The sequence below is a fragment of the Celeribacter sp. HF31 genome (assembly GCF_011806455.1).
Taxonomy (GTDB): Bacteria; Pseudomonadota; Alphaproteobacteria; order Rhodobacterales; family Rhodobacteraceae; genus Celeribacter.
This window is the reverse complement of the sequence record NZ_JAATOT010000002.1, coordinates 112,066-168,026: the sequence shown is the minus strand read 5'-3', so window position 1 is coordinate 168,026 and position 55,961 is coordinate 112,066. Positions and strand designations below refer to the sequence as shown.

Below are 55,961 nucleotides of genomic sequence, written 5' to 3'. Positions count from 1 at the left end.
CTGACTTTCTTGACCGAAGAAAGGCCCAGAGTGGCGGCCATTTCTTCCAGATCTTCGGAAGTGGGTTTGAGCCGAAAGGGATGCGCATGGGCGTCGGAGAGATCACGCAAGCGCAATTCCACCCCCCAGCTGGTCAAACCGTCATGTCCCATAGTCGATGTCTCCTTGAACGTCGGGCACTGTTTCTATAAGCGGATAAGAGGCGCACGCGCACAAGGCAAGAGGGGGCACATGGCCGACCGCATTTTCCCGCAAAAACCCGCATCTTCCGGGCTTGGCATTCTGGTGAAGGCCCTGCTTGGGCTGGTGCTCGTGTTTTCATTGACGGCCTGTGTCGCGCAGTTCCGCAATCATGGCTACGTGCCGTCCGATGCCCAGTTGGCGCAGATCGACGTGGGTGTCGACACCAAGGAGACGCTTGCAGAAGAGATCGGCGCGCCGGGCACCGAGGGTATTCTCGATGGCGCTGCCTGGTATTATGTGCGCTCGCAATTCCGTCATCTGGGCGCGTTCGAGCCGAAAGAAGTGGACCGCCAGGTGGTGGCGATTTCTTTCGATGCGCGGGGCCGGGTGAGCAATATCGAGCGTTTCGGGCTGGAACAGGGCCGCGTTGTCGTGTTGTCGCGCCGAGTGACGGATGGCGGCGTGCAGGGCATCACCTTCCTGCAACAGCTCTTTGGCAACCTGGGCAATGTCTCCGCCGAGCAATTGTTGCAGTAAACCGATCTGTGATCGTCATGAGAAAAGCCGCCTCATGAGGCGGCTTTTTTGTGAGTATTTGAACCACGGAAAAGCGGGGCGTCAGGTCTCGACCGCACCGTCATCCGGTTGAAAACGGATCGAGACGCCGTTGATGCAATAGCGCATGCCGGTGGTCTCGCGCGGACCATCCGGGAAGACATGGCCCAGATGCGCGCCGCAATCGTCGCAATGCACCTCGGTGCGGACCATGCCATGCGTGGTGTCGCGGGTTTCGGCCACGGGCGCGCCCGCTTTTGTGGCGTCGAACGAGGGCCAGCCGCAATGCGATTCGAATTTATTGTCTTGCGCGAACAATTCGGCGCCGCAGCAGGCACAGGTGAAAACGCCGGGGGTTTTCGGGAAGCCCGGATGCGAAAATGGACGCTCGGTGCCCGCTTGGCGGGTGACGCGGAAGGTTTCCGGGTCCAGTTCTTCGCGCCATTCGGCGTCTGTTTTTTCGATTTTGGCCATGGCGAAAGTCCTTTTTGTGCTGTGTCAAACATAGGCGGCCTTTGGCGCAGGGCAAGATGTGGGGCAAGATGTTGGGCAAGACGTCAAAAAACCGACATATCTTGCGTCCATTCTTGCAGCCAAGAGGGGGCGACCCCATAGTCTGTTTAGGACAAGCGGAAGGATCCGGGCGATGTTCAAGCTTTTGAAGGGCCGTTACACGGTGCGTTTCGCGGACAGCCGTGCCGATATCGAAGCGGCGCAGCGGTTGCGCTATCTGGCTTTCGTGGCGGGCACCGGGGCGATGGCGCGCGAAGACGGGCTTGAGGCCGATGATTTCGATGCGCTTTGCCGTCATGTCTTGATCGAAGAGCGCAAGAGCGGGCGGCTTGTCTGCACCTATCGGTTTTTGGACCTCGAGGGCGGCGCGCAGATCGCGCAGAGCTATGCGGCGCAGTTTTACGGGTTGGACGGCTTGGCGGATTACGAAGGTCGTATGCTCGAAATGGGCCGGTTCTGCATCCATCCCGAGGCACGCGACCCGGACATCCTGCGCGTCGCCTGGGGGGCGATGACGCGTTATGTGGACGAGCAGGGGGTCGATCTGTTGTTCGGTTGCTCTTCGTTCCATGGCACGGAATGGAAAGAGCATGCGGACGCCTTGGCGATGCTCAAACACCGTCACCTCGGCCCGAAACGATTCCTGCCCAAGGTCAAAGCGCCGAATGTCTTTAAATATGCCGCGCGTTTGCGTCGCAAACCGGACGCACGTCGCGCGATGCTCAAAATGCCGCCTTTGCTCAAGACCTATCTGATGATGGGCGGTTGGGTGTCGGATCACGCGGTTGTGGACGCGGAACTGAACACGATGCATGTGTTTACCGGCGTGGAGATCAAATCGATCCCGCCCGCGCGCAAGAAACTGCTGCGGGCGGTTGCGGGGTAAGGCTCAGCGCTTATCCAGTGCCAATCGCAGCCCCAGCGCGATAAAGATTGCACCCACGGAGCGTTCCATCCACAGCGCCAGCCGTTTGCTGCGGCGCAGGGACTGACCGAGGCGATCCGCCATCAGGATGAGCGGCGGTTCGATGAAGGCGGCGATGCAGATGATCAGGATGCCATGTAGGAAAAGCTGCGCCGAGATCGGCCCTGCGCCCTCGACCACGAATTGCGGCAGGAAGGCGAGGAAAAACAGCGCGACTTTCGGGTTGAGGATGTTGGTCAACATGCCTTGGCGAAAGATTGTGGCGACCCGGAAACTCGGGCCTGTGAAACTCGGGCCTTTTTCGGTCTGATCTGGCAGGAAACTCGCGCTTTTCGCGCGCAGTGCGGAAATCCCGAGCCACAAAAGATACGCCGCGCCCACCCATTTGACGATGGCAAAGGCGGTGGCCGAGGTCATCAGAATGGCCGACAACCCGAGAGCGGCCATCAGCACATGCACCATGGCGCCGGTCCAGATGCCGAACATGGCGACAAAGCCCGCGCGGCGTCCGCCGCGAAAGGTCTGGCCTAAGATAAAGGCAAAATCCGGCCCCGGTGCGAGGTTCAACACGAGGGCTGCGGAGAAGAAGGTGGTCCAGTGGAGGAGGGTATAATCGAACATGCGGGAAGGTTAGACGCAGGGCTCAAAAAGCCCAAATCAGCTTTTGTGTCAGCCTGTGTCACAGCAGTTGATATTGACCTTTGCAGCACTTCACAGTAGCGCAGGCGGCATGGCACGCGCACCCGTTTTACAGCTCTCCGACATTTCCCTCACCTTTGGGGGCGATCCCGTATTCGATGATCTGAACCTTGTGGTCCAGGAGGGCGACCGCGTCGCTCTTGTGGGCCGCAATGGCTCCGGCAAATCCACGCTGATGAAGGTCATGGCTGGTCTCGTCGAGGCCGACAGGGGCGCCCGCGTGTTGGGGCCGGGGATCACGGTCGGCTATATGGAGCAGGACCCGGATTTGTCGGGGTACACCACTTTGGGCGAATTTGCCGCCTCCGAACTGGACCCAAGCGAGACCTATAAGGTCGATATGGTCGCCGAGGGCCTGAAATTTAACCCCGACACGCCGATTGAGACCGCCTCGGGCGGCGAGCGGCGCCGGGCGGCTTTGGCGAAACTTCTGGCCGAGGGGCCGGGGCTGATGTTGCTCGATGAGCCGACCAACCATTTGGACATCGAGGCCATCGCCTGGCTCGAAGAAGAGCTGCGCACGACGAAAACCGCCTATGTGCTGATCTCCCACGACCGGGCGTTTCTCAATCACCTTACCCGCGCGACGCTTTGGATCGACCGCGGCCAGGTGCGGCGTCAGGAGGAAGGATTCGAAGCTTTCGAAACCTGGCGTGACAAGGTTTGGGACGACGAGGACATGCAGCGCCACAAGTTGGATCGCAAGATCAAGGCCGAGGCGCGTTGGGCGGTCGAGGGCATCTCTGCCCGGCGCAAACGCAACCAAGGCCGGGTGCGTGCGCTTCAGGACCTGCGCGCCGAGCGTGCGGGCCAGATCAAACGGCAAGGCACGGCGGCGATGGAATTGGAAGTCGCCGAGAAATCCGGCAAGCGCGTGGTCGAGGCCGATCACATTTCCAAGAGGTTCGAGGACAAGATCATCGTCCGTGATCTCTCGATCAAAGTGGCGCGCGGCGACCGGATCGCTTTTGTCGGTCCGAACGGGGCAGGCAAGACGACGCTGTTGAAAATGCTCACCGGCGAGATGGAGCCCGACAGCGGCAGCGTCAAACTGGGCACGAAACTCGAAATGGCGGTCTTTGACCAGACGCGTTCGAATCTGCGCGATGATCTGACGCTTTGGGAGGCGATGACCTCCGACAAGGACATGCGTGTGTCGGGCAAGGCCGATCAGGTCATGGTGCGCGGCACGCCGAAACATGTGGTCGGCTATCTCAAGGAATTTCTCTTCACCGATGCCCAGGCCCGCGCGCCCGTGGCGTCGCTGTCGGGGGGCGAAAAGGCGCGGCTTTTGCTGGCCAAGATCATGGCGAAACCGTCGAACCTTTTGGTGCTCGACGAGCCGACCAACGATCTCGACATCGAAACTCTGGACCTGTTGCAAGAGCTGCTGACGGAGTTCGAGGGTACCGTGCTTTTGGTCTCGCACGACCGTGATTTCATCGACCGTGTGGCGACGCAAACGGTGGCGATGGAGGGCGATGGCGAGGCGCTCGTCTATGCGGGGGGCTGGACGGATTATAGGGCACAGCGCGGCGAGAAACCTGCCGTATCGGCTGTGAAAACCGCGCCGAAGCCGGTCGAGAAACCGGCGGCACCTGCCGCGCCTGAACCGAAGCCTGCGGCGAAATCCAAGCTGTCCTTCACCGAAAAGCACCGTCTCGAAGCCCTTCCTGCGGAGATCGAGCGGCTGGAGGCGGAGATCGCCAAATTGGGCGAGCTTTTGTCCGATCCGGAGCTGTTCACCCGCGAGCCTGTGAAGTTCCAAAAGGCCACGGATATGTTGACAGAACGTCAATCTGCCTTGGAGGCCGCCGAGGAAGAATGGCTTACGCTCGAAGAGAAAAATTCCGACGCGTGATCTGTTAACATTCTATGGAATAAGCTGCTTTTTGCCGGTTCGCCCCCGGCCATAAGCGGCATTTCTCCGATTTATGGTACTTCACGGTTCCCTCACGCGGGCGTGACCGCTGCCCCTCTGTTTTCTCGGAACAACTTCGCTATCTCTTCGGTTGAGATGTCGATCAAGACATCACCTCAAGAACGAGGCAGTAAAGGAGAATACAATGAAACGTATCGCAACCCCCGTATTGGTTCTGAGCGCCATGGCCCTGTCCGCACCGGCTTTCGCTGGCGGCTATTCCGAGCCGGTGATCGAGCAACCGACCATCGCGCCCGCACCCGTCGTGCCGGTGTCTGGCACCGATTGGACCGGTGGCTACGCCGGTGCGACGCTTGGCTATGGCTGGGGCAACGACGCGCTCGATGACGCGGACGATATGACCTACGGTCTCTTCGGCGGCTACAACTATGACTTCGGCGATTTCGTGCTCGGCGGCGAATTGGAATATCTCGGCTCTGAGATCGAAAACGACACCGCGAACCTCGATGACCTGACCCGTCTGAAACTGCGCGCCGGTTATGACGCCGGTCCGGCCCTGATCTACGGTGTGGTCGGTGCGGCATATGCCAATGCCGACATCGGTGGCGTGTCTTACGATGACACCGGCTACACCTATGGTATCGGTGTGGACTACGCCGTGACCGACAGCATCAACGTCGGTGCCGAGCTTTTGCAGAACGAATTCGACGAATTCGACAACAGCGGCACGGACCTTTCGGCCACCACCTTGGGCGCCCGTGTGTCGTTCAAATTCTAATCCGGCAAGTTCTAATCCGGAAAGTTCTGATCTGAGCAGATCATGACAGGCGGTTCGTTCCCCCCCACACACACGTGAACCGCCACGGCCCCTCGCAGATTTGCGGGGGGCTTTTTTGTGTTGAATTTCCGGGATGCGATTGCCAAGCCGGATACGATAGCTACACTGGCGCAGGATAGACAAAAGGGTGCGGTGATGGCGCTGGAAGACGCGAAAACTCAGATCGATCTGGCCTTTACCGGCACGGGGCGGGGGCTGGCCTTTGAGAACGCCTTTGGCGGTGCGCTCTCGGCCTTTCGTCGCCGCTATACCAAGGATCTCGCGGGCGTCGATCTGGCGATCACCGGCGTGCCTTTTGACCAGGCCGTGACCAACCGCCCCGGCACGCGCCTTGGCCCGCGCGCCATTCGCGAGGCCTCGGCTTTGCAGGCCTTTGATGCGCCTTATGGCTGGGGCTATTCGCCGTTTGATGAGTTCAATGTCGTGGATTACGGCGATCTGGCCTTTGACTACGCCATGGTCTCCGAATTTCCCGATCGTCTGACCGATCACATCCGCACGATTCTGGCCGCCGGTGCCGGAAGCCTCGTGATGGGCGGTGATCACTATATCAGCTATCCGATCCTGAAAGCACATGCCGAAAAATTTGGCCCCCTGAGCCTTATTCATTTCGACGCGCATTCCGACACGTGGCAAGACGACGATCTGACCCGGATCGACCACGGGACCATGTTTTACAAGGCTGTGAAAACCGGCCTTATCGATCCGAAAACCTCGGTTCAGATCGGCATTCGCACCGACAACCCAGACACGATGGGCGTCAATATCATCGACGCGCGCAGCGTGCATGAACGCGGCGCCGGATGGGTGGCCTCTGAGGTGAAAAAGATCGTCGGCGACCGCAACTGCTACCTGACCTTCGACATTGACTGTCTCGACCCGGCCTTCGCCCCCGGCACCGGCACGCCGGTCTGGGGGGGCTTGGCCTCATGGCAAGCTGCCGCGATCCTGCGCGATCTCGCGGGCGTCAACCTCACCGGCGGCGATGTCGTCGAGGTCTCTCCGCCCTATGACACCACCGGCGCCACAGCCATCGCAGGCGCGCATGTGCTGATGGAGATCATCAGCCTCTATGGATGGACACGCCGGAAGGACGCATGAAAATGGTATTCTGGGGCATCATCATCGCATTTGTCGCCTTGCAGGCGCTGATCCGTCTGGCGCCCACCGATCCTGCGCGCTGGCATGTCGACCCCTTCGCCGCCGCCGATCCCGCGCCCGGGGGCGTCAAACGTCTGTTGAGCGTGCCGATGGACCCCGAAGAGGCGCTCACCCGGCTGGCGGCCATTGCCGAGACCGAACCGCGCACGCGTCACATCGCCGGATCGGTCGAGGAGGGGCGTCTGACCTATCGCACCCGCACCGCATTTTGGGGATTCCCGGATTTCACCACCATCGCCGCGCGGCCGCATGAGAGCGGCGCCGAAGTGGTGATCCTCGCCCGCCTGCGCTTTGGTAAATCCGATATGGGCGTCAACGGGCGGCGCGCGGAGGCGTGGATCGAGGCCGCTGGGTTTTAGCGATGTCTCTTGACGCTGGCCCGGATCGCGGGCAACAGATCACGCCATGATACCAGAAGATCGCCTATACCAAATCCTTCAGCGTTTTGAATTCCTTGAGGCCTCGATGTCGCAAGGCACCGGGGACATCGTGGCCCTTGGCCGCGAATATGCCGAGTTGCGCCCCGTGGTGGATCAAATCCGGGGCTACCAGAGCCTGCGTTCCCAGATCGCCGAGGCCGAGGAGATGCTCGCGGACCCGGAGATGAAGGCACTGGCCGAAGAGGAACTGCCTGGTCTCAAAGCTGCGCTGCCGGAGGCCGAGGAGGCGCTTCAAATCGCGCTTTTGCCGAAGGATGCCGCCGACACCGGCTCCGCCATCATCGAAATTCGCCCCGGCACGGGCGGCGATGAGGCGGGGTTGTTCGCCGGAGATCTTTTGCGGATGTATCAGCGCTATAGCGAGGCCAAGGGCTGGCAATTCGAGATCATCGAACTGTCCGAGGGCGAGTTGGGCGGCGTCAAAGAGGTTGTCGCCAATATCAAGGGCGAGGGCGTCTTTGCCCGGATGAAATTCGAGAGCGGCGTACATCGGGTGCAACGTGTGCCGGAGACCGAAAGCGGCGGGCGCATTCACACCTCTGCGGCCACCGTCGCCGTGCTGCCTGAGGCGCAGGACGTGGACATTGAGATCAACGCCAATGACATCCGCATCGACACCATGCGCAGCTCCGGCGCGGGCGGCCAGCACGTCAACACCACGGATTCGGCGGTGCGGATCACCCATATCCCGACGGGAATCGTTGTGACCTCGTCGGAGAAATCCCAGCACCGCAACCGCGAGATCGCGATGAATGTGCTCAAAGCCCGGCTTTATGATGCAGAACGGCAAAAACTGCATGACGCGCGCTCTGCCGATCGCAAATCTCAGGTCGGCTCGGGCGATCGGTCCGAGCGCATCCGCACCTATAATTTCCCGCAAGGGCGCATGACGGATCACCGCATCAACCTGACGCTCTACAAGCTCGATCAGGTGATGCAGGGTGACCTCGATGAGGTGATTGACGCGCTGATTTCGGATCATCAATCCGCGCTTTTGGCGGAGATGGAAGGGTGAGTGCGCAGGGGAGTGTTCAGGCGTCTTTGATCGCCGGCACCAAACGCCTCACAGAGGCCGGGGTTGACGGCGCGCCGCGGGACGCGCGGCTGTTGATGGCGCATGTCTTGGGGCTGGAGCCGGGGCGGCTGACGCTTGTGATGCCGGATCAAATTTCAGCGGATCACAGAGCGGCGTTTGAAGCGGCGATTGAGCGCCGTCTGGCCCGTGAACCCGTCTCGCATATCTTGGGCTATCGCGACTTTTACGGGCGGCGGTTTCAGGTCTCGTCTGATGTGCTCGACCCGCGCCCCGAGACGGAAATCCTGATCGGGGAGGCGCTGTCGAAACCTTTCACCTCTGTCTTGGATCTTGGCACAGGATCGGGCGCTATCCTTTTGACATTGCTGGCGGAACAGGTGTTGGCCAAGGGCCTTGCGACGGATCTCTCCGAGGCCGCTTTGACGGTCGCAAAGCGCAACGCGGAGGCGCTTGGCCTTGTCACACGCGCGCGGTTTCTACAGGCCGATTGGTGGGACGGCATCGCGGGCCAGTTCGATCTGATCGTCTCCAACCCGCCCTACATCGCCGTGGACGAGATGGCGGGGCTGTCGCCAGAGCTTGCGCATGAGCCGCGCATGGCGCTGACGGATGAGGCCGATGGGTTGATGTGCTATCGTGCGATTGCCGCGGGCGCGCGGGCGCATTTGGCGCCGCGTGGGCGGATCATGGTGGAGATCGGCCCCAGCCAAGGCGCTGCCGTCTCCGATCTGTTTCTGGCTCAGGGCCTCAAGGCCGTGCGGGTCATCGCCGATCTCGATGGGCGTGATCGCGTGGTCACGGCACAGGCCCCGAATCCACATCCACGCAATGCGGGAAAATGATCCGGAAAACGAATGCGCCCGGTTCAGCGGCAATAAGGGATTTGCTAATCCTTTTGCGCCAGAGTGCCTGTTAGCGATACCCTTTGTGGAGCCAAGCATGGATTGGCAAAATCCGGGCAAAACGGTTCAATTTGGCGAAACCCACGTGCAAAAACCTCTTGTAATGCGCGGATGTACATGGTTACTGGGGGAAGCGTCAGGCGGAGGACACTCCCCAACGCGGTTACCCTGCACAGCTTTGACGTTGAGGGCTCTCATTTCGGGGAGCGCAGACCACAACATGAAGTGCAGATAAACAAGGACAGACAAGCCAGTTCCAGGACAAGCCGGTCCAAGAATCCGGCAACAGGCTCGACTTACCGAGATATAGGCTCGAAAGAACAACATATGAGATCTTCTAAAAACCGTTCGCGGTCCAAGAACAACCGCAGCCGTTCCGTTGGCAATATCGTCAACCGCGTCTTCGACAGCTCCGGCCCCGAAGGCAAGGTGCGTGGCACGCCACAGCAGATCATCGAGAAATACAACCAGCTTGCCCGTGATGCCCAGCTTGGTAACGACCGCGTGGCCGCTGAGAACTTTCAACAGCACGCGGAGCATTATCTTCGCCTTTTGGGCCAGGCCCAAAAAGAACAGGAAGCGCAGCGCGAACAGCAGGAGCGCGAACAGGCCGAGCGTCGTGAGCGTCAGGAATCTGAGCGTGCCGAGCGTCAGCGCAAACGCGACGAGCACCAGGCGGCTGGCGAAGGCGATCAGCCCGATTTGGTCTTTGTCGACCGCAAAGCGGACGATGGCGACACCGGTCTCGTAGAGACGCCGGAGGAGGCCCCGAAAGAGGGGACCGAGGCGCCGAAGCCGAAAAAACCGCGGGCGCCGCGCAAACCGCGCAAGACCAAGGCGGAAAAGGATGCGGAAGCGGCTGCGAAAGCGGCGCAAGAGGCTTCCTCTGACGCACCGCAACCGGCGCCAGAGGCCGCTCCGGACGCCGCCGAATAAGGCGGAGAACAGATGAAACCCTCGCTCTCGGCGGGGGTTTTTCTGTTGAGGGGCTTAGGCGTCGCCGGTCATATCCGCGTCGATCAAGGTGTCGATGACCGCAGACATCAGTTCGGCACGGTTTTTGGTGCCGGATTTGCGGTAGATCGCGTTGAGATGCGCCTTGATCGTGCCCTCCTTATTGCCCCGCAGCGCGGCGATCTCGGTGATCGACAGGCCCTTGACAAGAAACCCCGCAACATCGCGCTCCGCAGGCGACAGCGCCCAGCCGTCGAAATGCGCTTCGATCACCTCAAACACGGCGCGCGAGGCCTCTTTGAGGCTGTCCTCTAACCGCGCTTTGCGGGTGACAAGCGCGCGCAGGACCCTGATATCCAACAGAATAGCAACCACCAAAGTGGCGGCGGCGATGGCTTCGATCGACAGATGCAGAGGCGGCTTGCCGCCAACTTCATTCAGATCGGTGATCACATCACTGACGAAAAACAGCGCGCAAAAGGCCTGCGCCAGGATCAGGAGGATCATGGCCGCAGGGGGTGTTTGTCGAGAGGTGGCCATGACGATCCCCTAGGGCAGAATACCGAAACTCTCGGTCAACTCGGCGCGGTGCACGATATGGATCTTGTTGCCCGAGGGATCGCGCAGGTAAGCGCCATAGTAATCCGGCGCATACTGCGGTCGGCGACCCGGCGCGCCCTCGTCCGTGCCGCCCTGCGCCAGTCCGGCAGCATGGGCCCTGTCCACGGCGGCGCGGGTGGGGGCGACAAAGGCCAGCATCGTGCCATTGCCCGCGCGCGTAGGCGTGCCATCGAAGGGTTTATAGACGTAAAACCTGGGATAAGGCGCTTCCGGCCGGACCCAACAGCGCGAGTCCGGGCCGCCATCGGGGATCACCTCGCGTTGCTTAAGCCCCAAAGGGATCAGCACGGCGTCATAAAAGGCAGCGGCCAGGTCGAGATCGTCGGCGCCGACGGTGACATGGGAAAACATGGCTTATCCTTTCGCAATTTCGCGTGCTAAGGCGCACCACCCTTCGATCGGCACCTGTTCGGCGCGGTCCGTGGGTTTGATCCCGGCGGCGATCAGCCGGTCCTCGATCTCCGGCGCAACCCCCTTGAGCGAGGCGCGGAGCATCTTGCGGCGCTGGTTGAACCCGGCCGCGACGATGCGCTCCAACACTTTGGGATCGGCCTCGAACCGCGGCGCGGGCAGGGCTTTGAGATGCACCACGGCAGAGTGGATTTTCGGCGGCGGGCTAAAGGCTTCGGGCGGCAGTTCCATCACAATCCGGGGCCGCGTGCGCCATTGGCTGAGGATCGCGAGCCGGCCGTATTTTTTCGACCCGGGTTCTGCGACGATGCGCTCCGCCACTTCTTTCTGGAACATCAGCGTCAGCGAGGCCCAATAGGGCGGCCATGAGGGGGGCGTGAGCCAGCGCACCAAAAGCTCCGTGCCGACATTATAGGGCAGGTTGGCGACCACGCGCACAGGCGGCGTCAGACGCTCCAGCGGGTCGATCTCCAACGCGTCGGCATTGATCACCTCAAGCCGTCCGGGGTAGGCGGCGGAGATTTCCGACAAAGGCCCCATGGCGCGGCTGTCTTTCTCAACGGCCAGAACCTTGCGCGCACCCTCGGCCAGAAGACCACGGGTCAACCCGCCGGGTCCGGGGCCCACTTCCAAGACGTCGGATTGCGTCAGGTCGCCAGCCTGGCGGGCAATTTTCGATGTCAGGTTCAGGTCGAGAAGAAAGTTCTGCCCGAGAGACTTCTTGGCGACGAGACCGTGGGTTTCGATCACATCGCGCAGCGGCGGAAGCCCGTCAACGGTGGCCATCAGCGCACTCCTTTTTCGGCCATGTCTGCCGCCATTTTGAGCGCCGCGATCAGGCTTGTCGGGTCGGCAAGGCCTTTGCCCGCGATGTCAAACGCTGTGCCGTGATCGGGCGAGGTGCGGATGAAGGGCAGGCCCAGCGTGACATTGACGCCGCCGGAAAAATCGATGGTCTTGATCGGAATGAGCGCTTGGTCGTGATAGCCGCAGAGCGCCACGTCATAGCCCGCCCGCGCCCTCGCGTGAAACATCGTGTCGGGCGGCATGGGGCCTTTGAGATCAAAGCCTTCGACAGACAGGCGTTCGATCAGAGGGATCATCCAATCGAGTTCTTCCAGACCCATCGCACCGCCTTCGCCCGCATGCGGATTAAGACCCGCAAGCGCGATGCGCGGGCGTTCAATCCCCCAGAACCGGCTCAGATCATGAGCGGTGATGCGAATGGTCTCTTCGAGCAGCTCGGGGGTGAACGCGGCGGGCACCTCCTTGAGCGCGATGTGGATGGTCACCGGCACCACGCGCAATTCAGGGCAGGCGAGCATCATCACCACGCGCTCCACGCCGCCCAGATGGGCGAGATATTCGGTGTGGCCGGGAAAGGCGAACCCGGCGCCGTCTTTCAGGACTTTCTTGTGGATCGGTGCGGTGCAAAGCGCCGAAGCGGCCCCCGATTGCACCAGAGACACGCCGCGTGCGATCACGTCGATCACGCCCTGCGCATTGCTCAGGTCCGGGTGGCCTGGCGTTGCGGGAGCGGCGAACTCATGGCGCAGCACGGGAAGTGTGCCGGAGGCGACGTGATGCGCCTCGTGGGCGGCGGAGATTTCGATGTAATGCGCGCCATCGGGCAGGTGGCGCGGGTCGCCGATCCAGAAAAACGGCACCGATCCGTCGAGCATTTTCGCGGCCGTGACGGCCAGCTCGGGCCCGACGCCCGCCGGTTCGCCGCAACTGAGTGCGATGGGGGCAAAAGCAGCCGGGCTCATATCTCTTCTTTCATAACAGGCCCTTCCCGGGCGTCAGATCAGGGGTAGACGATGGTCGCATCGGCCCGCATTTCGGCGACAAAGCTGTCCGCGAGGGCCGCGAGGCGTCGGGTCTGCAACTGATTGCGGACCTGATCGCGGTCGGCTTCGGCCGAGTTGCCATAGGTGCGGCCGCACATCATCAGGAACACCAGCGTCTGCCCATTGGCGCGGGTCAACGCGGTGGAGACTTCGCCGGGATCGAGCTTGGCCAGCTCGATCGCCACATCCGTCGGAATATCGCCCGCAGGCAGCGTGTCGATTTGCAACACCTCCGCAGGCTCTCCCTTGGCGACGGTGTACAGGTCTTCGCAGCTGTCCACGCTGGCCTTGACCTCAGCGGCCCGTTTCAAAGCGGCTTCGGAACGTCCGCCCGCGATGTAATAGGCGGCATATTTGATCGCATCGGCTTTCGGCGTCGGACGGGTGGTTTCCGCGACGGAGCGCAGCTGGAACATGCCGATGGCGTTCTGCGTCGAGAGCGGCGCGGTGATTTCGCCGGGTTTAAGACCCGCGACCGTGCCGCGCAGAGCGGGCGGCAGATCGCCGATGTTGACCCAATCCATCCGCCCGGCTTTTTCGCGCGAGGGCGCGACGGAATATTCGCGGGCGGCGGCGGCAAAGGCGCCGATGGTCGGACGCGCGGCGATCTGTTTGGCCAGAGCTTCGGATTTCGCGCGTTCTTCAGGCGTGCGCGCTGGCAGGAAGAGTTCCGAAAGGAGCACGCGCAAACCGCCCGACGGTCCGTTGTTTTGCAGGGCGCGATCGACCTCGACCTCGGAGACCTGGGCCTTGGAAGCAAAGCGCGCGCGGGCATATTCGCGCCAGGCGTTGCCGGTGGCTACGAAATCGCGCACGGTCTGGGCACTGACGCCTTCGCGCGCCATCAGGCTCAGGAATTGCTCTGGCTTGAGACCGCCACGGCTGGCGAATTCCTGAATGCCCTGGGCGATCTGTTCCTCGGTCAACTCGAGGCCAACACGCTCCATTTCATCGGCCTTGAGGCGGTCCTCGATCAGCGCATCGAGGGCGGCCTGACGGGTGGGAACGCTGCCCAGAACGGACATGAATTGAATGCGTTGATTGAGCTCATAGTTGGTCACCACCTTGTCGTTGACATAGGCGACCGGGGCAAAGAGGTTCTGTGCGGCGGCGGGCGCGAGGCCGGAGGACAGCGCCAAAACCGCAGCGCAGAATGTCCCGAGGGTGGCTTTCTTCAGCCCGGCGATCAGATCAGCCCCGAATTTGCGTGTCATGCCAACTCCCATATTCCAATCTTTACCCCCGTTCGGGCCGCGCCTCACGCGCCCCGGGGTGTTCGCTTCTTTCTTAAGAGGTTTCTTGGCGCGGGCCAAGCGGATTGCCACGGGCCGGGACATCACGATGGCGAAACATCGCGGAAGTCCGCCGCGGATCCTTTAGACCTCGGCTTAAAATGCGCATGACCCGGCCTGTTCCTCGGAGGCGAAGGCGCCGAAGCCCACAGAAAAGGACACGCGGGTGGTCGGGTCAAGGTCATCCGTGTCCCAATAGCGTCGGCTCAACCCAAGGTTGAACCGCGTGCATTCGTTCTGAAATTCCAGACCAAAGCCCACACGCGTCTCGCTATCTTCGGTGAAATCGTAAAGATATTGCGCCGTCGCCGACCAGTTCCGGGCAATTTTCACGGCGCCGTCGAAGCCGAATTCATTGAGGTCCGTATCCCGCTCTTCCATCGCGTCGGCAATCACATAGGCGTAGCTGGTGCCAAGGCTATACTGCGGGCGCATGTAATCGAGGCGGGTTTCCCATTTCGTAATGTCCGCCGTGTCATCGAACAGCGCCCGCGATGTGAAGGCGAGGCCGGTGTCGAATTGCATATTGGCGGCCAAAAGCCAGTCGGATTGCCGCGTCGAGAGCCCCGAGCTTTCGGTATAGGCGCGGATGTCTTCCAGATAGAGCACACGCCCCAGCGTCAGCCCATATTCGGAATGTTGACCGAAATGCGCGAAATGCAGCCCTGCGGCTCCGGTCAGGCCGGTTTCGCGCCGGTCCGCGCCGGGAAAACGCGCCAGCGTCAAAAGGTTGCCCTCGTCGAATTCGACAAAGCGCGAATCCGTATTGGGCACATCGCCGCCGGAGGTGTCCGACCAGCCGAGCTGGAGCATCGGTTCCAAAAGTTGCGAAGCGCCAGACGCAGTTTGGCGCAGCAGGGGCCAGCTTAGCCGGGTTTCCGCTTCGCCCGTCAGACGGATCAGTTTGTTTTCATAGGCGGAATACTGTTGCTGCAGGTAACCGTCGGCGAAGAGCGCCGCCGTGCTCTCGATCTTGAGCCCCGGCCCAAAGACCGCACCGCCCCGCCAACGGGTCTCGGCCCCCAGACGGATGACATCATAGCCGTCGATGTCGTCTTCCGAGTCGCGATAAGAGGTCGACGCCGAAAGCCCGAAACTCAGCCGTCCGGGCAATTGCGGCACGGTCACGAGGCGCTCATAGCTGAACTCGCCCAAAAGAAACGGCAGCTCGTCCTCGATCACCACATCCGAGGCCCGCAGGCTGCGCGAATAGGCGAGCTGGGCGTCCAGCGCCTCATCGGCGCGGTAGCGCGTCAGCGTGACTTTCGATGTCAGGTAATCGCCATCGTCGATGCCATAATCCGCCAGATAGGCGATGTCGGAGGCGGCGCGCAGGTCGAGGCCGAAATCGAGCCCGCGCCCGATGTCCCATTGGCCCTGGGCATAGAGATAGGCACGCAGGCCGTCGCGGGTGTCATCGGAACTGACCGCGCCGTTCAACTCCAGATCGCCCTTTGCAAAGGCCTGACGATAGCGCAGGTTCAGCGTCGTGGTCTTGGTCGCAAGATAGGGAGCGACGGTCAGATCGCGGTGATCGCCCAGGGTGATGAAATAGGGCACAACGATGCCGGTGCCGAGTGTCGAGTCGGTGCGAATTTCCGGCACAAGAAAGCCGTTTGCGCGTTTTAGCGTCGGATCGGGCACCCGCAGATGCGGCAGCCAGAGCACCGGCACATCCATCAGGCGGAACTGCGCATTGGTGAAATAGAGCTGGCGCGCCTCGCTGTCGTGAATGATCTCTTTTGCGCGGATTTCCCACAGAGGCACCGGGCGATTGACGCAGACCTCACAGGTCGAGGCGACGGATTTCTGCATCCGGATATAGCGTCCGTCGACCACGTCGAGGCGCGCGGCGGCCAATTGCATCTGGCGGTCGATCACCATGCGCGCAGAGGTCAGGATGCCGTTCCTGAGCGCGATGTCGAGCTCGGCGGTCGAGGCCAGGATGACCGCGTCCGCGTCGTTTTGCGTGAGGCGGATCGGCCCCTCGATACTGAGCGCGCCGGTGGTCTGATTGTAGGTGATGCGGCTGGCCGTGAGGCGTCTGGTGCCTTGCAGCACCTCGACATCTCCTGTGGCGATCAACAGCTCGCCATCGAAGGTCACGCCATTGGCCAAAAGCGCGGTCGGCGGCGAAGATGCCGCGTCTTGCGCCATGGCGGCGTGGGGCAGGGGGACTTGCGACAGCATCGCCACCAAAGCGACCTGACAGGCGCGCCGCGACACCCCGGTCAGAAGACGTGTCAAAAGACCGGGCAAAAGACGCGGCACAGCGCGTTGCAAAAGGCGCAGGGCAGAGGAAGAAGGCGAAGCAGCAGTCATATCCCTATCCATCTTCCAGATGCAGCAGAAGTGCAAGCGTGGCGAGGATGGCCGCCAGCGGTGGCGCCCAGGCCGCCAAAGCAATGGGCAGCAATCCGTTCTGTCCCATGACAATGGCGAAAGAGCGGAGGAAATAAAATCCAAAGGCCAGAATGATCGCCGTCACAACCAGGGTCGAGGTGCGCCCCAGCCGGGTGTGACGCATGGTGAACCCGGCCGCGATCAACATCATGGCGACAAAGGCAAAGGGCAGCGCCAACTCGCTTTGCAGCCACATGCGATAGCTGCGTGCCGAAAACCCGGCAATTTCGAGCTTGTCGATAAAGCTGGACATTTCCCAGATCGAGACGGCCTTCGCCGAGCCAAAGCGGTCGCGGATTTCATCGAGGCTCAGGCTGGTCGGCAGGGTCAGCCGGTCGTGAAATGTGGCGGCGGCTTCGGGGTTGGCGGCGCCTGTCAGCGGCCAGCGCTTGGCCTCGGTGAGCACCCATTGACCGTCTTCGATGCGCGCATCTTTGGCTTCGATGCGGAACATCGGCAAACTGTCGTGGCTGTAGCCGATGAAACTGACGTCTTGCAGCAGAGAGCCATCCAGGTTCGAGCGGCTGGCGCGGATCACCATTTGCCCATTCGCATCGCCTTCTCGAAGCCAAAGCCCTTCGTCAGAGACGGAAAACACCTGACGCTCGCCCTTTAGCAACAGGTTTTCGCGGGTTTCATAGGCGTGCTCGGTGGCCGCTCTGAAGGGGTTGAGCACAGCCACGGTCAAGACGCCAAAGGCAAAGGCGACGATCGCGATCGGCACCAGCGATCGCATCGCCCCGCGTCCCGAAGCCCGCGCCACCACCAGTTCGGAAGAGCGCGCGAGGCCGAGAAACAAAACCAGCGTGGCGATCATCACGATGATGGGCAGAATCTCGTAGAGGGTGCGCGGCACACGCAGCAAGGCCATGATCAGGATCGTGGTGCCGCCGGCCTGAACGTCCGAAAATTTACCGATTTGATCGAGGCTTTCGACCATGGCGATGAGACCGGCAAAGATGCCCAGCACCATCAGAAGCGCGCGGATGTAACGACGGGCAAAATAGAGATCGAGCCTCATGATCCTGTCCTTTCCGTCTTTGACCCTTCCTGAGAGCCGCGGGGATGCGGGCGCAGACGCGGGCGGGCGGTTTTCCACAACAGACCATAGGCCATGACGATGGCCAGGAGCGAGGCGACATAACGCAAAGGCCAAAGCGTCGGATCACGATCGATCATGCCCTCAAAGGTGTTGTCGAGAGATTTCACGACGACCAGAAGTGTAATGGCCAAAAGGATTTGTCGCCACAGACCGAAGCGCGAAAATCCACCGATCAGCAGCGCGGCAAAGCCCACCAGAGATATGACAACGGCCTGCACGGCCTTGTTCGTGCGTTGGGTGATCTCGGCCAGAATCTGCAGCCGGCTGGCACCCAACTCGGCCAAAAGCGCCGCGTCGGCACGCACCAGTGAAAGGCTGTCGGTCGAGCGCATGGACCGCTTCTGGCTCGGGTCCTTGCTCAAAAGACCGGAAAGACTATAGGCGAAACTGTCAAAGCGGGTGACGGACAGGCGGTTGTCCGCGAGATCATAGGTCTGTGTCATGCCGTCGAACATCAACAGCATCGGGCCCTCGTCGTCCTTCACGATCAGCGCCTTGTTGGCCATGAAGCCTTGGCGCTCGCCCTCGGTGCGGCTGTTCGAGATAAAGACATCCTCAAGCTCGCCCGCCGTCGTGATATTGCGCACATAGAAGGTCACCCCCTTGGCCGGGTGCACGAAAGAGCCCTCGGTTAAAAGCCGCGCGGTCACGTCGCTGGCGATCTCGGCGCGGCGCAGCTCCAGTTCGCGTTGCGCCAGAGGCACCAGCATATGCGCCAGCACGGCAATCATCAGCCCGACGATGACGCCAAACACAAGGACCGAGCGCGCCAGCCGAAAGGGCGAATAGCCCGCCGCCTGAACCACGACCAGTTCCGATTCAGACGACAGCCGGTTGGTGACGTAGACGGTGGCGCCGAAGGCCGCAATCGGAAGTAAATTCAACAGAATAGAGGGAATGGACAGCAAGGTGAGCTGAACAAAGGTCGAGGCCGATTGGCCGTCGCCCATCAGCCAGTCCAAAAGCCCGACAGCGCCATTCACCCAGAATACGAGCGCCAGCACGAGCGAAAAGAACCCGAACAGCATCAGCAATTGCTGAAGCATGTATTTGTCGAATCTTCCCAAACCCGTGGTCCCGTTCCCGTACACATATTTTCGCCGGACTTTATCGTCACAGCGCGCAAGGAGAAAGGTCCAATCTCGCCTTGGGACCCTTCGCGGGACGCCCTGGCGCAAACTCGCACTGGTCAGTCGGGGCATTGACCGCTACCTATAACGGAGCTGAAAACAAACAGGATCTCCCATGACCGCGCTTGCCCAACTTTCCGTTGCCGCCCTCGATCTCGATGCCATTGCCACCGCTCAAGGCCGCGTGGTCGTGATTGTCGCCCCCGATGGCAAACTGGGGCTGCCCGCGCGGCGGATCAACCGGCTGACCAAGGGCGCTCTGGCGCGGTTCGTCGAAAGCGACGGGTTCGAAGCGATGAAAGAGGGCGAGGCCAAGGATCTCGCCTATCCGACTGGGCTGGAGGCCGACGCTGTTCAGGTCGTCAAACTCTCCAACCAGGCCTCGACAGAGCTGTGCCGCAAAGCCGGTGGGGCGATTGGTGCGGGTCTTGGCAAAGCCGATGCGCTGGTGCTTCCGGGCAGTGTCAAACGTGTCGAAGACCTGGCCTTGGGGATTGCGCTGAAACATTACAGCTTCACCGATCACAAAACGCTCAATGAGCCGGTCACCGTTCCTGCCGTAACGCTCGCCGTGACCAAACCCGAGAGTGTTGATCTCTCAACCGTCACCGCGCTGGCCGAGGGCGTGTTCTTCACCCGCGATCTGGTCTCCGAGCCCGCCAATGTGTTGACCACCACGGAATTCGCCAAACGTCTGGTGGAGCTTGAAAGTCTCGGTCTCAAAGTCGAGGTGTTCGAAGAGGACCGTCTCGCCGAGTTGGGCATGAACCTCTTGCTCTCCGTCGGCCAAGGCTCTGTGACGCCCACGAAAATGGTGGTGATGACATGGTCTGAGGGTGGCGATGAGGCCCCGATTGCGCTTGTGGGCAAGGGGGTTGTCTTTGACACCGGCGGCATTTCCCTGAAACCCGGTGCGGGCATGGAAGACATGACCATGGACATGGGCGGCGCGGGCACTGTGTCCGGCGTGATGAAATCGCTCGCTCTGCGCAAGGCGCCCGTCAATGTCGTGGGCCTCGTGGGCCTCGTCGAGAACATGCCCGACGGTCAGGCCACACGCCCCGGCGATGTGGTCAAATCCATGAAGGGCGACACCGTCGAGATCATCAACACCGACGCCGAAGGCCGTCTCGTTCTGGCCGATGTGCTTTGGTACGCGCAAGAAACTTTTGCGCCCCGCGCCATGGTCAACCTCGCGACGCTCACCGGCGCTTGTCTGGTGGCTCTGGGCCATGAAAACGCCGGGGTCTTCTCCAACGACGACGCCTTCTGCAACGGCTTCCTGAAAGCCGCCGAGACTGAGGGCGAGGGCGCCTGGCGCCTGCCTCTTGGGGCGGGCTACGATGCGCTGATCAAATCCGATGTGGCCGATATGAAAAACGTCGGTCCGCGTTGGGGCGGGGCCATCACGGCCGCGCAATTCCTCAAGCGCTTCGTCAAGGATGAGACGCCCTGGATTCACCTCGACATCGCGGGCGTGGCCTCTGTCTCGACGCCGACCACCTTGGCCCCGAAAGGGGCGACCGGCTGGGGCGTTCTGGCGCTCAACCGGATGATCGACGAGATGAATGCCGATCTGAAAAAAGAGGGCTAACCCCCTATGGGCGCAGTCTATTTCTACCACCTGACCCGCGCGCCTCTGGCGGAGACGCTGGCCACGCTTGCTGAGAAATCTTTGCAAGCGGGCTGGCGCGTGGAGGTGCGTGGACGCTCGGATGAGATGCTCCGCGCGTTGGATCAAGCACTTTGGCTGCGCGAAGGCTTTCTGCCGCATGGCATCAAAGGCGGACCGCATGACGCGGAGCAGCCGATCCTGTTTACAACCGGGGCGGGCGGCAACGCGGCGTCCTGTGTAATGAGCGTCGGCGGGGCGGATCTGGACGCCGAAGACATCGCCGCGCTCGACCGCGCCTGCATCCTCTTCGACGGCGACGACCCGGACGCGGTGCAACACGCCCGCGTGCAATGGAAGACGTTGACCGCCGCCGGAGCAGAGGCGCAATATTGGTCCGAGGAAAGCGGTCGTTGGGAGAAGAAGGCGGAGAGCAAGAAGGGCTGATTTGGCCTTCTTTTGTCTTTAAATATCCCCCGCGAAATATTTCAGTTTGAATTGGACCGAAGGGCCAAGAGGGGCAGAGCCCCTCAACTCACCGCGTCAACACCAACTTGTCCTGTTTGATCTCAATCGTGTCGTACCGCCGCAGATAGTCCATGCCCAACAACGACCCGAACAGCTCGCCATCCGTGACATAGGCGCGCACGCCATCGTCCGTGATGCCCTCAAGCCCCAGCGTGTCGATCCGTACAGGCGCGGTGCGCACCGTGCCGTTGGCCGTCTGGGCGCGGCCCGTGAAGGCCAAATTGTCCACGTCAATCCCGGCCTTTTCGGCGTCTTCCAGCGAGAGCACGACATTCGACGCACCTGTGTCGACCAGAAACTCCACCGGTGCGCCGTTCACCTCGGCGATCACGGAAAAATGCCCGGTCCTGTCGCGATCCACGGTGATCACACCGGCACCGTCGCTGATCTGTGCGGGGGCCAGACGCGGGCGCACGTCCTGCCAGAGACCCACAGCGGCCAGAGCACCGATGAAAATCAGTGCCCAAAGTGCGGCGTGACGCGCCATCTGGCCAAGATTGCGGCGATTGGCGACGACGTAATAAAAGCCGACGGCGCCTAACAGCAGCGACAGATAGAGAATGCGGGCGGTGTCCATTTGATCCATGCGCTATAGATAGGCACGCGTTTTGGATTTGTCAGTGGGACATTTTGTAGTGGGACAAATCGCGCTCTGCATAACGATTAAGCGACGAAAAACAGCGCCTTGATGCCGTCGGCCACGAATTGCACCGACAAAGCGGCCAAAAGCATGCCCATCAGACGCGTCACCACATTGATCCCCGTTGCGCCCAAACCGCGTTCCATCACGTTGCTCAGGGCAAAGAAAATCAGACAGACGCCCAAAACGGCGACCATCACGCCGAGCATCAACAGCACGCCGGGGACGCCATCGGCCTGATCGATCAACAGGATCATCGAGGTGATCGCACCGGGACCGGCCAGCAGAGGCGTGGCAAGCGGGAAGACGGAGGGGTCTTCGACGGGCTGGTGTTCCGGGTGCTCGGCATGTTCGCTGCGACGTTTCGAGCGTTTCTCAAAGAGCATTTCAAGCGCGGTGAGGAACAGCAAAAGCCCGCCTGCGATACGGAAAGCAGGCATGGAAATGCCCACGAATTCAAGCACATGATCGCCGAACAATCCAAAGAGCGTCAGGATCACGAAAGCGATCAGCACGGCGCGCAGGCCCACCGCGCGGCGGTGTTTGGCAGAGGCCCCTTGTGTCAGCGCCACGAACAAAGGCGCAAGGCCGATCGGGTCGATGATGACGAAAAGCGTCATGAAGGCCGTGATCAGAACCTGCCACTCCATGGCTTAGCCTCCCGCTTGCTCCAGCTTTTCGAGCGCATCCATCCAGAGCGCCTCGGCACGATCCATCGCCTCCGTCACCTCGCCGTATTTCTTTTGCCAGACCACGGCGGCCTCTTTGTCCTCGTAAAGCTCGGGGTTGGCCAGTTTGACCTGAAGCTTTTTGCTCATGTCGGTCAGCTTGCCGACACGTTCCTCACATTTGCGCACCTCGGCCCGGAGCGCCAGAATTTCATCGCGGCTGGCCTTTTTGGCTTTTGGCGCGGGTTTGTCTTTCTTCTCGACCTTCGGCTTTTCATCGCCTTGCAGCAAAAGTTTGCGATAGGCGTCGAGGTCCTCCTCATAGGGGGCCACGCGACCGTCTTTCACCAACCAAAGCCGGTCGGCGACGAGACTCAAAAGGTGCATGTCGTGCGACACCAGAACCACGGCGCCGGTGTAGGCGGTGAGCGCCTCGACCAGCGCTTCGCGGCTTTCGATGTCGAGGTGGTTGGTGGGTTCGTCGAGGATCAAGAGGTGCGGCGCGTCGAGTGTGGCGAGCAACAGCGAGAGCCGCGCTTTTTGCCCACCGGACAGGCGTCCCACCTCGGTGTCGGCCTGATCGGCCCCAAGACCAAAGCCCGCAAGTTTCGCCCGCAGTTTCGGCGGGTGGAAATCGGGCAGGGCGCTTTGCAGGTGCTGAAGCGGGGTCTCGTTGAGGTGCAACTCGTCCACCTGGTGCTGGGCGAAAAAGCCGATGCGCAGCTTGTTGTGCCGGGTGATCTGGCCGCCCATCGGGTCCAGACGGTTGGACAGCAATTTCGACAGCGTCGATTTGCCCTCGCCGTTGCGGCCCAGCAAAGCGATGCGGTCGTCTTGGTCGATCCGCAGGTTCAGACGCTGCAGGATCGCCTTGCCATCATAGCCGACGGAGGCACCCTCCATATTGATGATCGGTGGCGATAGTTCCTCGGGCTCGGGGAAGGAAAACACCACGCGGGCCGCGTCTTCGGGGGCGGTGATGGTCTCCATCTTTTCGAGCATCTTGACGCGCGACTGCGCCTGTTTGGCTTTCGAGGCCTTGGCCTTGAAGCGATCCACAAAGCTCTGCAAATGCGCGCGTTGCAGTTCTTGTTTCTTCGCGGCGGCGGCCTGAACGGCGCGCTGTGCGCTCCGGGTGCGGGCGAAATCGTCGTAGCCGCCGGAGTAGAGCGTCAGTTTCTTGCTCTCGAGATGCAGGATCGCGCCGACAGCACGATTGAGCAGCGCGCGGTCGTGGGAAATCAACAGCACGGTGTGCGGGTATTTGGCGAGATAGGTCTCAAGCCAAAGCGCGCCTTCGAGGTCGAGATAGTTGGTCGGTTCGTCCAAGAGCAGGAAATCGGGCTGCGAGAACAGCACCCCCGCCAGAGCCACACGCATCCGCCACCCGCCGGAGAAGGCCGAGCAGGGCATCTTGATTTCCTCTTCGGTAAAACCAAGCCCTTTGAGGATCGACGAGGCGCGGCCCTCGGCGGACCAGGCATCAATATCCGCCAAACGGGTCTGGATGTCGGCGATCCGGTGCGGGTCGGTGGCGGTTTCCGCCTCCGCCATCAGGCTCGCGCGTTCCTTGTCCTCTGCCAGAACCGTGTCCAGCAAAGACACCTCGTTTCCGGGCACCTCCTGGGCGACGCCGCCGATGCGGGCGCGTTTCGGGATTTCGATGGCGCCGGTTTCCAGCACCAATTCGCCCTTGATGATGCGAAACAGCGTGGTCTTGCCCGCACCGTTGCGCCCCACGATCCCGACCTTATGGCCGGTGGGAATGGTGACGGAAGCCTCCTCGATCAGAGTGCGGCCTTCGACGGAATAGGTGATGTTCTGGATCTTAAGCATAAGCGCGGCTTAGCAGTGGGCTATTGACGCGTCCAGAGCCCGCGCGCTGTCTGCCATCAAAAGTAGGGTTTTATTTGCGAGAGCGACGTATTGACTTTGAATTCCATGACAATCACCCCGTCGTCTCGTTGATGTGTGATGGTCTGTGTGAAAAGATACTGCTTATCTGCCCAGAAAACGTCGATTTTTTCCCGAAAACCCTCGCCTGACTCGCGCTCGATCAGGACGGCGTGGTTTTTGATTTTGCGCGGGAAAAGAGCCGTGAGTTGCTGTTGAACGACTGCCCGGTTCTGAGCGGTCAAGGTTTGATCGCCTGACACTTTAACCAGAAGCTAATCAATTTTTAGAGCGCTTGTCAGATCCACGATGATTTTGTCGACATCTGCTATGCTCTCAAAGATCGGGTAATCTGCATTAAACTTTGACTGGGCGCTGACCGAGAGAGGAAAGAGACCGAATACGGAAAAGAGTGTGCAGACAATCAGGAGGTTTAGTTTGCTCATTTCAAATGCCTTTTGAAGAAATCTTCAATCCCGGCAACTGTGTCGCGTCGCCCAAAGAGTGTCAATCGCCGCTTTTCAAAGCGTGCGTCCCATGCTATCCGGCGCGCAATCTTTCGGGCGGGGTGTGTTGCCCTGTTCGTTCCATTTGACCCATCCAAGAGGTTCTGTCCCATGGCGATCCAGCGTACCTTCTCCATCATCAAACCCGACGCAACCAAGCGCAACCTGACCGGCAAGATCATTGCCAAATTCGAAGAGGCCGGCCTGCGTGTCGTAGCAAGCAAGCGCATCCAGCTGACGCTGGCTCAGGCGCAGGAATTCTACGGCGTCCACAAAGACCGTCCGTTCTTTGGCGAGTTGTGCGAATTCATGATCTCCGAGCCGATCGTTGTGCAGGTTCTCGAAGGTGAAAACGCCATCGCGAAAAACCGCGAAGTCATGGGCGCCACCAACCCGGCCGACGCCGCAGAAGGCACCATCCGCAAAGAGTTCGCGCTCTCCATCGGCGAAAACTCCGTGCACGGCTCCGACGCTCCGGAAACCGCAGCGGTGGAAATCGCTTACTTCTTCTCCGGTCTCGAACTGGTCGGCTAAGTCTAAGTCTTCGCTCAAAAATGTGGCCGCCCCCTGTGAAAGGAGGCGGCCTTTTGCGTTCCGGCTTTCATGAGAAACGCAAATTCGTGACGGCCTTTTGGGCCTGTCGCGGGTATCTTAGGGCGGGTCTGTTACCGCCGGATCAAATCGGGCCATTCTCAAATGGGGCCCGTTCAAATACGGCTGTGCTCCGGCGTACGGGCGATGATCCAGACGGCGTGGACGATGCCGGGGATGTAGCCCAGAAGCGTCAGCAGGATGTTGAGCCAGAAGTGTTTGCCAAATCCCACCTGCAAGAAGACGCCCAGGGGCGGCAGCAAAATCGCGACGAGAATGCGGATAAGGTCCATGGTGTTCTCCTTTTCGTGTTGAGAAGAGAACGCCTGTGATGCGGATCGGGTTCCGGTTTTGTTTAGCGCCGCAGCCCGGTGCCGATCTCATTGAGCACAGATTCGATGCCCGTCGGCGCGGCCGTGGTGTCGGCGGCCACAGAGGCCACGATCGCATCGAAGCGGGCGCGCAGTGCGTCTTTTTCCTCGCCCTTGCAATCGTTCCAAGGGCGGCCTTGAAGCCCCATGACCATAGCGTAATAGCCGATGAAATGCGGTCGCGATCCGGTGGCCAACAGGCGGGTGTAGGCGGCATCCGGTCCCAGCTCGCGCAGCGCTTCGGCGCTGTCGATCCCGGCGCGCGCGAAAGACGCGTCAGAGGCGGGGCCGAGGTTTCGAATGGAGGAGACGGGGGTGGGCATCGGGACCTCAAAAGGCAGATCGAGCGCCAGAATGTCAGGCGCGGCCTACAGAGGTCAAGGCATATGCGAGCCCGATTTAGAACATCGCCCAATCGGAGATGACACACAGTTTCTCCGGCGCGGCCTCGCTCTGCACCTCCGGCGTGACCCGCATCGGCTTGGGCGCGCTCTGCTGTGGCAGGGGCTGCTGCATCGCAAGTGGCACGGGCTGCGGCACAGGTTGGGCCACTGAAGGGACAGGTGCAGGGACAGGACGGATTTGCTCGGACATAACAGTTCTCCTTTTACACAACAGCAGATTAGGGGCTGAAGGTTTCAGGCGACTGAAGTCAGATGCAAAAATACGTCCGATTTATCAAAAATTTTGTCGACCCACGGGGTGAACCGCAGGGCGGACATGTTCCAAATCAAGCGGGTTTGACCACGCTGTCCAGCGCATGCAGTGTCGCCAAAAGCGGGCCGAGGTCTTCGATCTTGAGCATGTTCGGCCCATCGGAGGGCGCGTTGTCCGGGTCCTCGTGGATCTCGATGAACAGCCCCGCAACCCCGACGGCCACTGCCGCGCGCGCCAGCACAGGCACCATGGTGCGGTCGCCGCCGGTCGAGGTGCCCTGGCCGCCCGGTTGTTGCACCGAATGGGTGGCGTCCATGATCACCGGATAGCCGGTCTGGGCCATCCGCGGCAGGCCCCGGAAATCGCTGACCAACGTGTTATAGCCAAAGGACGTGCCGCGCTCGCAGAGCATGATCTGATCGTTGCCCGTCGAGGCCAGTTTCGCCGCCACATTATCCATGTCCCACGGGGCCAGAAATTGGCCTTTCTTGACGTTCACGGCCTTTCCGGTCTCACCCGCAGCGAGCAACAGGTCCGTTTGGCGGCACAGGAACGCCGGGATTTGCAAGACATCCACCGCTTCGGCGGCCTTGGCGCAGTGGCTTGGCTCATGCACGTCGGTGATCACCGGAACGCCGAATTCCTCGCGGATTTTCGACAAGATGGTGAGGCCTTTCTCTGCGCCCAAACCGCGCTTGCCCGACAGGGAGCTGCGGTTGGCCTTGTCATAGGAACCCTTGAACACAAACCCGGTGCCCGTGGGCGCACAGGCCTCCGCGATCTTTTCCGCCAACATCCGGGCGTGATCGAGGCTTTCCAACTGGCAAGGGCCGACGATCAGGCCAAAAGGCCGGGCGTTGGAGAAGGTCACATTGCCGATGGTGACGTCTTTGGGCGCTGTGGTGGCGGGCATGGCGGGATCCTCGCAAAGGGTTTGAGACCCTATCCCATGAAGCGGGGTTTGGGTGCAAGTCTGCAGACGTGTACGAGGGAGGGCTGGGGCGGCAAAAATCTTACCCCGCACACTAACATGCAATTGCATGACAATAGAGGAGCCGCTAACACCACGACACAAAGCCAGCCCCCCGTGCCAGCGATCCTGCCAACCTTTGACCACAGGTGAGATCATGACACAGTTGAGCACCGCGTTGCTGGCGACGACCATCCTTGGCGCGAATACTCTGGCGCTGTCGGCGCAAGAGAGCGATATCATTTACCTCGATCCGATTTATGTCGAGATGACCGACGCGAATGCCGGGGCGGCAGACCGCGCGACCTCGGCCTATGTGTCGGAGGCCGAACTTGAGGCCGCCAGCATGGGCGATTTGAAAGACCTCTTTGCGGGGATTTCCTCTGTCTCTGTCGGGGGCGCGATCCCCATCGCGCAGAAGATCTTCGTCAACGGCGTCGATATGCTCAACCTCGGGGTGACGGTCGACGGTGTGGCGCAGAACAATCGTATTTTCCACCACGTCAGTGCCAACGCCTTTGATCCGGGCCTGATGAAATTCGTGCGGGTCGATCCGGGCGTGGCCCCTGCGGATGCGGGGTTCGAGGCGCTGGCGGGGGCTGTGACGATGGAAACCATCGACGCGGGCGATATGCTTGATCCCGGCGACAATTTCGGCGGGCGTGTGCGGTTGAGCTATGGCGAGAACGGCGACACCTTTGGCCGCTCCGTGACCTTGGCCGCCCGTCAGGCGGGCTTTGAAGGCTTGGCCTATGTCAAACAGATGGACGGGGACGATTTCGAGGATGGCGCTGGCAACACCGTTCTGGGCACCAGCACCGATCTCGACAGCGCTCTTGTCAAACTGGCCTATGAGGCCGAGACCGGGGATCGCGTCGAGTTTTCTGCGCAGAAGATGCAGGATGACGCCTTGCGCAACCGGCGCGCCAACTTCGGCGCGGCCACGTGGAATCCGCTTGAGCTTTATGAGACCGAGCGCACAATCTATGCGTTGCGCTATGAAAACACCCAGGCGGCGGGGCTTTGGGACCCTGAGCTGACCCTTGGCTATTCTGCGACCGAGGTGGACAAGGAGACGCCTTATGACAGCTCCGGCCTGACCGACACGCTGAGCTTTACAGCAAAGAACCACTTTCACCAGAGCGAGACGGCCACGATCACGGCGGGTGTGGATTACATCGACAAGACCAGCCAATATTCGATCTATTCGACGGGGGAGAAACTCGGTCGCGAGCGGATCGAGAACTTTGGCCTCTTCGCGCAGGCACGCGTTGAACCGATGGCGGGGCTGAACCTCTCGGCAGGTCTCAGATATGACACGCAGACCTTCACCGATGTGAACGACGCCAAACACGAAAATGACGGGCTGAGCGGCAACCTCTCCGTCGAATATGCCATCACGCAGAGCTTTTCCGTGCGGGCGGGTTATTCCAATGTGTTTGGCGGCATTCCGGTCGAGGACAACTACCTCTTTGCCGATCCCTGGGATTACAGTGGGCTGACCGAGGTGACCCGTGGTGAGAACATCGTGCTGGGGGCGAATTGGGAGGAGGGGCCGTTGCGCCTAGGCGCGGAGCTGTTCCAGACCAAGCTCTACACTGTGCGTACCTCGGCCTATGACGGGGGCGCGGGGGGCTATGTCGCGGGCCACGCAGACTTTGAGAGCAAAGGGTTTACGCTGGCTGGGTCTTACGACTGGACCTCCGGCTTTGCGCGCATGAGCTATACCTACAGCGAGGCGGAGCTGAACGGGGCGGCGGCTTCGAGCTATGCGGTGCTGGACTATGGCACGCCTCTGGGCGGTGTTTTCTCGCTTGAGGTGCAACAGGAGTTGATCGACTATGACATGGTGATCGGCGGCAGCATTGATGCGGCACTTGAGTATGATCTGGAGTATGACACGGGCGTAGGCGACGGGTTTTTGGAGAAAATGCCGGGCTATGTCGTGGCCAATGTCTTTGCCGAATACCGTCCGCGCAGTGTTGATGGGCTGACGCTTCGAGCCGAGATCAACAATATCTTCGATGAAACCTATGCCGATCGCGGCACCTACGGGAATGACTTTACCGAGGATGAGATCAACACGCTCAAGGAGCCGGGGCGCAGCGTGAGCCTCATGCTCACCAAAGAGTTCTGAGAGCCGTTCTGAAAACAAGGGCCTTCGCGGGCGTTGCGTGCGAAGGCCGCTTTTTGTGGCACTGCGTCGGCTGCTCGGGTCTCAGGCCCTGGCGTTCTCGTCCTCGCGCAGAATGCCGATCATGAGATAGGACATCAAATAGGCGTCTTCTTCAGAGATCAGCGGGCCCAATTCGTCCTGAATGGCGCTTTGGTAGATCGGCCACATCTCCGCATTGATCCCGGCGCCTTTCTCGCTGAGAAACAACACATGTTTGCGCCGCCCGTCGCGGATATATTCACGTCTGAGAAATCCCTCTTTTTCCATCCGGCTGATGTGACGCGACAAGGCGTATTGCGGCAGGTAAAGCACCTGTTCGATCTCGGACATTCTGCGCCCCTCAGCGCCACCGCGTTCAATCTCCCAGAGAATCTCGTGCCAGATCAGATCGCGCACGCCGCGTTTCTTGAGGTCTTTGGCAATGCGCGGGTAAAAATTGCGATGCACGCGCATGATGTTGAACCACAGCCGGTTAAAGGCCACGGTCTTGTCGGCGTCATTGAAAAACGCGACAGCCATCTCGCGGGGGTCTTTTGCCATGATGCTCTCACTGCGCAAAATGCGCGTTGGGGGGATTTGTGCCTAGGCTAGTGGCAAAATCATATGAAAACAATTTCTTAAGGGATGTTCCGCGCTGGCGTTGTAAGGCGAAATCGACGGCAAGGGCCATCGACATCCCGATGACACGACCGTCTTTTCTCAGGGCCGCGATGCCTTGTGGGCGTTATTCATGAGAGAGAACCCAGACAGGATGATGAACCCTTCAAGTTCCAGAAATAAAACGAAAAATTGAATTTGAATGCAGGTTGACTCCGCATGTGTCCAATGAGTCATGGATGTGTATCTGTAGGCAACCGATTTGTGACGGGTTCGAGAACGACGCCCTTCGCCTCCGGGTTCTAGTCAGCCCCACCCGAGTGGCCCGATTTGAGTGTTCGTGCAGGACCGGCCTCGGGTCCATCGGGGCGATGGTTTCCGGAGCTGGTGGGCGATAGCCCAACGCACTGTGCGGTCGTTTCGTGCGGCCGATATCCTGTGAGGACACTGCGATGACGTCTGAAACAATCCGGATCGAGATCGGCAGTCGTGAGGTGGCCACGGTGACGCTGGCACGCGCTGAGAAACACAATGCGATGGACGCCGTCATGAGTGCGGACCTCACCGCCGCCGCAGAGCGTCTCGCCATGGATGATGGTGTTCGAGTGGTTGTTCTTCAGGCTGAAGGGAGAACTTTTTGCGCAGACGTCCTGACCCGGGCCGGAGGTGTGGCGCGATCATGCCCATCGTCGGAGTTGGACGGAGCCATCGAAAGTGAGGTAGCCGCGCTGTTGCAATATGCCCCCGGAGCCGTGGTCGAAGCCAAGGCGCTCTGTCGGGCTCTGGCGGGCTCTGGCGGGTGCGAACCCTGCGGATGCGGCGAACTTCTCAGCCTCCGCTCTGGCAGACCGTTGGGAAACTCAAGACACCAAAGACGGCATCGCGGCGTTCTTTGCCAAGAAAGAGCCGCCTTGGCGGCATGGTTGAGCTGTTAGGTCTTTGTGGTTTCAGACCAGGTCGGCAAAAGATCTCCCGCCTCAGGTCGTGCCGCATGGACGCCGCGTGCAATGGCGCGGGCAAGACAGGTCGAGGCGACTGCACCGATCCGAGCCAAAGCGATTGCGCGGTCTTGCGGCAAGTCGCAATGCCCTGTGGACACTCCGAACACCAAATCCCCGTCAAAAGGCGTGTGCGCAGGAACAATCGCGCGGGCGATGCCATCGTGTGCCGCAACCGAGAGGCGGTAACATTCCGCTTTGGTCAGTTTCGCATCCGTCGCGACAATTGCGATGGTGGTATTGCGCTGCTCAAGAGGGGCGATTTTATGCCCGAAGGGCGCGCCACTGTGACCTGTGTCCGGATCGGCGCCCAATGCGCCGAATTCACCGTTCTGCTCGAAGGGCGCCGCCCAGAAATGGCAGCTGTTCTCGGGTGTCACTGAGCCGACCGGGTTCACCGCGACCAAGGCGCCGACCGTGATCTCGCCAATCCGCGCAGAGGCGGAGCCAAGCCCGCCTTTCAGCGTCGCGGTCAGGGCACCGTAGCCTGCGCCCGCCGTCCCGATATCGAAGGTCTCTGACGCAGTGAGATATGCCGTCCGCCCCAGTTCGCGATAGGGGGTTTCAGACCAGTTTTTGTCGCCTCCGTTGAGCAAATCGAACAGGATCGCCCCGGGAACAATCGGCACGACAGCCGGCCCCGCCGTGTATCCGCGATTTTGGAGCCGGAGCGCGTCCGACACACCGCTACAGGCGTCCAGTCCATAGGCAGATCCCCCAGACAACACCAAGGCGTCTACTCGCTCCACCAGCTTATCCGGCGCGAGCAAATCGGTTTCGCGTGTGCCCGGTGAGCCCCCCATAATGCTCACGGATGCAGTGAACGGTCTGTCAGAGGTGAGAACCGTTACACCCGATTTGAGGGCTGCGTCATCAGCATTGCCCACGAGAATTCCGCGAACGTCCGAAATTAGGTTCCGATCAAATACTGGCATTGTCTCTCCGTTAAAAGCGCGCTCGACCTCTGAAGCAAAGGTATAGTGGTTTCAGAGGCGGGGCGCGACCTAAACAAGAGCCCTTTAGCCGGCCCTGGTAGGGCACCGTCGAACAGCCAAACGCTATAAGTGGTACCTGAGCTTCCCCCCGAAATTCGGACACTGACAAAAGCTCCGATGTGCAGTCTGCTGATCTTCGACGAGACGGAGAATGAGACCTTGTCCGCCATTGGGCCGAGGACAATGGTCGAATGATGTCGAACCGCAAGCAGCACGCGCCTGAGTTCAAGGCGAAAGTCGCGCTGGAAGCCCTGAAGGGCGAGGAGACAGCCGCCGAGCTGGCAAGCCGGTTCGGGGGGCATCCGACGATGATCCACCAATGGAAGCAAGCCCTGTTCGAAGGCGCGTCTTGCGTGTTCGAGGGCGGGAACCGCAAAACGAAAGCTCAAACCGTGGACCGGCAAGTGAGGCGCGGCATGATCGAGCCTGACCTCCCGGATCTTGTCGATTGGGCAGCCGTGCAAGCTGCTGTCAATGGCGCGCTCGTCCTATTGCTACTCCCCGAAGGGCGAGACCGAACAGAACCTCGGCGTGATGCGGCAGATTGACGAGCAGCTCCGGGAGACCCCGTTCTTCGGCGTCCGCCAGATGACCTGGCACCTGCGTGACGACGGTCCCCTGGTGAACGAGAAGCGGATAGGGCGGCTGATGCGCCTGATGGGCTCATGCCGATTTACCGGAAACCCAAGACCAGCAGGCCAGCGAAGGGGCACAAGACCTATCCCTATCTGCTGAGAGGCCTGCGCATGGATCGCCCGAACCAGGTCTGGTGCTCGGACATCACTTATCTGCCGATGCGCCGCGGGGTCCTCTACCTCGTGGCGATCATGGACTGGCACACCCGCAAAGCTCTGTCCTGGCGGATCTCGAACACGTTGGAAGCCCAGTTCTGCATCGACGCGTTGAACGAGGCCATCCACACGTTCGGCCTGCCCGAGATCATGAACACCGATCAGGGAATCCAGGTCACCTCCTTCGCCTGGACGGATCGGCTGCGTCGATCTGGCGTGCGGATTTCGATGGATGGGAAAGGTCGTTCGCAAGCTCACCCTCGACAACATCTTCATCGAGAGGCTGTGGTGCACCCTGAATTACGAGTGTGTCTACCTGCATGTTTGGGAGACCGGTTCGCAGACAAAGGCGGCCATCAGGAAATGGATGACCTTCTACAACCACCAGCGCCCGCATTCTGCCTTGGGCGGTCAGCATCCGGCGCTGGTTTCTTGGCAAAGAAATGATATCAACCAAACGTCTGCGCCAGAGATAGCCCTGAGGGCGCAGTTCGAGATGAGGGATGCGAAGGAATTGGTTTCTGGGTTTTGACACCAGCTCTGACTCCTATGTGTCTCTGGTGTGACCGGAGCGTGTAAGGCGGTGCGTCAAACTGGGTCCAAAATGCGAAAAACGCCCCGGAAAGGAGCGCTTTTTCATTTATTTCCAACCATTTAGAGTGTGGTTGGCTCCGGCGGTAGGGATCGAACCTACGACCAATTGATTAACAGTTACCAATTGTCGTTTTATCCCATTACCTCACGTCCCCTCACAATCCCTCACATACCATTGTAATTAAATACAAAAACCATCTTGCGTATGGTTTCTTTCCTCCCCATATTTGTCGGTATCTGCTCAATATCTGCCTACTAAACGCCTACTAAATTGGGGATGAGATGCCGAAGCTGACAGCGCAATTCGTCAGAGACCTGCCGCTTGCTAGAACCGGGCAGTCGTTGATCACAGACGACGCGTTGCCGGGGTTTGGTGTGAGGGTTGGCACGAGATCGAAATCCTATTTCGCTGAAAGCCGCGTGAAGGGGAGAACCCGGCGCGTCACGCTTGGCCGGGCTGACACCTTGACGCTCAATGATGCCCGAAAGCTCGCCATGAAGGCGCTGGCTGAAATGGCCGACGGCAAAGACCGCAACGCTCAACTCAGACAAGACCGGGCCAAGCTCATGACCCTCGGCCAAGCTGTCGATGGGTGGCTAGAAGAGCGCCCACACCGTGAGGGCACGGCTGCGACATACCGGGCTACGATGCAGCGTGAGTTTGGCGATTGGCTGAGCATGGAAATGCGCCGGATCACACCCAAGCAATTCCAGATCCGCTTTCACGAAATCAAGGACCGCACCCCCGCCGGGGCCGCTCTGGCCGTGCGCACGTTCAAATCTTGTTGGAATTGGGCACGGGCTGACGTGACCGACGCCGAGGGAAACCCGCTTTTGCCTGAATGCCCCGCCGATATTGTGAAGCGCAAAAAGATCATGCCCAAGCCCAAGCGCCGCAAGACGTTTGTGAGCGATTGGAAGGCGTTTTTTGAGGCATTGGACAACCTTGAAACCAATTCAAATCGGTACCCCGAGGCGGGCAAGAAATTCCGCACCTATGTTGAACTTTTGGCTCGCACAGGTTTGCGAAAGGGGGAGGCCGCACATCTCGAATGGGCCGATGTAGACCTGAAGGCTAAGACGTTGACCATCATCGCCGAGAGGGCAAAAAATGGTGAAGCCATGACGCTTCCATTGGCCGAGCAAACCGTGACGCTTTTGGAGGCTCAAAAAGGGCGCACCGGGGGCGAAACCTATGTCTGGGGGCCTTCACCCTATGGCGACCCACGCAAGACGCTCACGGCATTTCGTGAGGCCCTTGGCTGGCCCGTTAGTTTCCATGATCTGCGCCGTAGCTTTTCTACGGTGGCCACCCGTCTTGATGTCCAGCAATCCAAAATCCGTCGGCTCATGAACCATGCCATCGGTGGCGATGTTACAGCGGGATATCAAATCCTTACGGATCCCGAAATGATGCGAGAAGCAGCTCAGGCCATCAGCGATTACATAGATCAGCAACGGGAGGCTTGAAAACTGACGCGCAATAGTACAGTGTATGAGCAGCGTTAGAACAAGGATGTTTGTGCCCGAGCATTGCAAAGGCAGCGCGAAGCTACCGTCATCCGGCGGATCGTAGAACGGTGATCCGCCAGCTTCGTACCTTGGAGAGACGTAATGTCCCACATCTCTGAAACGACCGCTCGTGCGGCCTCTGAAATGCTGACCACCGAAGAAGCCGCTGCGCTGCTGGGTGTGACGCGCCGCTTCCTCGACAAAGATCGTCATGTCGCCCGCCAGAATGGCACCCCGCCGGCCATTCCCTACAGCAACCTTGGCCACCGCACCGTTCGCTACAGCCGGGCTGACGTACTCGCGTTTCTTGACGCAAACCGCGTCGATTAATCGGGGGGCAATTCGATGAATAAGCAAAGCCAATCCTTCGCGCACGCGCGCGGTGCACGTACGCGCGAGGGCGAACGTGATCTGTTGTCACCTGATTTCGACTTTCAGTTTTACTTGGCTTGGAAGGATCTCGAAGACCAAATCCAAGACCTTCAGGACAGCAAGAAGTCCATGATTGCAAATGTCAGATCGAGATACTCGCGACATCAAGCCGAGGCACTCAAAACCACGATGCGCCGAGCGCTAATGGACAAAAATAAGAGAGCCGAAGCCGCAGTTTTCAATGAGATGGCGACCTACTACGTCGACCTGTTGGATGCCGAAATTGATGCGAGGGTGAACAATGCTTGATTACACCCGAGAGAACCGCGCCCTCGCTTCGAACCAATGCGGTCCCCACGCTTTCGCAGGCAAGGCGGGGGCTGATCTATGAAACTTACCGACGTGTATCAGATCAACGACTTGAAGGATTTCAAGGGCTGGAGACTGGCAAATCCGAACGCCGCCAAGTTGCTCGACACAATCATTTTCAGATGGCGGGTCTGCACGATCAAGGTGCGGGGAAAGCCTGGGCCTTGGGCAGTATACCCAAGACATGAATGGTGTAAGCATTCGGGGCTTTCGCTCGACCAGTACAAGCGAGCGTTGCGCGTTCTCGTCGCCGATGGCCTTGTCTTGAGCGAGCGCCACCGTTTCGGCGGTTCCAAGGTCCTTACGCATCTGCAACCCTCTTCCCGTGCACTCGACTACGCAGGAAGGCCTGACGACATCAAGCGCCTCGGTGCGGCCTATTCACCACCGGGGGCACCTCCGGCTGCACCCCCGAATGCTCCAATCGGTGCGCCAACCGATTACACACATACACCGAAAGGAACGATCAATACGACAGATACGACAGTTTGCGCTTCCTATTCGGAAGACGCACCAAGTCCCCCTTCGGGAAATCTCTTTTCCGGGGAGGGAGAAAAGAAAACAGCCGCAGGCCTTCCGCTACCGCTGAACGAACCAATCGCTGAGGTTTGGCAGGAGGCAGTCGAAAAAAGCTACCCCGGCACTCTGCTGCCGCTTACGCCCGTACAAGGCAAGCAGCTCAAAGATTTCGTTAATGCCTGTCCGCCAGACTACGCTGGTAACATTCTCCGGCACGCGATTGAGAACTGGCCATTGTTTATCGGCTACGCGAAGACGCACCACGCTGCATTCAAGGTGCCAGATACGCCGACAGCGGGTTTCCTGTTAAAATTCATCCAAACGGCGATTTTCCTCTGGCAGCAGGAGTACAATCTCGAATGGGCTAACGGAGAGTTTGTATCCAAGGGCACTGTCGGTCCGAAGGTTGAAGCGCCGGGGCCTTCATCAGTGCAGACAACGCCATCGACTGGAAAGAAGGCGAAGAGCACACCGAAAAAGAAGAAGATGTCCTGGGAGGAAGTGCAAGCTGTCATGGCGGAAGACAGTTCCGAATTTCACGAAAAGTACCCGAACCTGAAACCTGGCTCCATCAATCAAAGCTAGGCTGTTTCCTTCGATAAACAAAAATGTCCCTGAACCCGACCGGGACAGTTTTCGCGACAATCCAATTTCCTTGCTTCGGGCAGCGGGGATTGGGCGAAATCGCTTTTCTGAAAGTGGGAATTTGGCGGGGGTCCCAATAGCGACAAAATGTGGGCGTGTGGGATGCAGGTGGTGGATTTCAATCAATTGCACTCAATATATTGCGTCCATCAGGCCGATTTCCCTTCCTCTGTAGGTGTCACAAGGTACGCTTAATGTGGGTGAGACGATCTCGCCCCCCTCCGAAAATGCCAAGGAGGGCACGACGTGATAGACACATCCAAACTCACCAGATTTCAGACCATCGCCGCACAAGGGATTGCCGCAGTTGATCTGGGGCCAAGGATCGCCCCGTGCACAAGCACCCAGTGGGTCGCCAGCTCGTTGTTGCAGAAGGCCATACGCCGGGGCGACCCGTATGCGGCGCGACAAGCCGGACGATTTTTGCTGGAGGTCAAAAGGGAACACCTGCTGCGTCGTCTCAATGTCATCGCCGCCGAAGACATCGGCATGGCGGATATCGAAACCGTGGCGATCACCGCCGCCTGTCTTGCCAGCGCCAAGGTGCGGCGTGATCTTGGCGGGGACGCTGTAGTCACCGACTACCTCATCCGGCGCATGGTCGACGCCCGCAAATCTCGGGGGGCTGATGATCTGCTGATGAACCTCGAACGGCTGCCCGATTTGGCCGAGGACCGCACCCGGTTCGCCGCGATGTCCAATGACCGCCTTCGCCAGATCGTGCTGGGATGTCCGTCGCTCGACCGAAAGGCTCTCGCGCTTTGGAATCTGGTCGGCACAGCCCGTTGCCGGAGCGATCACCTGCCGACCCGCAAAGGTGATCCAAGCATGGCCTTCGATACCCTGGCTGAATTGGGCGTCGCGCCAACGATGGTGCAGATCGCGCGAGCCACCTTCACCAAGACCTCGGCCATGCTGTCGCCGTTTGTCGCTCTGTTGTCCCTCGAAAACGGGGTGGTCGCAACCGGGGTTCAAGATGATCCAACCCCGGTTGAAACGCGGATCAATGGGGTGCCGTCCTATGCTTTCGACATGTACACGCGGCCCGGTCGGGCGGCCCTCGGTCGGCTGCTCCTGCGAAATGAAGGCATGGCGTCATGGGCCGGGGCGTTCCTGCCGCGAACAAACCGGGTGCAGGTTGCCGGGGAGTTGCTTTTTCGGGGCGAAGGTCAGTGCCTGCGCCGTCACGCGGTCGGATCGCTGAGCGCCAGCCTTCGGGACAGGTGGCATTGGGACTGCTCAGGTCTGCCGCGTGACGCGCTCGAATTCGGGCTGGCCGCTCTCAAGGATGCGATGCCGGAGTTGAACGCGATCCGGGCCGAGGTTGTTCGGGAGGGCGTGGCATGAGCGATCTCGTCCTAACCCGGCATAATCCTTTCTTATCCCGGCCCACAAAGGGCGGGGAAAACACCGAACTGACCGCTGACGAAGCCGTCGAACATTTCATTCGCGAAAGCCTGTCTGCAAACACGCGAAAAGCCTACCGGGCTGATCTGGCGCATTTCTCAGATTGCGGCGGGGAATTGCCCGCGTCGGCTGATCTGGTCGCCCGCTATCTGGCCGATCACGCCGACACGCTGGCACCGTCCAGCCTCGCGCGGCGTGTGGCGACCCTGAGCAAGGTCCACGAGGCGAACGCCTGGCCGAACCCGTGCCGCAGCGAGATCGTGCGCGCCACAATGCGGGGGATCAAACGACTGAAGGGCACAGCACAGGATCAGGCCCGCCCCTTGCTGCGCGAAGACCTGTTCATTCTGCTGGACAAGCTTGGGGATGACGCCCGTGGAAAACGTGACCGAGCGTTGTTGCTGATCGGTTGGGCGGGCGGGTTCCGGTCCTCGGAACTGGTCGGCCTTGATCTAGCCGATATCGAAGAGGTCTGCGAGGGGCTGGTGCTGCACCTGCGCCGGTCCAAAACCGATCAGACCGGCCAAGGTCGCAAGATCGGCATCCCCCTCGGTCGGACCCGTCATTGCCCCGTGGTCTCGTTGTCGGCGTGGCTGAGTGTCCTTGCGTCGGAAGAAGGCCCGATCTTCCGTCCCGTTGACCGCCACGGCAATGTGCAATCCGACCGCCTGCGCTCCGATGCCGTGTCCACCATCCTGCGCAATCGCCTCGCCAGAGCCGGGATCAACCCCGAGGGCTACAGCGGTCACAGCCTCCGCGCAGGCCTCGCCACCAGCGCCATCAAGGCCGGGGTGCCGACCTATAAGGTACGCGCACAGACAGGCCATGCATCGGACCTGATGCTATCGCGCTATGTGCGCGATGCGGGCTTGTTCGACGGGAACGCGGCCGGCGCGCTGTTGTAACGACTGAGAAAACAGAAGGTCAGATGGGGCCAAGGGGTTTGCCTTTTGCTTGAAGAGAATGGAGCTTAGAGTATCGTTGAGGTTGAAGAGATTTCCATAGGGGCTGTCGCCGTCTGCGAAGCTAAACGGAAAAACTTTCGAGACATGTAATTCGGCAAAAAAGTGTATTGAGGCAGATTAAATGAAATACTTTGAGCTTTCCGCTGCAGATATCTCTGAGCTTGGGGATGATGACCTGCGAGAGTTGATCGGAAGGCTATGCGAAGCAGAACTACTTCAGCAAGAGCTGCCAACTTCAGGAGTGCTTTGGGGGGGCGCACAGGAGGCGGCAGACGGTGGGCTTGACGTCAGTGTTACAGCAGTAGACGGACTGAAAGCACCTGATTTTGTTCCAAAAGCCGATACAGGGTTTCAAGTCAAGAAGCATACAATGGGCAAAGCCGCATGCGCCAAAGAAATGCTCGAAAAGGGTACGGTCAAACCAATTATTGCTGAACTCGCCCGGAGGAAAGGCGCCTATATAATCGTAAGCGGCAAGGATGACTGTTCAGACAAGATGTTGAAGCATCGCTTGGAGGGCATGAATGAGGCCGTGACCTCGCTGAGCGAAAAAAAATATCTGCTACTCGACTTTTATGGGAGAGATCGTATCGCCGCTTGGCTGCGAAAGCACCCCGGAGTTTCTCTTTGGGCACGTTCCAAGTTGGGCAAGCCTTTGTCGGGCTGGAAGCCGCACGGTCGATGGGCTGCAACTCCGGTCAGTATGAACGATGAACTTCTTGCGGATGATCATCCTTGCGTCTTTCCCGCAAGCTCTTCGAACAAAGAGCCGATCACGTTATTATTGGGCATCGAACTCGTAAGGAATATGCTCCGATCTGGAGGAAGCGCTACACGCATAACAGGTCTTTCCGGAGTTGGGAAATCCCGTTTTGCCCAAGCTTTGTTCGAAGATGGGGTTGGCGAAGACCCGCTGCCGCATTCCAATGCGATTTACGCCGATCTTGGTGATGATCTTTCGCCAACCGCCTCGGAGCTTGTGACATTCCTTATCGCCAATGACATCGCCGCTTACCTAGTTCTAGACAATTGCCCACCAGATGTGCATCGCACTCTTCAGCAAAAGGTCACCTCAAGCGGGACCAAGCTGAGGTTACTTTCAATCGAATACGATATATCGGATGACCGGCCCGAAGAAACCGAGGTCATCCATCTGGAACCTGCTAGCGAAGAGACCGTTTCGAAACTTGTTCAGCGGCGGCTTCCTGATCTAGGACGCATTAATTGCGATAAAGTTGCCGAATTCTCTGGTGGAAACGCACGGGTGGCTTTGGCTCTTGCGAGTAGGGTTGAAGCTGACGAAACTCTCGCAAACTTCTCTGATCAACAGCTTTTCCAAAGGCTCTTCAGTCAACGAAAAGGGGCAAGCGATAGCCTTCTTGAAAGCGCAGAAATATTGTCGCTCGTCTATTCATTCAATACTTCCGAGGCTGAATTCAACGACGAGTTGTCAGCCCTTGGAAGGATTGCCAATATCGACCGTGCAGAATTACACCGCCACCAAGCAGAATTGTTAAGAAGGCAGATTGCACAGAAACGGGGGGAATGGCGAGCCGTTCTCCCACACGCTCTTGCCAACAGACTAGCGCGTCGTGCCCTTGAAAATCTGACAGTTTCACAGATCAATGCGGAACTCTTTAAACCGGGAAACGAGCGCATCTTAAAGTCTTGTGCGCATCGGGTTGGATACCTGCACGATTGTGAAGCTGCTAGGGGCCTAGCTGAAAGCTGGCTTTCTGCGGGCGCACCTTTGCACGACGTTTCGTCATGTTCATCCGATCAGTTGGCTTGCTTGAGCTACATTGCTCCAGTTTTTCCAGAAACTGTGCTCTCGGCCTTAGAGAGTGCTTCTGCGCAGCCAGGGTTTGCATCTAGAGAAAACCCGAGCTTCACGAAAATTGTCCGGCTTCTTTGTCAACTCGCCTACGACGACAGCACCTTCGGAAGAGCTGCCGATTTGGTGCTGCGGTTCGCAGAGACTGAGGGAGCAGGTGAAAGAAACAATAGCATTGTCGGCCAAATGAAGCACTTGTTCTCGCTCTATTTGTCGGGAACAGAGGCAAGCCCCTCACGGCGTCAGGCATTTGTCGCTAGATTGTTTTCGTCACCCAATCCAAGGCACTTGGAAATTGCTGTTGAGCTTTTGAATTCAGCTCTGGAAGCTTCACATTGGTCCTCCTTTGCGACCTTTGGTTTTGGCGCACGAAGGCGAGGCACTGGATGGCGTCCAACGACCCACGGAGAGAAGCTTGACTGGTACGAAGGCTACATCGCTATTTTGGAGCAGGCGCTGCAATCGAACGAACGCTCGCAAGTGGACGCTGCAAGAATGGCGATTGCCAATAAGTTCAGAGGACTGTGGGCTTTCGCGGGCTGCTTCGATGCGCTCGAACGCATTGTCCGAGATCATGCGAAGGGTGGCATTTGGCCTGACCTTTGGATAGCCATCAAGAACACGATCCACTTCGACGGCGAAACGCATGATCCTGCGCTTCTTGATCGACTAGAGGCACTAGAAAGGTTGGCAGCACCGAGCGACCCAATGTCCGAGATGGAAGCCTATGTGCTCTCAAGCACTTGGGAACATGCCGAAGTCAAAGGCGGCAATTACTCAGAGGCAGTGAAAGGCGTCAACGAGAAGATCATTAAACTCGGCGAACTTGCCTGTAACGACCCCACATACATTGAACGTCTGGGGGATAGGCTTTGGGAGAAACACGTTGATGCCATTTGGACGTTTGGGCGCGGTCTAGCTCGTGGAAGTCAAAACAAAGTTGAAACCTTTGAGTTTCTTGTTGGCCTTGTAGATGGCTTTTCGCTTGCGCGTGTAAATCCTGTTGTTTTGAGCGGGTTCATCCGTGAAGTTCACGAGGACAGCCCTGTACTAGCTAGGAAGCTACAGGAAGCGGTACTTGAGAACGCAAAACTCAAAGAGCATTTTGTCTATCTGTTGTGTGCGGCCCCGCTGGAACCTTGGGGGATAAAAAGGCTCATTGAGCTGGCGTGCGATAAGGAACTTGAGGCATGGACATTTGCTCACATTAGTTTTGGTCGCGTTCATGAGGCGATCTGTGACGACGACCTGACTGAATTGATTGAGGCAATTGCAAAACTCCCGAATGGAATTGCGGCGGCGCTTCAAATACTAGAAATGCGCTTTTTCATTGAGAGGGACAGTGCCTACCTCCCCAACGAAAAAATCTTGTCCGCAGGCCGACATGTGATCAAGTCATTGGCCGGCAAGGAAAAGGATGAAGTTCGCCAGCTCAAATCGCACGGCCTCGGCCGCGTGTGTAATTACTGCCTTGGAGAAGGCGCACCAATTTCGGAAGTTTCCGAGATTGCGGAGTTGGTATTTGACGGGATCGAAAATTTCCGGCTGTACAGCTTTGAACTCGGCGACCTCATCTCACCTTTGGTCAAGAATTTCCCAGAACTCGTACTTGACTGCGTACTCGTGGGAGGTGACAGCGAAAAGTTGCGAAGTTACATGGTGTTCCGTGACCGATCTTATGGTTTGGACGAGCCTTCGCTGAATGAAGCTTCAATTGACCGCTTACTTGCATGGTGTGGAGGAGATCAAGAGAAGCTGGGTAAGCTTGCAACGTTGGTTTGCCCATACTCTACTTTAGAAGGCGGGGGAGCACCGTTGGAAAACCCAAGTAAGGTCAAGCTGAGTGATCATATGATGGCCATCTTGGATGCATCCGACAATAAGACCGAGGTAGTTGAAACCATCTTCTCACGCACATGGCCATCGGGTTGGTCCGGCTCGCTAGCAGATATCCTTGAAGTAAGGGGCCGCGCGTTGGCAAGTTTGTCCGATTATCCATCGCCAGACGTGAAAATGCTTGTGACGGAGAAATTGAAGGAGATCGAACAGGCTGTTCTCAAAAATCGTGCAAAGGAGGCTGATGAGCACAGTAGTCGTGAACAGCGCTTTGAGTAATCTGGCGTATGGGTATAGAGCAGCTAGAAACGTGAGGATCACGCATGAACTCTGAACCCTGTTCGCGAGCGCGTAGGACGCGGTCCCTCCGCGCATAGCCTTCGAACCGGGGTAAGGGTAAGATGGTACTTGACCTTGCCGATTTTTTCGACCACCTTGTAGGTCAAGAAAATCGACACGAGGCGCAGGCATGACCGAACAAATTCCGACCACCATCTTGCACGACGTTGATGACGTCGCACACCGGCTCACCCAACTGGGCCTGACGGTTGAGGGGCTTTCGCGGGTTGTCGCCATCGCGCTTGCTGAACGCAACAACGCGACAGGCCTGCACCCGTCCAATGCCGCCGGGACGTTTTCCTATCACCATGGCGTCGCCGCGCTGCGTCGTGAATACCTTGGTGACGATTGGGAAATCGACCGCAAGGATGGGATCGAGGCAATCCGCAACGATACGCTCGGTATCAAAGTCTCGTTCTGCAACGTCGATGAAGCCTGTGGCCAAGACCACCCTAAGCCGCGCTCGGAAAAAGGCGCTGGGGCAGAACGTGCCAGTGGCCCGAACCTGTTCGAGGTTGCCGGGGCTGGTGAACTCTTGCCTCACGCACCGAAGCCGTTTGATGGCCCGGCGCTGTTTTATCTGATGGTAGATCAGCAAGGCCGCGCGGAGCTCATGCGCCCGGTGATCGCCCGGCGGACCTTCGTGGCCGCTGTGGAGCGCATCTTTCTGATCGAAGACGTGGAAGACGAGGATACGATCCTGCCGCTCGATACCGACGACATCGCGGATGATTTCGAGCCGCAGATCGTTCGCAAGTAGAGCGACCGATGTTCAACGCAGGGAGACTATCACTTGCCCGCGCAAGGCGTGGCATGACGGCCAAAGCTCTGGCTGAAAGGGCCGGGATTGGCGTGGACACGATCACGCGTCTGGAGAAGGGCCGAAATGTGCCGGAACCCGAAACCATCGAGAAGCTCGGTGAGGCTTTGGGTTATCCGTCGAGCTTTTTTGTGGGCGAAGATATTGAAGAGGTGGATGTCGGGGCCGTCAGCTTCCGTTCCTTCTCTAAGATGACTGCTCGCGAACGGAATGCCGCGATAGCTGCGGGATCGCTCGGTTTGCTGCTCAACGCATGGATTGAGGATCGGTTTGGCCTGCCTGAACCGGACTTTCCAGAAGAACTGTCAGAAGAAACTGATCCGGAAGTCGCAGCCACGCGCCTGAGGCAGCACTGGGGGATCGGACAGCAACCTATTGGAAATCTTTTGGGTTTGCTGGAGACCAAGGGCATTCGGATGCTCTCGCTCTCTGAAAATACCGCGTCTGTTAATGCGTTCTCGTTTTGGCGTGGGGGCAAGCCCTATGTATTCTTGAACAACTTCAAGACTGCGGAGAGCAGCCGGTTCGATGCAGCGCATGAACTTGGCCACTTGGTGCTACACCGACACGGCGACCCAAAGGGCGACCGTTCGCTAGAAAAAGAGGCCAATAGTTTTGCGTCGGCTTTCCTGATGCCTGCGGATGATGTGCGGGCGCGTATTCCGCGCGTGATTACGACCGAGATCGTTCTGAAAGCCAAGCTACGTTGGCGTGTGTCGGCGATGGCACTCGCCTACCGGCTGCATCACATTGGGCGATTGTCGGATTGGCAATACAAGTCGATTTGCATTGACCTATCACGTCGCGGCTACCGTTCGGGTGAACCAATTGGTATCGAAAGGGAAACCTCGGTCCTCTGGAAGAAAGTCTTGACCTTGCTTTGGCAAGAAAAAATCACACGGGACGATATTGCAAAGGAACTAGGGCTACCAAGCGATGAACTTGACGGATTGATTGGAAGCCTGACAGCGGCGGTGGGTCGGAGCGGAAACGCGACAGCCTCGTTTCAGGTAATCTAGTTGGGAAGTCCATGACCTCGCTTTATGCAATATCAGAAGGCAAGCTACGCCCTGCTGTGCGGCGAACGCTCAGCAACGAAAAGCTGATCGAAGACTGGGTGGAGGCCGATCCGAGCCTTTTGGGTCTCGACGCGATGATTATTGGGCGACAGGTGCCAACCGACCATGGCAAATTCATCGACCTTCTGGCGATGGATGCCACAGGCGGTCTGATCATCATCGAGTTGAAGAAAGACCGCACCCCACGTGAGATTGTGGCTCAAGTGCTCGATTATGCGTCATGGGTGCGGACCCTCACCACGCCCGAGGTTTACGAGCGGGCAGAGAAGTACCTGGGCGCGCGACTTGTGACAGCCTTCCGGGAGAGGTTCGGTGAGGGTATTCCCGAGCGGCTCAACGCCGCGCACTCCATGCTGATCGTCGCCAGCGAGTTGGACGCCGCTTCACGCAGGATCGTTGAATACCTCTCCGAAGAGCACGGGCTGGCGATCAACACAGCCTTCTTCAATGTGTTCGAGGCCGATGGCCGCGAATGGCTGACGACTGATTTCCTGCTCGATCAAGACGAAGTGGAAGAACGGTCGGAACGTAAGGTCCGCGCCCCGTGGTCGGGCTACTACTTTGTGAATGCAGGCTTAGGCGAGCATCGCTCTTGGGAAGATATGAAGCGTTATGGCTTCATCTGTGCAGGTGGCGGCGAGTTCTATTCCAAACGCCTGCAACAGCTCAGCGTCGGCGACGAGGTTTTCGTTTATGACAAGGGCAACGGGTATATCGGCTTTGGCGTGGTGACGAGCGAGGTCGTACCAGCCGCCGAGTTCATGACCCCGGATGGCCCGCTGTTTGACCAGCCGCTTGCCGAGCCACGCATGAAGCGGCCTGGTGCTGCACCGGAGGAGGCTGAGCATATGGTAGGTATCGACTGGCGCAAGACCGTAGACCCAAGTCATGCCAAGCGTTTCAAGGGCGTGTTCGCGAACCAGAACATCGTCTGTAAGCTGCGCGATGAGGCAACGGTCGATTTCCTGATTGCCGAGTTCGATGTCGAACGGGGGTCATGAATTCTGGGGCCGGTTGGGGAAGGCGAATGTAACGGACCCGCTACGCGCACGAAAATGGTGGGGAAAACTTGGCGGGGAATGGCGGCCATAGGGTGCACAAGGCTCTGTCAGGGCGTTTGCGGCAGATTTCCACCCCAACCTACCAAGAATTTCCAGACGCGCTGTAGAGGCAGCTCAGGGCATTTTCACTGTTTGGTCAGATTTGGCGGTGGTTCAAGAGCACATGAAGCAAGGGTCCGATGCGCCACATCGCTGCGTCACGCCCCACTCAAATCAGCTTCAACTGCCTACTATCTGCCTACTAACGCCCCCCCCCCCCTGAGCCACCTCGCTGAGGTAACTCGTAAATCTCTGATCTACTTGGGGATTTTGGCTCCGGCGGTAGGGATCGAACCTACGACCAATTGATTAACAGTCAACTGCTCTACCGCTGAGCTACGCCGGAACATGGGGCGGTGTATAGCCATGTGGTTTGGGCCGTGCAAGTGGGTTTTGTGACAAAAAATCAGTTTTTGATAAATTTTTGCTCAAGCTACGGAAAAGACAGCGTTTTCAGAGAGTTCTGGCGTGGCGACGACGTGGTTTCTTTGGGTGAGGTCGATCAGATGCGCCAAAGTGTTGCGTGCGGCGGCGGGAAGGTGGCTGGCGGGCAACTCGGTGTAGACGGCTTGGGTCAGAGGCAAAAGCGCCCGTGGGCCTTGGCGTAGGGCCTTGAGGATTTGTGCCTCGCGATTGGCTCGGTGCGTCAGAAGAAAGTCGATCCTCTCCAGTGGGGTCTCTACGGCTGCGCCATGGCCGGGCAGGAGGCGGTGAGGTGCCAGATCCCGCAGGAGCACGCAACTGTCGCGAAAGGCGGCGGCGTCGCCGTCGGGCGGAGAGATCAGCGAGGAGGACCAGCCCATGACCAGATCGCCGGAAAACACCATGTCCTGCCAGTGAAAACACAGGTGATTGCCCATGTGGCCGGGGGTGTGCAGCGCGGTGATCGCACCTGCCTCAGTCTCCATCACGGCCTCATGTGCCAGGGTCACATCGGGCATGAAGCTCTCATCCACACCTTCGCCGCCGCCGACCTGATCGCCAAGAGTCGCCATCACCGGGCTGCGTCCCGCCAAAGCATCGCCAAAGGCAAAGATCGGCGCGCCGGTGGCGTCAGAGAGCGCGCGCGCACCTTCGGAATGGTCGCGATGCGCATGGGTGACGAGGATGTGGGAGAGACGCGTGCCCGGCGGCAGGGCGTCGAGGATCGCCGCGCGGTGATCGGCCAGATCGGGACCGGGGTCGATCAGCACGCGGGTCTGGCCGTCGCCCAAAAGATAGCTGTTCGTGCCCCAATAGGTCATCAGCGACGGGTTCGGCGCCAGAATGCGGATCACTCCGGGGGCAAGCGGGCTCATGGTGTTGGGACGGGTCTGCACGCGATTGTCCTTTGCTTCGGGCTCTGTCAGGGTCTACCAAGAGCGCGTTTCATGGCATAGCTTTATCTCGGCGATGCCAAAGGGAGCGCGGCCCCGTAGGATGTATGTGCGCCGAAAGGTCTTGGTCTATGCTGTTCGAATGGCTCAAAAAATACATGCCGCGCGGGATTTACGGCCGAGGCGCCCTGATCCTTCTGGTGCCGGTTGTGGTGATCCAGATCGTGGTGATCGTCGCCTTTTCCCAGCGCTATTTTACCGACATCACGCGCCAGTTGAGCCGGGGTGTCGTGGCGGAAATCGGCCTCTATGTGGTCTCTGCCGACACCTTGCCGCCCGGGCAGGTGCCGCTCGCGTTGCAGGAGTTGGATGAGCGCCTGGGATTCACCTCTTCTTTTGGCGCGGAGTCGCAGGTCGAAGATCAAAGGCTGTGGTATGACTACTCCTCGCGAGTCATCGAGGCGGAATTGCGCGGCGCGATTGTCGGCGTCGAGGGGGTGGATTTTGCCAGCGACACCCAGCGGGTAAGGCTATCGATCCTGACCGAGGGCGGGCGGTTGACGCTTGAGCTGCCACGCAGGCGCGCCTCGGCGGCGAACCCTCACCAGCTGGTGGTCTGGACGGCCTTTACCGGTCTGGTGATGACCCTTATCGCTTTTATTTTCCTGCGCAATCAACTCCGTCCGATCCGCCAACTGGCGCGTGCCGCCGAAAGTTTCGGACGCGGCGAAAGTCGGCCCTATCGTCCGGCGGGCGCCATCGAAGTGCGCTCTGCTGGGGCGGCCTTTCTCAACATGCGCTCGCGGATCGAGCGCCAGATCGAACAGCGCACTCTGATGCTGTCGGGCGTCTCGCATGATCTGCGCACGCCTTTGACACGAATTCGACTGGGCCTGTCGATGTTGGACGTGCCGGAGGCGGAGGCCGAGGACATCGCGGCGATGCAGACCGATCTCGATGAGATGGAGCGTTTGATTGATGCCTTTCTCGATTTCGCCCGCTCGGATGCGACGGAAGACCCCGAAGAGGTCGATCTGGTGGCTTTCGTCGCGGCCGCCAAGGAGCGCGCCGAACGTGCTGGCGGTGTGGTTGAGCTGGGGGAGATGCCGGATCAGGCGGTGGTGCTGAAGCTGCGGCCTGTGGCCTTGGCGCGGGCGCTCGACAACCTGATGTCCAATGCGCGCCGCTATGGCACGACGGCGCGGATCGGTCTGGCGCTTTTTGAGCGCGCGGTGGTGATTTCCGTTGAGGATGACGGGCCCGGGATCGCGCTTGAAGGCCGCGAACGGGCCTTGCAACCCTTTGTACGTCTTGATGAATCGCGAAACCAGAATCGCGGCTCCGGCGTGGGGCTGGGCCTTGCCATCGCCCATGACGTGGCGCGGCGCCATGGTGGCACATTGCGACTGGGAGAAAGCGCGGCCCTGGGCGGATTGAAAGCCGATCTGGTTCTGGCGCGCTAAAAGGCGGCTCGGAAACATATCCACGTTCATGCTTCTTAAAGGCTTGTCTGGCAGTGAACAGGCAGTGTTTCAAGAAGGATGTCTCCCCATGTCGCTTCGCATGAGAATCATTGCCGCCATTCTCGGCACGGCGGTTTTCGCCGCTGTTGTCGTTGTCGTTCCGATGCTGATCGGCACACAAAGGCTGGTCTCCCAGGGCAGCGCGCGCGAGCTTGATCTCATTGAAAAGGAAATGACCCACGCCATCGAGGCCGAGATCTCCAAGGCGGGATTGGCCGCTGCATTGGTTGCGGGGATTCCTGAGATCGGTCGCGCCATGGCCGAAGAGGACCGGCCCAAATTGGACGAGATGTTCGCCCGTCATTTCCCGGAGCTTCAGGCCGATTTCGCCATCGCCCAGTTCCAATTCCATACGCCGGATGCGCATTCGATGTTCCGGGTGCATAAGCCAGAGAAATTCGGCGACGATCTTTCAGAATTTCGCAAAACCGTGGTCTCCGCCAATGACACACAAGCCCCCGTGGCGGGGCTTGAGCGTGGCCGGGCCGGGCTTGGTATCCGCGGTCTGGCGCCGATTTCCGATCAGGGTCGGCATGTCGGTACGGTGGAGATCGGGCTCGATCTGGGGGCGGCGTTTTTCGACGCTCTCGTCGCCGGAAGCCAGACTCAGATGGAGTTTTACACGCTTCCTGACCAATCCATTGAGGGCTTTGGCGCCGAAGGTGGCGTGGTGCGCGGCGCCGCGACCTTTGACGGACCGGATGTGTTGACCGAGCAAGACATCCTGACACGCGCGCAGCAGGACGGGGGCGAAATGATCCGGCGCACAGTCGGCGAGGTCAGCTATGTGTCCCAAATGGTTCTGCTCCACGATTTTTCCGGTGACGCGGTGGCGGTGGTCCATGTCATGGTGCCTCTCGCGACCTATCAGGCAATTTCAAATGAGATGCAGATCATGGCGCTGGTCGCAGGGGCCGTTGCGCTTCTCTTGGGGGCCCTTTTGGCGATGATTTTCGGAGGCCGGATTTCCAACGCGCTAGGTGATATGATCCGCCAGATGCAGGCGATTGCCTCTGGCGACACCGCCGTCGATTTGGCTCGCGATATGAAGCGGGGAGGCGAATTGGGGCGCATGGCCTCGGCGCTGGAAGTGTTCCGCAAAGGGCTGATCGAGGCGGAGGCTTTGCGCGCGGAAGAGGCGGCGGCGCGTGCGCGGATTGAGGCAGCGGAAGCAGACCAACGCGCCCGCGAAGACGCGCAACGTCTCAAGGATGCCGAACAGGCGCAGATGGAGCGCGACCGTGAGGCAGCTTTGGCGGCGGAGAAAGAGGCGGATCAACGTCTGCGTGATGCTGAGCGTCAGGCCCGAGAAGACGAACAGCGCGCTGTGATGGACCGGCTGGCTGCGGGGTTGAAAAAACTCTCTGAGGGCAATCTGGACGCCACGGTGGCGGAGGTTTTCCCCGAAAGCTATGAACCCCTGCGCCATGATTTCAACGAAACGGTGACCAAGCTGAACGGGCTGATCGGTTCGATCCGCGAGGCGGTTCAGTCGATTGTCGGCAATGTGCATGGCATTTCGGAGGCGGCCACCGACCTGTCTCGCCGTACGGAATCGAGTGCGGCGACGCTTGAAGAAACCGCCACGGCGGTGAATGAAATCACGTCTTCGGTGCGTCTGGCGGCCGATGGCGCGAAGAATGCCGATAAGCTCGTGCAAGACACCAATGAAAAGGCCCAATCGAGTTCCCAGATCGTGTCCGACACCGTGGTTGCGATGAGCGAGATTGAGGCGTCGTCGTCAAAAATCGGCAAGATCATCGATGTGATCGACGACATCGCTTTCCAGACCAACCTTTTGGCGTTGAACGCAGGCGTCGAGGCCGCGCGCGCGGGCGAGGCAGGACGCGGATTCGCGGTCGTGGCCAGTGAAGTGCGCGAACTGGCGCAGCGCTCTTCGAGAGCCGCGCATGAGATCAACGATCTGATTTCGTCGTCCGAGGCCCAGGTGAAACATGGGGTCGCCCTGGTGGACCGTGCGGGCGATGCGCTTCGGATGATTGCCGACATGGTGAAAAACATCTCGTCTCACGTGGGTGAGATTTCCTCTGCGTCTTTGGAACAGGCCAAGGGGATCGAAGAAATCAACTCCGCGATCTTCGAGATCGAACAAACGCTGCAGCAAAACGCCGCCATGTCGGAGGAAACCTCCGCAGGCAGCACAAATCTGATCGAGGACGCGACGCGCCTGCGCCAGCTTGTGGATGTGTTCCGCATGGCGGATCAGGGGGCTCAGGCGCAGACTGGTTGGGATGAGGTGGCGCAGGTGGCTTGAGGCATGTGGTGATGTCTTTTGTCGAGCCATACAGGGGGCTGAAAGAGACCCGCAGAGTGTCTCTGGGCTGTCTGACTTTGTGGGGAGTGGTAGGCCCGGCAGGACTTGAACCCGCAACCAAAGCGTTATGAGCGCTCTGCTCTAACCAATTGAGCTACAGGCCCCTACCGGACCCGTGCTTATTGTGCGGTCAAAGCAGGGTCAAGCGGAAGTCGACGCATGGCGTAAACGGGGGGCCTTTTCAAGACGGATTAAACCGCGTAAACGGGCGGCAACTTTGGTTTGCGCGGGGAGCCTTTGCCATGACCCATGAAAAGAAGACATCGGGAAAAAACGGTCTGACCTATGCAGACGCCGGTGTGGATATCGATGCGGGCAATGAGCTTGTCGAACGCATCAAACCGGCGGCGAAAAAGACCGCGCGTCCGGGCGTGATGGCCGGGCTTGGCGGCTTTGGCGCGCTGTTTGATCTCAAGGCCGCGGGCTATGAGGACCCGATCCTCGTCGCTGCGACCGATGGCGTCGGCACCAAGCTGCGTATTGCGATCGACACCGACAATGTCAAAACCGTCGGCATCGATTTGGTCGCCATGTGCGTGAATGACCTTGTGTGTCAGGGCGCTGAGCCCTTGTTCTTCCTCGATTATTTCGCGACCGGCAAGCTCAAGCTCGACAATGCCGCCGCCGTGGTCGAAGGCATTGCGGAAGGCTGTGCGCAGTCCGGCTGTGCCTTGATCGGCGGTGAGACGGCGGAGATGCCGGGCATGTATGAAGACGGCGATTTCGACCTCGCGGGCTTTGCCGTGGGCGCGATGGAGCGCGGTTCCGACCTGCCGTCCGGCGTGCGCGAGGGCGACGTGCTTTTGGGGCTGGCTTCCAATGGCGTGCATTCCAACGGCTATTCGCTGGTGCGCAAAACCGTCGAGATTTCCACCTATAAATGGTCCGACATCGCGCCGTTCTCGGATGCGACCTTGGGCGAAGAGCTTTTGAAACCGACCCGGCTTTACGTCAAACCGGTGCTCAAGGCGATCCGCGCGGGCGGTGTTCACGCGCTGGCGCATATCACCGGCGGCGGTCTGACCGAAAACCTGCCGCGCGTGCTGCCGACCGGCATGGGCGCGGACATCGACCTGACGGCCTGGACTTTGCCGCCGGTCTTCAAATGGCTGGTCGACACAGCCGGCCTGTCGCAGCATGAGCTTCTCAAGACCTACAACGCCGGGATCGGGATGATCGTGGTCTGTGATGCGGCGGAGGCCGAGGCTTTGACCGCGCTTTTGAGCGGCGAGGGCGAAACCGTCTACCGCCTCGGTCAGGTGACCACCGGCAATGGCGTGACCTATGAGGGCGCCTTGTCGTGACCTCCAAAGTCGTGAGCCCCAAAAAGGTTGCGATCCTGATCTCCGGCGGCGGCTCCAACATGGTGTCGCTGGCGACATCCATGACGGAGGATGGACATCCCGGACGCCCCTGTCTGGTGCTCTCCAACGTTCCCTCTGCGGGCGGGTTGGCGAAGGCTTCCGATATGGGGATCGCGACCGAAGTGGTGGATCATCGTGACTTTAAAGGCGACCGGGAAGCCTTTGAGCAAAAATTGATTTCCGTGATCGACCACTATGAGCCGGACGCCATCGCCATGGCCGGGTTTATGCGGATTCTGACGCCCACGTTCATCTCGCATTACGCGGGAAAGATGCTGAACATTCACCCGTCTTTGTTGCCGAAATACAAAGGCCTGCACACCCATCAGCGCGCGATTGAGGCAGGTGACGCCGAGGCCGGGTGTTCCGTGCATGAGGTGACAGCGGAGCTGGATGGCGGGCCGATCCTTGGGCAGGCGCGGGTGCCGATCATGGCAGGTGACACGGCGGATGATCTGGCGGCACGCGTGTTGGTGAAGGAGCATCTGCTCTATCCTTTGGTGCTCAAGCGGTTCCTCTTGAGTGAAAAAGACCTGATCACGCTTTAAGCCGGTCTCCGTGCCACTAGGGCGAGATGTCGCGGGCCTGTGATCCCTTCGGCCCTTTCAAAGATATATTCGAGATGTAGAATATAACGCGAGTCCGCACAGGACCCGTGTCTATGTCGCGAAAGGATATCGCATGAAAACCGCTGATTTCGTTGCCACAATTTTTGACGGCCACTCCAACCCGGGCAAGGTGACCGTGGCCTTCACCATGGCGCTCAACGCGCAGAAAATGGGGCATAGCTCCATCGTTTTGCTGATGGTCGAAGGCGTCGAGCTGGGCCAGCCGGGCTCTTGCGACGATATCGACATCGGCAAACCGTTTGAGCCGGTGGCCGATCTGGTCAAAGCCTACCGCGAGGCCGGCGGGCGCATCGGGATCTGCGGGGCCTGCATGATCCACAACGGGTTCAGCGCCGAGCAGATGGACCCGGACTATGAAATCATCACCGCCCCCGACGTGGTCGAACTGATGATGGCGGCCAAGGGCAGCCTGCCGATCACTTGAGTCAGCAAACGTCGTATCTGCGCCCAAAACGGGCGCAAATAGGGGATAAACACGGGAAAGGGGGGCGTTCTGCGCCCCCTTTGTTCTTTTCATTCCGCCGCAAACCCCGTATCACGATTGAACCGCCGGGATGACCCCGCACCGCAGGCAAAAGAAAACAACATGATCACCATCACCACGACCGAAGGCCTCGAGGCTTTCTGCGACCGCGCCAAAGCTCATCCTTATGTCACGGTCGACACCGAGTTCCTTCGCGAACGGACCTATTATTCCAAACTTTGCCTCGTGCAGCTTGCCGTTCCGGGTGACGCCGAAGAGGACGCGGTTCTGGTCGATCCGCTGGCGAAGGGGCTTGATCTCGCGCCGCTTTATGCGCTGTTTCGCGATGAGAACGTGGTCAAGGTCTTCCACGCCGCGCGCCAGGATCTCGAGATTTTCTACATTCAGGGACAGGTGATCCCGACGCCTCTGTTCGACACGCAGGTGGCGGCGATGGTCTGTGGCTTTGGAGAACAGGTGGGCTACGAGACGCTCGTGCGCAAGATTGCCAAGGAGAGCCTCGACAAGACCTCGCGCTTCACCGATTGGTCGCGCCGCCCGCTGACGCAGGCGCAGGAAAACTATGCGTTGGCCGATGTGACGCATTTGCGGGTGATTTACGAATTCCTGCGCGATGAGATCAAACGCGAAGGCCGTGAAAAATGGGTGGCCGAGGAGCTTGAGGTGCTGATGTCGCCGGAGACCTATGTGGTCGAGCCCGACGATGCCTGGATGCGGGTCAAAACGCGCACCAGCTCCGGCAAATTCCTCGCCGCCGTCAAAGAACTTGCCGCTTTCCGCGAATTCTATGCCCAGAGCCGGGACATCCCGCGCAACCGCGTCTACAAAGACGACGCGATGCTGGAGCTGGCCTCGACGAAACCCAAAACACCGCAAGACCTGTCGCGCTCACGGCTTTTGCTGCGCGAAGCGCGCAAGGGTGAGATCGCCGATGGCATCCTGCAAGCGATTGAAAAAGCGTCGAATTATACCGCCGCCGAGATGCCGAAGCTGGATATGTCGAAAGACAAGCTTCAGGTGAACCCGGCGCTGGCGGATATGCTGCGGGTGCTGCTCAAGGCGAAATCCGACCGCTTTAACGTGGCTGCCAAGATGATTGCCTCCGCCTCCGATCTCGACCAGATCGCGGCCGGGAAGCGCGATCTGCCGGTGTTCAAAGGCTGGCGTGCCGAGGTCTTCGGCGACGATGCGCTGCGCCTGTGCAACGGCGAGATCGGTCTGGCCGTCAAAGGTCAGCGGGTCGATGTGATCGCGCTCTAAGGCGCGACTTCATCCGCTTTCAAAATCATCTGAAACCGTTTGCCGGAGAGGGTTTGCGGTTCAAAGCCGCAAGCACGATAGGTGGCCTGTGCGACCAGATTGTGGTCCTGCGTGCCAACCGTCAGGATGTGGCATCCCATGGCAATGGCGGTGGCTTTCGCCTCGGCAATCAGGGCGCGCCCGATGCCTTGGCCGCGCGCCTCTTTGGCGATGTAAAGATGATGTAGGTCCAGCGTTTTCTGCCCGTGGTGCAGGCGCACACCACCGACCAATCCGGCATAGCCGACCAGCGCGCCGCCGCGCTCCGCCACCAAAAGCCGCAACCACGGCAGATCGGCGCGCATCAGATCAATGAGGCCGGACAGGTCCAGCTCCGGCTCATCGCCATGATGATGCGCCAGCGCGTGGATCATCTGCAACAGCGCATCCTTGTCGCCCCAACGCGCGCGTCGGATCGTGAGGCTGTCCTTCGGGGCGGAAATCTTTGTCAGTAAGGTCATGTTTTTCTCCTGGGGGCGCCACAGGAGGGGAAGTTTGACATGAAAAAAGCCGCCTCTTGTGGCGGCTGTTCAATGTTCCAAGCTGAAAGGCCGCGCTTATGTAAGCTCGGTCCAATAAAAAACAGTCATGGAAGCGGTCTGTGTCATGAGACCCAATCTGCGCGGCGCGGGGGAAGCTGTCAAGCGCAAAGCTCAGGCGAGCGCCATTTCGTAATGCGGAGACCGCAGGGAAGGGCGTTCGAAACCGACAGCGCGATAGGCGGCTTTTG

General features: G+C 59.5%; 54 protein-coding genes, 2 tRNA genes and 2 pseudogenes (2 of these 58 only partly in view). 32 read left to right on the top strand and 26 right to left on the bottom strand.

All coding sequences use genetic code 11. From position 1 onward, the window contains the following. Positions 1-152: the start of a YceD family protein gene (locus HCZ23_RS04235; RefSeq protein WP_167600468.1), read on the bottom strand. It extends 412 nt beyond the left edge of the window; the window shows 152 of its 564 coding nt (coding positions 1-152); the start codon lies at positions 150-152; its stop codon lies off the left edge, out of view. A gap of 79 nt (positions 153-231) precedes the next feature. Between HCZ23_RS04235 and HCZ23_RS04230 the strand changes: the two genes are divergently transcribed. Beyond that, positions 232-720 (top strand): outer membrane protein assembly factor BamE, encoded by a 489-nt coding sequence (locus tag HCZ23_RS04230; RefSeq protein WP_167600467.1) that lies wholly within the window; start codon positions 232-234, stop codon positions 718-720. A gap of 81 nt (positions 721-801) precedes the next feature. Here the strand turns inward: HCZ23_RS04230 and msrB are convergent, their stop codons facing one another. Beyond that, positions 802-1,212 (bottom strand): peptide-methionine (R)-S-oxide reductase MsrB, encoded by a 411-nt coding sequence (msrB, locus tag HCZ23_RS04225; RefSeq protein WP_167600466.1) that lies wholly within the window; start codon positions 1,210-1,212, stop codon positions 802-804. Between the two features lie 172 nt (positions 1,213-1,384). Here msrB and HCZ23_RS04220 point away from each other — a divergent pair, with 172 nt between their 5' ends. Continuing rightward, positions 1,385-2,137, top strand: coding sequence for a GNAT family N-acetyltransferase (locus HCZ23_RS04220; RefSeq protein WP_167600465.1), 753 nt, complete (start codon positions 1,385-1,387; stop codon positions 2,135-2,137). A 3-nt stretch (positions 2,138-2,140) separates the two neighbouring features. Here the strand turns inward: HCZ23_RS04220 and HCZ23_RS04215 are convergent, their stop codons facing one another. Continuing rightward, the gene (locus HCZ23_RS04215; protein WP_167600464.1) at positions 2,141-2,797 is read right to left on the bottom strand and encodes a LysE family translocator; all 657 of its coding nucleotides are present in this window, start codon (positions 2,795-2,797) and stop codon (positions 2,141-2,143) included. A gap of 109 nt (positions 2,798-2,906) precedes the next feature. On the opposite strand from HCZ23_RS04215, the gene HCZ23_RS04210 reads away from it, so the two are divergent. The 7 genes from HCZ23_RS04210 to HCZ23_RS04180 all read left to right on the top strand — a co-directional run bounded on the left by HCZ23_RS04210 (position 2,907) and on the right by HCZ23_RS04180 (position 10,070). Further along, entirely contained in the window at positions 2,907-4,736 is a 1,830-nt protein-coding gene (locus HCZ23_RS04210; protein ID WP_167600463.1) for an ABC-F family ATP-binding cassette domain-containing protein, read from the top strand. 205 nt (positions 4,737-4,941) lie between these two features. Further along, positions 4,942-5,535, top strand: a complete 594-nt coding sequence (locus tag HCZ23_RS04205) for an outer membrane beta-barrel protein (RefSeq protein WP_167600462.1) — start codon at positions 4,942-4,944, stop codon at positions 5,533-5,535. A 195-nt stretch (positions 5,536-5,730) separates the two neighbouring features. Beyond that, on the top strand, positions 5,731-6,696 hold the full coding sequence (speB, locus tag HCZ23_RS04200; protein ID WP_167600821.1) for an agmatinase: 966 nt from the start codon (positions 5,731-5,733) through the stop codon (positions 6,694-6,696). Then, positions 6,693-7,115, top strand: coding sequence for a DUF1499 domain-containing protein (locus HCZ23_RS04195; RefSeq protein WP_167600461.1), 423 nt, complete (start codon positions 6,693-6,695; stop codon positions 7,113-7,115). Before speB ends, HCZ23_RS04195 begins: the two co-directional genes overlap by 4 nt. 46 nt (positions 7,116-7,161) lie before the next feature. Then, entirely contained in the window at positions 7,162-8,211 is a 1,050-nt protein-coding gene (gene prfA, locus HCZ23_RS04190; RefSeq protein WP_167600460.1) for a peptide chain release factor 1, read from the top strand. Then, on the top strand, positions 8,208-9,074 hold the full coding sequence (gene prmC / locus HCZ23_RS04185; RefSeq protein WP_167600459.1) for a peptide chain release factor N(5)-glutamine methyltransferase: 867 nt from the start codon (positions 8,208-8,210) through the stop codon (positions 9,072-9,074). Before prfA ends, prmC begins: the two co-directional genes overlap by 4 nt. 387 nt (positions 9,075-9,461) lie before the next feature. Then, positions 9,462-10,070, top strand: a complete 609-nt coding sequence (locus HCZ23_RS04180; RefSeq protein WP_167600458.1) for a DUF4167 domain-containing protein — start codon at positions 9,462-9,464, stop codon at positions 10,068-10,070. A 54-nt stretch (positions 10,071-10,124) separates the two neighbouring features. On the opposite strand, the gene HCZ23_RS04175 is transcribed toward HCZ23_RS04180, so the two are convergent. From HCZ23_RS04175 to HCZ23_RS04140, 8 genes are all read right to left on the bottom strand, one after another. Then, positions 10,125-10,595, bottom strand: coding sequence for a helix-turn-helix transcriptional regulator (locus HCZ23_RS04175; protein ID WP_254869920.1), 471 nt, complete (start codon positions 10,593-10,595; stop codon positions 10,125-10,127). Between the two features lie 42 nt (positions 10,596-10,637). Beyond that, positions 10,638-11,060, bottom strand: coding sequence for a VOC family protein (locus HCZ23_RS04170; protein WP_167600456.1), 423 nt, complete (start codon positions 11,058-11,060; stop codon positions 10,638-10,640). A gap of 3 nt (positions 11,061-11,063) precedes the next feature. Continuing rightward, complete coding sequence (gene rsmA / locus HCZ23_RS04165; protein ID WP_167600455.1) at positions 11,064-11,906, bottom strand: 16S rRNA (adenine(1518)-N(6)/adenine(1519)-N(6))-dimethyltransferase RsmA; 843 nt, start codon at positions 11,904-11,906, stop codon at positions 11,064-11,066. Continuing rightward, positions 11,906-12,889 (bottom strand): 4-hydroxythreonine-4-phosphate dehydrogenase PdxA, encoded by a 984-nt coding sequence (gene pdxA, locus HCZ23_RS04160; RefSeq protein ID WP_167600454.1) that lies wholly within the window; start codon positions 12,887-12,889, stop codon positions 11,906-11,908. The genes rsmA and pdxA overlap by 1 nt, the downstream gene beginning before the upstream one ends. A gap of 38 nt (positions 12,890-12,927) precedes the next feature. After that, positions 12,928-14,184 (bottom strand): peptidylprolyl isomerase, encoded by a 1,257-nt coding sequence (locus HCZ23_RS04155; protein ID WP_167600453.1) that lies wholly within the window; start codon positions 14,182-14,184, stop codon positions 12,928-12,930. Positions 14,185-14,358: 174 nt separating this feature from the next. Next, positions 14,359-16,584 (bottom strand): LPS-assembly protein LptD, encoded by a 2,226-nt coding sequence (locus tag HCZ23_RS04150; RefSeq protein ID WP_167600452.1) that lies wholly within the window; start codon positions 16,582-16,584, stop codon positions 14,359-14,361. Between the two features lie 4 nt (positions 16,585-16,588). After that, positions 16,589-17,686 carry an LPS export ABC transporter permease LptG gene (gene lptG / locus HCZ23_RS04145; protein ID WP_167600451.1) on the bottom strand — a complete coding sequence of 366 codons (1,098 nt, stop codon included), beginning with the start codon at positions 17,684-17,686 and terminating at the stop codon, positions 16,589-16,591. Beyond that, positions 17,683-18,813 (bottom strand): LptF/LptG family permease, encoded by a 1,131-nt coding sequence (locus tag HCZ23_RS04140; RefSeq protein WP_217703124.1) that lies wholly within the window; start codon positions 18,811-18,813, stop codon positions 17,683-17,685. The genes lptG and HCZ23_RS04140 overlap by 4 nt, the downstream gene beginning before the upstream one ends. A gap of 199 nt (positions 18,814-19,012) precedes the next feature. On the opposite strand from HCZ23_RS04140, the gene HCZ23_RS04135 reads away from it, so the two are divergent. Continuing rightward, positions 19,013-20,491 carry a leucyl aminopeptidase gene (locus HCZ23_RS04135; protein WP_167600449.1) on the top strand — a complete coding sequence of 493 codons (1,479 nt, stop codon included), beginning with the start codon at positions 19,013-19,015 and terminating at the stop codon, positions 20,489-20,491. Between the two features lie 6 nt (positions 20,492-20,497). Beyond that, entirely contained in the window at positions 20,498-20,956 is a 459-nt protein-coding gene (locus HCZ23_RS04130; RefSeq protein WP_167600448.1) for a DNA polymerase III subunit chi, read from the top strand. 88 nt (positions 20,957-21,044) lie between these two features. Here the strand turns inward: HCZ23_RS04130 and HCZ23_RS04125 are convergent, their stop codons facing one another. From HCZ23_RS04125 to HCZ23_RS04110, 4 genes are all read right to left on the bottom strand, one after another. Continuing rightward, positions 21,045-21,623 (bottom strand): TIGR02281 family clan AA aspartic protease, encoded by a 579-nt coding sequence (locus tag HCZ23_RS04125; RefSeq protein ID WP_167600447.1) that lies wholly within the window; start codon positions 21,621-21,623, stop codon positions 21,045-21,047. Positions 21,624-21,700: 77 nt separating this feature from the next. Further along, complete coding sequence (locus tag HCZ23_RS04120) at positions 21,701-22,327, bottom strand: MarC family protein (RefSeq protein ID WP_167600446.1); 627 nt, start codon at positions 22,325-22,327, stop codon at positions 21,701-21,703. 3 nt (positions 22,328-22,330) lie between these two features. Beyond that, positions 22,331-24,181 (bottom strand): ABC-F family ATP-binding cassette domain-containing protein, encoded by a 1,851-nt coding sequence (locus HCZ23_RS04115; protein WP_167600445.1) that lies wholly within the window; start codon positions 24,179-24,181, stop codon positions 22,331-22,333. 56 nt (positions 24,182-24,237) lie between these two features. Next, entirely contained in the window at positions 24,238-24,483 is a 246-nt protein-coding gene (locus tag HCZ23_RS04110) for a hypothetical protein (protein ID WP_167600444.1), read from the bottom strand. A 372-nt stretch (positions 24,484-24,855) separates the two neighbouring features. On the opposite strand from HCZ23_RS04110, the gene ndk reads away from it, so the two are divergent. Then, positions 24,856-25,278, top strand: coding sequence for a nucleoside-diphosphate kinase (ndk, locus tag HCZ23_RS04105; protein WP_167600443.1), 423 nt, complete (start codon positions 24,856-24,858; stop codon positions 25,276-25,278). Between the two features lie 173 nt (positions 25,279-25,451). Here ndk and HCZ23_RS04100 read toward each other — a convergent pair whose 3' ends face one another. The 4 genes from HCZ23_RS04100 to kdsA all read right to left on the bottom strand — a co-directional run bounded on the left by HCZ23_RS04100 (position 25,452) and on the right by kdsA (position 27,276). Next, on the bottom strand, positions 25,452-25,628 hold the full coding sequence (locus HCZ23_RS04100; RefSeq protein ID WP_167600442.1) for a YqaE/Pmp3 family membrane protein: 177 nt from the start codon (positions 25,626-25,628) through the stop codon (positions 25,452-25,454). Between the two features lie 62 nt (positions 25,629-25,690). After that, positions 25,691-26,029: a TfoX/Sxy family DNA transformation protein gene (locus tag HCZ23_RS04095; protein ID WP_167600441.1), complete on the bottom strand. Its 339-nt coding sequence runs from the start codon at positions 26,027-26,029 to the stop codon at positions 25,691-25,693. Between the two features lie 76 nt (positions 26,030-26,105). Next, positions 26,106-26,300, bottom strand: a complete 195-nt coding sequence (locus tag HCZ23_RS04090; protein WP_167600440.1) for a hypothetical protein — start codon at positions 26,298-26,300, stop codon at positions 26,106-26,108. A gap of 136 nt (positions 26,301-26,436) precedes the next feature. Next, on the bottom strand, positions 26,437-27,276 hold the full coding sequence (kdsA, locus tag HCZ23_RS04085) for a 3-deoxy-8-phosphooctulonate synthase (RefSeq protein WP_167600439.1): 840 nt from the start codon (positions 27,274-27,276) through the stop codon (positions 26,437-26,439). 214 nt (positions 27,277-27,490) lie between these two features. Between kdsA and HCZ23_RS04080 the strand changes: the two genes are divergently transcribed. Continuing rightward, positions 27,491-29,470, top strand: coding sequence for a TonB-dependent receptor (locus tag HCZ23_RS04080; protein ID WP_167600438.1), 1,980 nt, complete (start codon positions 27,491-27,493; stop codon positions 29,468-29,470). An 81-nt stretch (positions 29,471-29,551) separates the two neighbouring features. On the opposite strand, the gene HCZ23_RS04075 is transcribed toward HCZ23_RS04080, so the two are convergent. Then, a complete protein-coding gene (locus HCZ23_RS04075; protein ID WP_167600437.1) occupies positions 29,552-30,049 on the bottom strand; it encodes a MarR family winged helix-turn-helix transcriptional regulator in 498 nt (165 codons plus the stop codon). Positions 30,050-30,558: 509 nt separating this feature from the next. Between HCZ23_RS04075 and HCZ23_RS18275 the strand changes: the two are divergent. Beyond that, positions 30,559-30,690: pseudogene (locus tag HCZ23_RS18275) on the top strand (enoyl-CoA hydratase); the annotation flags it as partial. 154 nt (positions 30,691-30,844) lie between these two features. Continuing rightward, complete coding sequence (locus HCZ23_RS18270) at positions 30,845-31,033, top strand: hypothetical protein (RefSeq protein ID WP_368487305.1); 189 nt, start codon at positions 30,845-30,847, stop codon at positions 31,031-31,033. A gap of 4 nt (positions 31,034-31,037) precedes the next feature. On the opposite strand, the gene HCZ23_RS04065 is transcribed toward HCZ23_RS18270, so the two are convergent. Continuing rightward, positions 31,038-32,039, bottom strand: a complete 1,002-nt coding sequence (locus HCZ23_RS04065) for a P1 family peptidase (RefSeq protein WP_167600436.1) — start codon at positions 32,037-32,039, stop codon at positions 31,038-31,040. A 251-nt stretch (positions 32,040-32,290) separates the two neighbouring features. Between HCZ23_RS04065 and HCZ23_RS04060 the strand changes: the two are divergent. The 11 genes and pseudogenes from HCZ23_RS04060 to HCZ23_RS04010 form a co-directional block, all read left to right on the top strand. Next, positions 32,291-33,320 (top strand): annotated as a pseudogene (locus tag HCZ23_RS04060) (IS3 family transposase); the annotation flags it as partial. A 446-nt stretch (positions 33,321-33,766) separates the two neighbouring features. Beyond that, a complete protein-coding gene (locus tag HCZ23_RS04055) occupies positions 33,767-34,954 on the top strand; it encodes an integrase family protein (RefSeq protein ID WP_167600435.1) in 1,188 nt (395 codons plus the stop codon). A 186-nt stretch (positions 34,955-35,140) separates the two neighbouring features. Further along, positions 35,141-35,326 carry a helix-turn-helix domain-containing protein gene (locus HCZ23_RS04050; RefSeq protein WP_217703123.1) on the top strand — a complete coding sequence of 62 codons (186 nt, stop codon included), beginning with the start codon at positions 35,141-35,143 and terminating at the stop codon, positions 35,324-35,326. Positions 35,327-35,341: 15 nt separating this feature from the next. Then, complete coding sequence (locus HCZ23_RS04045; protein WP_167600433.1) at positions 35,342-35,677, top strand: hypothetical protein; 336 nt, start codon at positions 35,342-35,344, stop codon at positions 35,675-35,677. A 78-nt stretch (positions 35,678-35,755) separates the two neighbouring features. Continuing rightward, positions 35,756-36,841 (top strand): hypothetical protein, encoded by a 1,086-nt coding sequence (locus tag HCZ23_RS04040; protein ID WP_167600432.1) that lies wholly within the window; start codon positions 35,756-35,758, stop codon positions 36,839-36,841. 306 nt (positions 36,842-37,147) lie between these two features. After that, positions 37,148-38,248 carry a hypothetical protein gene (locus HCZ23_RS04035; protein ID WP_167600431.1) on the top strand — a complete coding sequence of 367 codons (1,101 nt, stop codon included), beginning with the start codon at positions 37,148-37,150 and terminating at the stop codon, positions 38,246-38,248. Continuing rightward, positions 38,245-39,213, top strand: a complete 969-nt coding sequence (locus HCZ23_RS04030; RefSeq protein WP_167600430.1) for a site-specific integrase — start codon at positions 38,245-38,247, stop codon at positions 39,211-39,213. Before HCZ23_RS04035 ends, HCZ23_RS04030 begins: the two co-directional genes overlap by 4 nt. Before the next feature lie 181 nt (positions 39,214-39,394). Continuing rightward, entirely contained in the window at positions 39,395-43,222 is a 3,828-nt protein-coding gene (locus HCZ23_RS04025) for a hypothetical protein (protein WP_167600429.1), read from the top strand. 190 nt (positions 43,223-43,412) lie between these two features. Continuing rightward, positions 43,413-44,042 (top strand): hypothetical protein, encoded by a 630-nt coding sequence (locus tag HCZ23_RS04020; protein WP_167600428.1) that lies wholly within the window; start codon positions 43,413-43,415, stop codon positions 44,040-44,042. An 8-nt stretch (positions 44,043-44,050) separates the two neighbouring features. Further along, positions 44,051-45,121, top strand: coding sequence for an ImmA/IrrE family metallo-endopeptidase (locus HCZ23_RS04015; protein WP_167600427.1), 1,071 nt, complete (start codon positions 44,051-44,053; stop codon positions 45,119-45,121). 56 nt (positions 45,122-45,177) lie between these two features. Beyond that, positions 45,178-46,182, top strand: a complete 1,005-nt coding sequence (locus HCZ23_RS04010; protein ID WP_217703122.1) for a nuclease — start codon at positions 45,178-45,180, stop codon at positions 46,180-46,182. Between the two features lie 370 nt (positions 46,183-46,552). Here the strand turns inward: HCZ23_RS04010 and HCZ23_RS04005 are convergent. Both HCZ23_RS04005 and HCZ23_RS04000 read right to left on the bottom strand, forming a co-directional pair. Further along, positions 46,553-46,627, bottom strand: a tRNA-Asn gene (locus HCZ23_RS04005). 82 nt (positions 46,628-46,709) lie between these two features. Continuing rightward, the gene (locus HCZ23_RS04000; RefSeq protein WP_167600819.1) at positions 46,710-47,579 is read right to left on the bottom strand and encodes an MBL fold metallo-hydrolase; all 870 of its coding nucleotides are present in this window, start codon (positions 47,577-47,579) and stop codon (positions 46,710-46,712) included. A gap of 149 nt (positions 47,580-47,728) precedes the next feature. Between HCZ23_RS04000 and HCZ23_RS03995 the strand changes: the two genes are divergently transcribed. Together HCZ23_RS03995 and HCZ23_RS03990 are read left to right on the top strand one after the other, a co-directional pair. Continuing rightward, positions 47,729-49,060 (top strand): ATP-binding protein, encoded by a 1,332-nt coding sequence (locus tag HCZ23_RS03995; protein WP_167600425.1) that lies wholly within the window; start codon positions 47,729-47,731, stop codon positions 49,058-49,060. 88 nt (positions 49,061-49,148) lie between these two features. After that, on the top strand, positions 49,149-51,395 hold the full coding sequence (locus tag HCZ23_RS03990) for a methyl-accepting chemotaxis protein (protein WP_167600424.1): 2,247 nt from the start codon (positions 49,149-49,151) through the stop codon (positions 51,393-51,395). 87 nt (positions 51,396-51,482) lie between these two features. On the opposite strand, the gene HCZ23_RS03985 is transcribed toward HCZ23_RS03990, so the two are convergent. Further along, positions 51,483-51,559 (bottom strand) — tRNA-Ile (locus HCZ23_RS03985). Between the two features lie 138 nt (positions 51,560-51,697). On the opposite strand from HCZ23_RS03985, the gene purM reads away from it, so the two are divergent. From purM to rnd, 4 genes are all read left to right on the top strand, one after another. Beyond that, the gene (gene purM / locus HCZ23_RS03980) at positions 51,698-52,759 is read left to right on the top strand and encodes a phosphoribosylformylglycinamidine cyclo-ligase (RefSeq protein ID WP_167600423.1); all 1,062 of its coding nucleotides are present in this window, start codon (positions 51,698-51,700) and stop codon (positions 52,757-52,759) included. Further along, positions 52,756-53,367 (top strand): phosphoribosylglycinamide formyltransferase, encoded by a 612-nt coding sequence (gene purN / locus HCZ23_RS03975; RefSeq protein WP_368487288.1) that lies wholly within the window; start codon positions 52,756-52,758, stop codon positions 53,365-53,367. The genes purM and purN overlap by 4 nt, the downstream gene beginning before the upstream one ends. Positions 53,368-53,500: 133 nt before the next feature. Beyond that, positions 53,501-53,872 carry a DsrE family protein gene (locus HCZ23_RS03970; RefSeq protein ID WP_167600422.1) on the top strand — a complete coding sequence of 124 codons (372 nt, stop codon included), beginning with the start codon at positions 53,501-53,503 and terminating at the stop codon, positions 53,870-53,872. Positions 53,873-54,034: 162 nt separating this feature from the next. Then, positions 54,035-55,192: a ribonuclease D gene (gene rnd, locus HCZ23_RS03965; RefSeq protein WP_167600421.1), complete on the top strand. Its 1,158-nt coding sequence runs from the start codon at positions 54,035-54,037 to the stop codon at positions 55,190-55,192. On the opposite strand, the gene HCZ23_RS03960 is transcribed toward rnd, so the two are convergent. Both HCZ23_RS03960 and HCZ23_RS03955 read right to left on the bottom strand, forming a co-directional pair. After that, a complete protein-coding gene (locus HCZ23_RS03960; RefSeq protein WP_167600420.1) occupies positions 55,189-55,692 on the bottom strand; it encodes a GNAT family N-acetyltransferase in 504 nt (167 codons plus the stop codon). The genes rnd and HCZ23_RS03960 overlap by 4 nt on opposite strands. Positions 55,693-55,884: 192 nt before the next feature. Continuing rightward, on the bottom strand, positions 55,885-55,961 hold the 3' end of the coding sequence (locus HCZ23_RS03955) for a GNAT family N-acetyltransferase (protein WP_167600419.1). 427 nt of this gene lie beyond the right edge of the window; only the last 77 of its 504 coding nucleotides appear in the window; its start codon lies beyond the right edge, outside the window; its stop codon occupies positions 55,885-55,887.

What these genes read in the sequence shown, in the direction of transcription:
- HCZ23_RS03970 (WP_167600422.1), top strand. Translation starts at nt 53,501, where the DNA reads ATGAAAACCGCTGATTTCGTTGCCACAATTTTTGACGGCCACTCCAAC.
- HCZ23_RS04125 (WP_167600447.1), bottom strand. Translation starts at nt 21,623, where the DNA reads ATGGATCAAATGGACACCGCCCGCATTCTCTATCTGTCGCTGCTGTTA.
- HCZ23_RS04015 (WP_167600427.1), top strand. Translation starts at nt 44,051, where the DNA reads ATGTTCAACGCAGGGAGACTATCACTTGCCCGCGCAAGGCGTGGCATG.
- HCZ23_RS04045 (WP_167600433.1), top strand. Translation starts at nt 35,342, where the DNA reads ATGAATAAGCAAAGCCAATCCTTCGCGCACGCGCGCGGTGCACGTACG.
- pdxA (WP_167600454.1), bottom strand. Translation starts at nt 12,889, where the DNA reads ATGAGCCCGGCTGCTTTTGCCCCCATCGCACTCAGTTGCGGCGAACCG.
- HCZ23_RS04135 (WP_167600449.1), top strand. Translation starts at nt 19,013, where the DNA reads ATGACCGCGCTTGCCCAACTTTCCGTTGCCGCCCTCGATCTCGATGCC.
- HCZ23_RS04120 (WP_167600446.1), bottom strand. Translation starts at nt 22,327, where the DNA reads ATGGAGTGGCAGGTTCTGATCACGGCCTTCATGACGCTTTTCGTCATC.
- HCZ23_RS04180 (WP_167600458.1), top strand. Translation starts at nt 9,462, where the DNA reads ATGAGATCTTCTAAAAACCGTTCGCGGTCCAAGAACAACCGCAGCCGT.
- HCZ23_RS04095 (WP_167600441.1), bottom strand. Translation starts at nt 26,029, where the DNA reads ATGCCCACCCCCGTCTCCTCCATTCGAAACCTCGGCCCCGCCTCTGAC.
- ndk (WP_167600443.1), top strand. Translation starts at nt 24,856, where the DNA reads ATGGCGATCCAGCGTACCTTCTCCATCATCAAACCCGACGCAACCAAG.
- HCZ23_RS04080 (WP_167600438.1), top strand. Translation starts at nt 27,491, where the DNA reads ATGACACAGTTGAGCACCGCGTTGCTGGCGACGACCATCCTTGGCGCG.
- HCZ23_RS04075 (WP_167600437.1), bottom strand. Translation starts at nt 30,049, where the DNA reads ATGGCAAAAGACCCCCGCGAGATGGCTGTCGCGTTTTTCAATGACGCC.
- HCZ23_RS04140 (WP_217703124.1), bottom strand. Translation starts at nt 18,813, where the DNA reads ATGCTTCAGCAATTGCTGATGCTGTTCGGGTTCTTTTCGCTCGTGCTG.
- msrB (WP_167600466.1), bottom strand. Translation starts at nt 1,212, where the DNA reads ATGGCCAAAATCGAAAAAACAGACGCCGAATGGCGCGAAGAACTGGAC.
- lptG (WP_167600451.1), bottom strand. Translation starts at nt 17,686, where the DNA reads ATGAGGCTCGATCTCTATTTTGCCCGTCGTTACATCCGCGCGCTTCTG.
- prfA (WP_167600460.1), top strand. Translation starts at nt 7,162, where the DNA reads ATGATACCAGAAGATCGCCTATACCAAATCCTTCAGCGTTTTGAATTC.
- HCZ23_RS03995 (WP_167600425.1), top strand. Translation starts at nt 47,729, where the DNA reads ATGCTGTTCGAATGGCTCAAAAAATACATGCCGCGCGGGATTTACGGC.
- HCZ23_RS04210 (WP_167600463.1), top strand. Translation starts at nt 2,907, where the DNA reads ATGGCACGCGCACCCGTTTTACAGCTCTCCGACATTTCCCTCACCTTT.
- rnd (WP_167600421.1), top strand. Translation starts at nt 54,035, where the DNA reads ATGATCACCATCACCACGACCGAAGGCCTCGAGGCTTTCTGCGACCGC.
- HCZ23_RS04090 (WP_167600440.1), bottom strand. Translation starts at nt 26,300, where the DNA reads ATGTCCGAGCAAATCCGTCCTGTCCCTGCACCTGTCCCTTCAGTGGCC.
- HCZ23_RS04025 (WP_167600429.1), top strand. Translation starts at nt 39,395, where the DNA reads ATGAAATACTTTGAGCTTTCCGCTGCAGATATCTCTGAGCTTGGGGAT.
- HCZ23_RS04100 (WP_167600442.1), bottom strand. Translation starts at nt 25,628, where the DNA reads ATGGACCTTATCCGCATTCTCGTCGCGATTTTGCTGCCGCCCCTGGGC.
- HCZ23_RS04150 (WP_167600452.1), bottom strand. Translation starts at nt 16,584, where the DNA reads ATGACTGCTGCTTCGCCTTCTTCCTCTGCCCTGCGCCTTTTGCAACGC.
- HCZ23_RS04170 (WP_167600456.1), bottom strand. Translation starts at nt 11,060, where the DNA reads ATGTTTTCCCATGTCACCGTCGGCGCCGACGATCTCGACCTGGCCGCT.
- HCZ23_RS04175 (WP_254869920.1), bottom strand. Translation starts at nt 10,595, where the DNA reads ATGATCCTCCTGATCCTGGCGCAGGCCTTTTGCGCGCTGTTTTTCGTC.
- kdsA (WP_167600439.1), bottom strand. Translation starts at nt 27,276, where the DNA reads ATGCCCGCCACCACAGCGCCCAAAGACGTCACCATCGGCAATGTGACC.
- HCZ23_RS04020 (WP_167600428.1), top strand. Translation starts at nt 43,413, where the DNA reads ATGACCGAACAAATTCCGACCACCATCTTGCACGACGTTGATGACGTC.
- HCZ23_RS03990 (WP_167600424.1), top strand. Translation starts at nt 49,149, where the DNA reads ATGTCGCTTCGCATGAGAATCATTGCCGCCATTCTCGGCACGGCGGTT.
- HCZ23_RS04055 (WP_167600435.1), top strand. Translation starts at nt 33,767, where the DNA reads ATGCCGAAGCTGACAGCGCAATTCGTCAGAGACCTGCCGCTTGCTAGA.
- speB (WP_167600821.1), top strand. Translation starts at nt 5,731, where the DNA reads ATGGCGCTGGAAGACGCGAAAACTCAGATCGATCTGGCCTTTACCGGC.
- HCZ23_RS04220 (WP_167600465.1), top strand. Translation starts at nt 1,385, where the DNA reads ATGTTCAAGCTTTTGAAGGGCCGTTACACGGTGCGTTTCGCGGACAGC.
- HCZ23_RS04130 (WP_167600448.1), top strand. Translation starts at nt 20,498, where the DNA reads ATGGGCGCAGTCTATTTCTACCACCTGACCCGCGCGCCTCTGGCGGAG.
- purM (WP_167600423.1), top strand. Translation starts at nt 51,698, where the DNA reads ATGACCCATGAAAAGAAGACATCGGGAAAAAACGGTCTGACCTATGCA.
- HCZ23_RS04000 (WP_167600819.1), bottom strand. Translation starts at nt 47,579, where the DNA reads ATGAGCCCGCTTGCCCCCGGAGTGATCCGCATTCTGGCGCCGAACCCG.
- HCZ23_RS04040 (WP_167600432.1), top strand. Translation starts at nt 35,756, where the DNA reads ATGAAACTTACCGACGTGTATCAGATCAACGACTTGAAGGATTTCAAG.
- HCZ23_RS04155 (WP_167600453.1), bottom strand. Translation starts at nt 14,184, where the DNA reads ATGACACGCAAATTCGGGGCTGATCTGATCGCCGGGCTGAAGAAAGCC.
- rsmA (WP_167600455.1), bottom strand. Translation starts at nt 11,906, where the DNA reads ATGGCCACCGTTGACGGGCTTCCGCCGCTGCGCGATGTGATCGAAACC.
- HCZ23_RS04115 (WP_167600445.1), bottom strand. Translation starts at nt 24,181, where the DNA reads ATGCTTAAGATCCAGAACATCACCTATTCCGTCGAAGGCCGCACTCTG.
- HCZ23_RS04205 (WP_167600462.1), top strand. Translation starts at nt 4,942, where the DNA reads ATGAAACGTATCGCAACCCCCGTATTGGTTCTGAGCGCCATGGCCCTG.
- HCZ23_RS03960 (WP_167600420.1), bottom strand. Translation starts at nt 55,692, where the DNA reads ATGACCTTACTGACAAAGATTTCCGCCCCGAAGGACAGCCTCACGATC.
- HCZ23_RS04230 (WP_167600467.1), top strand. Translation starts at nt 232, where the DNA reads ATGGCCGACCGCATTTTCCCGCAAAAACCCGCATCTTCCGGGCTTGGC.
- HCZ23_RS04215 (WP_167600464.1), bottom strand. Translation starts at nt 2,797, where the DNA reads ATGTTCGATTATACCCTCCTCCACTGGACCACCTTCTTCTCCGCAGCC.
- HCZ23_RS04030 (WP_167600430.1), top strand. Translation starts at nt 38,245, where the DNA reads ATGAGCGATCTCGTCCTAACCCGGCATAATCCTTTCTTATCCCGGCCC.
- HCZ23_RS18270 (WP_368487305.1), top strand. Translation starts at nt 30,845, where the DNA reads ATGCCCCCGGAGCCGTGGTCGAAGCCAAGGCGCTCTGTCGGGCTCTGG.
- HCZ23_RS04195 (WP_167600461.1), top strand. Translation starts at nt 6,693, where the DNA reads ATGAAAATGGTATTCTGGGGCATCATCATCGCATTTGTCGCCTTGCAG.
- HCZ23_RS04065 (WP_167600436.1), bottom strand. Translation starts at nt 32,039, where the DNA reads ATGCCAGTATTTGATCGGAACCTAATTTCGGACGTTCGCGGAATTCTC.
- HCZ23_RS04050 (WP_217703123.1), top strand. Translation starts at nt 35,141, where the DNA reads ATGCTGACCACCGAAGAAGCCGCTGCGCTGCTGGGTGTGACGCGCCGC.